The sequence below is a fragment of the Microbacterium capsulatum genome (assembly GCF_030865425.1).
GTDB classification, from domain to species: domain Bacteria; phylum Actinomycetota; class Actinomycetes; order Actinomycetales; family Microbacteriaceae; genus Microbacterium; species Microbacterium capsulatum.
In genome coordinates, this window is sequence record NZ_JAVFCB010000007.1 from 1 (window position 1) to 57,663 (window position 57,663).

The window sequence follows — 57,663 nt, forward strand, 5'->3', positions numbered from 1 at the left end:
TCGGTGACGGTTCTGTATCAGGACATCGGTGACAGTTCTGGGGGTCTTGGTGGTGACACTTCTCGGCTCAGATTGAGCGGTGTCGAAGAATGAACCTGTTGATGCGCGTGTCCGTCTCGCGATCTCTCGTTGGCCTGCGGATGCTCCGCGTGGGGCGGTGACGTCGTTTTGTCGAGAGCACGAGATCTCGCGGAAGACGTTCTATGTGCTGCTCGCTCGTGCGCGGGAGAAGGGCCCGGCGGCGGTGCTGGAGCCGCAGTCTCGTCGTCCGTCCGCGTCGCCGGCGAAGATCGGCGAGGAGGTGAAGCGGAGCGCGCTGGACGTGCGGGCAGCGCTGGAGCGATCCGGGCTCGACTACGGGCCGATCAGCGTGCACGACAAGATGACATCGATGGGATTCACGACCCCGTCGATCGCCTCACTCGCACGGATCTTCCGCGAAGCGGGCGTCGCCCGGGTGGAGCCAAAGAAGAAGCCGCGGTCCGCGTTCCGACGGTTCGTGTATCCCGCTCCGAACGCGTGCTGGCAACTCGATGCGACCGAGTACGTCCTCGCGGGCGGACGGACCTGCGTGATCTTCCAGCTCACCGATGATCATGCTCGTCTCGCGGTCGCGTCGCATGTCGCGAGGGCGGAGACGAGCAAGGGCGCGGTCACGGTGATGGAGAAGGGGATCGCCCGGCATGGGGTCCCGCAGCGGCTCCTCACGGATAACGGTGCCGCATTGAACCCGCACCGCCGCGGCATCGTCAGTCAGCTCGTCGCCTACGTGAGCACGCTCGGCGTCGTCGCGATCACCGGGAAGCCCGGGCACCCCATGACCCAGGGCAAGAACGAGCGATTCCACCAGACCCTGTTCCGATGGTTGGACAAGCAGCCCCTCGCCGGGACGATCGAGGAACTCCAACATCTCGTGGACCGGTTCGACGTGATCTACAACACCGAGCGCCCGCACCAGGCGCTTCCCGGTCGGAGCACCCCGCAACAGGCCTGGGACGCGACACCGAAAGCTCCCGCGCCAGAGCCAGACCCTGACGCTGCCACCCATCCCGGGGCGACTGGAGATGCCGTCCGGATCGTCCGCACGCACGGCGACATCAGCATCCGCGGCACCACATTCCAACTCGGGAACGAGTTCGCCGGCACTCAAGTCCACGCGATCTGGAACCCCGCCCTGATCATGATCTTCGACGAGCGCGGCACCCTCATCATCGAACACCCCTGGCCACAACCCGGCACCCGCTACGTCGGCAACGGCAGACCCCGAGGATCGGCCCCCAGAAGACGCCCACTGTCACCGATGTCCTGAGACACCAACTGTCACCGATGTCCTGATACAGAACCGTCACCGAAGTCCTGAGACATCACACCGGAAAGCGGTGCCGCGTCGACAGGATTCCGCAGCCCGAACGCCGGCCGGGGACTCCGCCCGCGGGACGCGCCGCGGATCCTTGTCGGCCGATCCGAACGGGTCCAGACTGATCACGCATCCGTCCCGGCGAAGGGAGTGCGCGTGTACAGCAAGACCCTCTACGCGGGCTGGTCCGACATGGACTTCAACGCGCACATGAAGAACACCGCCTACCTGGACAAGGCGGCGGATGTGCGGCAGATGTACCTGATGGAGCACGGTTTCCCGGTCGAGGAGTTCCAGCGACGCCGGTTCGGGCCCGTCGTGCGCAAGGACGAGGTCGAGTACTTCAGCGAGATCCATCTGCAGCAGCAGATCGTGGTCACCTACGCCCTGGCCGGGCAGTCGGCGGACGGGAGCCGGTTCCTGCTCCGCCACGAGATCTACCGCCCGGACGGCCGGCTCAGCGCGACCGTCACGAGCGCCGGCGGATGGCTGCACCTCGACGAGCGGCGCCTGATCGCGCCGCCCGCGGAGCTGCTCGCCGTGATGAACTCGCTCGACCGCACGGCCGACTTCGCCGAACTGCCGTCGAGCCTGCGACCGCCGGTCGGGTGATCCCCTTCAGATAACTTGCACACTGCTGTGCATGTTACGCGCTACACTGGAGGGGTGAACGAGACCTCCGCACCCCGGCGGCTGCGCCGCGACGCCGCCGAGAACCGGGCGGGCATCCTCGCCGCCGCCTCGCAGACCCTCGCGGCGGATCCGCACGCCTCGGTCGACCAGATCGCCCGAGCCGCCGGGCTCAGCCGCCGCGCCCTCTACGGCCACTTCGACGATCGCACCGCGCTCGTGCGGGAGCTCATCGCGGCCGGCGCGCAGCGGTTCAACGCCATCGCCGCGCGCGTCGACGACGCCGACAGCCGGATCGCGCTCGCGCGGCTCACCGCGACCCTCTGGCACGAGGCCGCACTCGTGCAGGTCGCCGCCGCGATCGCGCTGGACGAAGCCCACGTCGAGGAGACCGCGGCCGCACTCGCCCCGCTGCGGCGGGTGCTCGCGGCGATCGTCCGCCGTGGTCAGGACGCCGACGAGCTGCGCGCAGACATGGCCGCCCCCACGCTCGCCCGCCTCATCGAGGAGAGCGCCCGCACGGTCGTCACCCGCACCGACGCCTCCTCCCCCGCCGCGGCGGACATCGCCGTGCGCGCGGTGCTCAGCATCGCCGGCCTGTCCTGGCGCGAGACCGACGCGCTGCTCGCCGCCCACCCCGACCTGCTCGCGCCGCGCGAGGCCGGCGGATCGCGGGCGGATACGCTGGCGACGATTCCCGCCGAGGAGGACCACGCATGAGGATCGCACTCCATGAGGTCACGAAGGGCAAGAAGGGCCACGCGCTGCCGGCGACGTCGCTCGAGATCGAGACCGGGCACGCGCGCTTCGTGCTCGTCGAGACCGAACTGCGCCCCACCGTGCTGGGGCTCATCGCGACCGGCAGGATGCGGCCCGACTCCGGTGAGGTCACGATCGACGGCGCGAGGAACGCCAAGGAGCTGCGTCGCCGCACCGCCCTCGTCGACGCGCCCGAGGTCAGCGACCCGCATCCCGGCGTCACCCTCGCCGCAGTGGTCGGCGAGGAGCTCATGTTCGCAGGGCTGCCCGCGACCCCGGTGCACGCCCGCCGCTGGCTGAACGACATCGGCTTCGGCGAGCTCGCCGCGCAGCCGATCGGCACGATCAAGCCGTCCGTGCGCGTGCGCGTGATGGCCGAGCTGGCCGTGCTCCGCGACGACGTCGAGGGCTTCGTCCTCGTCTCGCCGGATCGCCATGGCGGACGCCCGGAGGGCTGGTGGCGGATCGCGACCGAGTTCGCGGACCGGGGCTTCGCCGTGCTCGTGATCGTGGGCGGATCCGCGGCGGCCGTGATCGAGCGGCTTCCGGAGGCGCTGGAGACGGACTACCCGTCGAACGCGACGGTGCCCGTGCGCCCGCTGGCGGACGTGACGGGCCAGACGGCGCTGCTGCCGCAGGCGGATCCGGTCGCCGAGCCCGCGGAGGACCCGGTCGCTGAGCCTGTCGAAGCGCCCGAGCCCGACGGCGACCAGGATTCGGTCGTTGAGCGAGCGGAGCGAGACGAAACGCCGCGGTCCGAGGAGCCCGGAGAGCCCGATCCCGCAGGGGACCGCGTTTCGTCTCGGTCGCCTTCGGCGTCCTCGCTCAACGACCCCGGGGAGGCATCCGACGAGCCCGACCCGGCCGCAGAACCCCCGGTCGTAGACACCGACACTGGCCCCCACGCCGACACCGACACCGACCCCACGAACGGAGCAGAGCGATGAAGGTCCCCGCGATGATCGCCGCGGAGCTGCGCCGGCTGACGGCCAGCCCGATGGCCGTGATCGCCCTGATCGCGCTCATGTGCGTGCCGGTGCTCTACGGCGGGCTGTACCTCTGGGCGAACCAGGATCCGTACGGGAAGTTCACCGAGGTCCCCGTCGCACTCGTCGTCCAGGACGAGGGCGTCACGACCGACGGCACGACCACGAACTACGGCGAGAAGGTCGCCGGCAACCTCCTCGACGGGCACGCGTTCGACTGGCGCCGGATGAGCGGATCCGAGGCGGTCGGCGCCCTCAAGGCCGGCGACGTCGACTTCACCGTGACGATCCCGAAGACGTTCTCCGCCGCGCTCACGTCGGCCGCGGGCGACAACCCGCACCAGGCCCGGATCGAGCTCGAAACCAACGACGCGAACAACTACCTCGCGTCGTCGATCGGATCCGGTGCGGTCGAGAAGATCCGCCGCTCGGTCGCCGAGATGGTCGGCACCGAGGCGGCCGACCGGCTGCTCACCGGGCTCAGCGACGTGCGCGACAAGCTGTCCGAGGCGACCGACGGCGCGGCGAAGCTGCTCGACGGGGCGAACACCGCGGTCGCCGGCAGCGCGCGGCTCGCCGACGGCACCGCGCAGCTCGCGGACGGGGCCGCCCAGCTCGCGAGCGGCACCGCGCAGCTCGCCGACGGGTCCCAGCAGCTCGCGAACGGTGCGGCCCAGCTCTCCGACGGCGCGCAGCGGGTCAGCGCCGGCAACCAGCAGCTCGCACAGTACGCCGACCAGGCCGGATCCCTCGTGCAGCAGGCGACCGACGCCCTCCCTCAGGTGCGCAGCGACATCGCCACCGCGCTCGCGAACCGCGGCCTCTCCCCCGCCGAGATCGACGCCGTCCTCGCGAAGCTGGATCCGCTCGCCGACAAGGTGCGCAGCGGCAACGACGCCGTCCAGGGCGCGGTCGGGCAGGTCGACCAGCTCGCGGCCGGCAGCGCGCAGGTCGCATCCGGCAGCGCGACCCTCGCGGACAAGTCCCAGCAGCTCGCCTACGGCGCGAGCACGGCCGCGTCGGGCGCCGCAGCCCTGAGCGCGGGCGCCGCGTCCGCCCGCGACGGCGCGAAGAGCCTGCACGACGGTCTCGGAACGCTCGCCGCCGGCATCTCGCAGCTGCACGACGGCCTCGCCGCCGGGGTGCAGGCGATCCCCGCGTCCACCGCCGACCTGCGCGAGAAGCAGGCGCAGACGATCGCGAACCCGGTCGACGTGCGAAGCGACAAGGTCGCGGCCGCGAAGGACTACGGCCAGGGCCTGGCGCCGTTCTTCGCCGCGCTCGCGGGCTGGATCGGCATCTACGCCCTGTTCCTCATCGTGAAGCCGATCTCACGGCGCGCGGTCACGGCGCTGCACTCGCCGATCCGGATCACGCTGGCCGGCTGGCTCACCCCCGCCGCGTTCGGCGCGCTGCAGATGGTGGGCCTGCTCGGCGTGCTCGCCTGGGCGCTCGGGTTCACGTTCCAGAACGGCTGGGGCGCACTCGGGATCATGGTGCTCGCCTCGGCGACGTACGCGGCGATCATCCTCGCGCTCAACGTCTGGCTGGGATCCGTCGGCCAGTTCATGGGCCTCGTGCTCATGGTGCTGCAGCTCGTCACCGCGGGCGGCACGTTCCCCTGGCAGACCCTGCCCGGGCCGCTCGCCGCGCTGCACCACGTGCTGCCGATGGGCTACGTCGTCGACGCGATGCGCCAGCTCATGTACGGCGGCCAGGTGTCGCGCGCGATCGCCGACATCGGCGTGCTCGGGATCTGGCTGGTCGGCGCGCTGATCCTCGCGATGCTCGGCGTGACCCGGATGACGCACACGCGCACCCTGCGCGACCTGCAGCCCAGCCTGATCGGCTGAGGGCCGGGCCGGATCCCGTCCCTCCTTCCCGCGAGACCGAACCTGCGTCGCGAGACCGCGGGATTCCGCGGCGGTCTCGCGACGTGGTTTCGGTCTCGCGGTCATGTCGGCCCGGGGAGCCGGCGAGGTCGGCGCGCGGGGGAGCAGCCGGATCCGCGGGGAGCTTAGGCTGTCGACATGTGCGTCGAGCGGGAGATGATCGCCGGGATCGCGGGGATTCTCCGGGATCGGATCGCACGGCGATGAGTCTCCGCGCCGCACCCGCGGGACGGTTCGACCGGCGCCTGCTCGCGCCGATGATGGTCGGGTCGATCCTGAACCCGATCAACACCGCGATCATCGCGGTCGCGCTGACTCCGATCGGGGTGGCGCTGGGCGCGCCGGCGAGCGAGACGGTGTGGCTGGTGTCGAGCCTGTACCTGGCCACCGCGGTCGGTCAGCCGCTGGTCGGTCGGCTGGTCGACATCTTCGGCGTCAAGCCGCTGTTCCTGCTCGGAGCGGCGCTCGTGACCGTCGCCGGCGCGATCGGACTGCTCGCCCCGGAGTCGCGGGAGAGCATCTGGTGGCTCGTCGCGGCGCGCGTGATCCTCGGCCTCGGCACCTGCGCCGGCTACCCGGCCGCGATGCACCTGATCCGCGCGGAGGCCGATCGCACCGGGCTCGCGTCCCCCGCGGGGATCCTGACCCTGCTGTCGGTGACGACGCAGACCGTCGCGGTCGTCGCCCCGGCCCTCGGCGGACTGCTCATCGGCGGCTGGGGCTGGCGCGCCACGTTCGCCGTGAACGTCCCGCTGGGGATCGGGTCGCTCGTGCTCGGTGCGCTGTTCTTCCCACATCGGACCGGCCTGGAACCCGCCCCCGAGGACCGTCCGCGCATCGACGGCATCGGCATCGTCCTGTTCGCCGTGGCGATGCTCGCCCTCCTCGTGTTCCTGCAGAACGTCTCCCCCGGGCTGGTCTGGCTGCTCGTCGTCACGGCTGCCGCCGGCACCGCCTTCGTGTGGTGGGAGCGGCGGATCCCGGATCCGTTCATCGACGTCCGGGTGCTCTCCGGGAACCTGCCGCTGCTGCTCAGCTACACGCGGTCGTTGCTCACGGCGACGATCTCGTACACGTTCGTGTACGGCTTCACGCAGTGGCTCGAGGACGGGCGCGGCCTCACCCCGACCACCGCCGGGCTCGTGCTGCTGCCGGTGTTCGCGGCGGGAGTGGCCGTGGCACTGGCCTTCGGCCGACGCCCCGAGGTCGTGTGGAAGCTGCTCGTCGGCTCGACCGCGCAGCTCACCGCAGGGATCCTCGTGCTCTTCATGACCGGATCCTCGCCGGTGTGGTTCCTCGTGCTCGCGATGCTCGTCCTCGGCATCCCGCAGGGCCTGAACAACCTCGCGATCCAGAACGCGCTGTACTTCCAGGCGGAGCCCGAGCGCATCGCCTCCTCCGCGGGCCTGCTGCGCACCTTCTTCTACCTCGGCGCGATCGTGTCGGCCGTGATCTACGGCAACGCGTACGGCGCCCGGGCGACGACCGCGGGCTTGCACGTTCTCGGCTGGGTCGTGGTCGGGATCTCGGTGGTGTTCCTGCTGATCACGGTGCTCGACCGGTCGCTCGCGCAGATCGGGCGGGTGCCGGCGGCGCCCGCGTCCCAGGGTCCCTCGCCCTCGGATCCCACCGATCCCGCCGCGACCTGACCCTCCGCTCGCTGGTCGCGAAACGTCGCCGCGACGCCGGAATGAGGGCGTGTCGCGACCAGCGAGCACAGAGTTCAGCGGCCACACCCCGCTCGCTGGGCGCGAAACGTCGCCACGGCACCCGAACGAGGGCGTGTCGCGACCAGCGAGCGGGGGAAGGATCCGACCCTCAGCCGCCCGAGGCGGGCGGGGTCTCCTTCGATTCGGCGAGCTCGTCGACGACCAGCGACCGCTCGTCGATCGTGCCGTTGCGGTACGCCTGGCGGCCGACCATGTGCGCGGCGAGCGGCACCGTCGCGAACTGCATCAGCACCACGGGCACGACCAGGAGCACGCCCAGCACGATCCCGACCACGGAGCGCTGCGACAGCGCGATCGCGACGCAGATGAGCAGCAGCCCGAGCACCTGCGGCTTGGTCGCGGCGTGCAGGCGGGTCGGCACGTCGCGGAACCGGAGCAGCCCGATCGCGGCGGTGAGGCAGAGCAGGGCGCCGATCAGCACGAGCACCCACACGGCCGTGTCGACGACCGCGTCCGGGATCCGGAGATCGAACACGTTCATGAGGGCGTGTTGTCCCTTCGGGCGACATACCGGGCCACCGCGATCGACCCGAACACGCCGACCGCGGCCACGACGATGAGCACGGGGAGAGTGCGCGTGTGGTGGTTGATCGCCATGTCGGCGCCGAGCACGCACATCACCTCGGTGAGCAGCACATCGGCGGCGACCACGCGGTCGAGGATCGACGGCCCGACCGCGATCCGGATCACCGCGAGGATCGCGGCGATCGCGAACACGACCATGATCACCAGCAGGAGCGGATTCATCGGCGCCCGTCCCTTCTCCTGCCGACCGTGCCTCGGGTTGCGGCGTCCCGGTCCGCCCGGAGCGCCTTCACCTGGGAGGGGTTGCCGAGCGCGCGCACGATCCGGCGCTCCCAGCGCAGCACGCCCGCGCGCTGGCGGTCGACGTCGTCCATCGACCGTACGCCGATCACGTGCAGGTACAGCGTGCGGGTGTCGCGGTCGGCCTCGACGATGAGCGATCCGGGGATCAGCGACGCGGTGACGGCGACGTGCGTCATCACCAGGTCGTCGGCGTAGCGCAGCGGCACCGCGATGATCGCCGCACCCGGCTGGCGGCGCAGATCGAGCACCTGCGCCGCGACGCTGAGGGATCCGTGCACGACCGCGGCGAGGAACTGCACGACGAGGATCGCCGTCCACCACAGGTTGATCCGCCCGGGCAGCTCGATCGTCGGCAGCCGGAACACGCGCGTCACGATGAGCGCGACCGCGATCCCCGTCGCCGCGGACAGCACGGTGAACTGGCCCCAGAGCAGCATCCACAGCACGATCAGCCAGATCAGGAACGGCAGCTGCGCGACGGTCGCCCGCCACAGGCTGCGCTTGGCGTCCGGGGTCATGTGCCGCTCCCGCCGCCGCCGGTCTCGAGCGTCTCCAGGTGCACGGGCTGCAGCAGGGTGGATCCGATCCGCTCGCACAGCCCGAAGATCGGGCCCGCGAAGACCGTCAGCGAGACCGTGACCGCGACCATGCCCGCCGTGGCATATGTCATGATGCCCGGGATCCGGCGGCGCTCCTGCTGCTCGTCCGCGGCGGGCGCGGTGCTCAGGTGCACGATGCGCTCGTTGTCCTCCGGCGTCTCCTTGTCCTCCTTCTCGCGCCAGAACGCCAGGTTCCAGGCGCGCATGAGGGCATACAGGGTGAGCAGCGAGGTGAGCACGCCGCCGACGATCAACGTCCAGATGAGCGGCGTCGCGACCTGCGCCGCCGCCTGGAACAGAGCGAACTTGCCGATGAAGCCCGAGAACGGCGGCAGTCCGCCGAGGTTGATCGCCGACACGAAGTACAGTACGGCGATCAGCGGGGCGGCCTTCATCAGTCCGCGCACCTTCAGGATCGACGTGCTGCCGGCCCGGCGCTCCACGAGTCCGACCGCGAGGAACAGGGTCGTCTGCACGATGATGTGGTGCACGATGTAGTACACCGTGGCGCCGATCGCCGTGGTCGTCGCGATCGCGAGACCGAACACCATGTACCCGACGTGGCTGACCAGGGTGAAGGAGAGGATCCTCTTCAGCTCCGCCTGCGCGACCGCGCCGAGGATCCCGATCACCATCGTCGCGAGCGCCACGACCATGAGCAGGGTGTTGATCCCGTCGGTGGCGAACAGCTGCGTCTCGGTGCGGATCAGCGCGTACACGCCGACCTTGGTGAGCAGGCCCGCGAACACCGCGGTGACCGGCGCAGGCGCGGTCGGATACGAGTCGGGCAGCCAGAACGACATCGGGAACACGGCCGCCTTGATCCCGAACGCCACCACGAGCATGAGGTGCAGCACCAGCTGCGTGCTCGGCGGGATCTCCCCCATCCGCTCCGCGATCTGCGCCATGTTCACCGTGCCGAGCGCGGCATATATCAGCGCGATCGCGACGAGGAACAGCACCGACGAAACGAGCGAGACGACGATGTACACCGCGCCGGTGCGGATCCGGGACTCCGTGCTGCCGAGCGTGATCAGCACGTACGACGCGACGAGCAGGATCTCGAAGCCGACGTAGAGGTTGAACAGATCGCCCGCGATGAACGCGTTGAAGATGCCGGCGGCGAGGATCAGGTAAGACGGGTTGAAGATCGAGATCGGCGTCTCGTCCGTGCCGTCGGCCGCGCCCTGACCGATGGAGAACAGGAGGACCGCGACGAGCACGATGCTCGAGACGAGCACGAGCAGGGCGGCGAGCCGGTCGACGTAGAGCACGATCCCGAACGGCGCGGGCCATCCGCCCACCATGACCGCGATGGCATGTGTCCGGTCGACGATCACGAGCAGGGTCGCGGCGATCACCGAGACCGCGGCCAGGGTCGCCACCGTGACGACGACCTGCACCCGGGTGTTCCGGCCGAACACGAGGGTGATCGCGGCCCCCAGCAACGGGAGCGCGACGAGCAGCGGGACGAGCGCGCTCACGGGCGGTCCTCCCCTTCCTCGGTCTCTCTGTCGGCTCGCCGCGGTTCGTCTCGGTCGGCTTCGTCGTCCTCGCTCGACGACCGCGAAGAGCGTCCGCTCTCGGTCGTTGAGCGAGCGGAGCGAGACGAAACGCCGCCCGCATCGAGCGGCCTGTCCACCGGCGCGTCGTCGACGACGCCCTCGAACTCCCCGGCGTGCAGCACCCGGATCGGCGCGGTGACGACGCCCACGAAGTCCGTGGTCGCGTCCTCCCCCTCGAGGTCGACCTCGTCGTCGATGAGGTCCTCCTCGATCTCCGTGCGCTCGCGCAGCGCGATGTCGGCCTCGTCGTCCTCGACGGTGTCGGCCTTGCCCAGCTGCCAGGAGCGGTAGATGAGCGCGAGCAGGAACGCCGAGACGGCGAACGTGATGACGATCGCCGTGAGGGTGAGCGCCTGGGGCAGCGGATCGCTGAGAGCGCCCTCGACGCCGAAGAACGGCGCCTTCCCCGGGCGTCCCATGACGATGAGCAGGAGCAGGTTCGCCGCGTTGCCCAGCAGCAGGAAGCCGATGAGCACGCGCGTCAGGCTGCGCTCGAGCATCGCGTACACGCCGCAGCCGAAGAGCACGGCCATGATCACGATGAGGGTGAGGGAGACGTCCATCAGATGTCCACCCCCCGCGCGCGCATCTCGATCGTCTGCCGGTCGACCTCCGCACCGAGGCTGCGCAGCACGTCCAGTACGAGGCCGATCACGACGAGGTAGACGCCGATGTCGAAGATCGTCGAGCTGACGAACTCGATGTGCCCGATGACGGGGATCTCCGCCTCCCACACCGTGCTCGACAGCGGCGCGAGCCCGAACAGCAGCGGCACGACGGCGGACCCGACGGCGAGGATCAGCCCCGCCCCGAGCAGGCGGCCGGCGTCGGTGGGCGCGGCGGCGCCGAGCTCCCAGCGGCCGCCGGCGATGTAGCGCATGACCAGGGCCATTCCGGCGACCAGTCCCCCGGCGAAGCCGCCGCCCGGTGCGTTGTGACCGGCGAACAGCAGGTAGATCGAGACCACGATGATGGTGTGGAAGAGGATCCGCACGATCACCTCGAGCAGGATCGAGCGGTTCTCCGGCTTCACGTTCCGGCCGCCGACGAGCCAGGCGCGCGGCCCGGTGTCGCCCGCGGTCTGCACCCTGATGCCCTCCGTCGTCTCGACGAGCGGTCGGCGACGGACCTGGCGGGATCCCTCCGGCAGCGCCTTCGTGGCGGAGAGCCGGTCGGCCCGGTGTGTCACGAACACGAGCGAGGCCACACCGGTCGCGGCGAGCACGAGCACCGACAGCTCCCCCATCGTGTCCCAGCCGCGCAGGTCGACGAGCGCCACGTTCACGACGTTCCGGCCGTGGCCCAGTTCGTACGCGAGCTTCGGGAACTGCTCGGAGACGGGCGCGGCGACGCGGGATCCGGTGGCGACGATCGCGACGAGCGCCATCATGACGCCCGCGGCGACGCCGAGGATCGCGCGCGGCACCCGGCCGACCGAGGCGTTGTGCTCCCCCATCCGCGCGGGAAGGCGGCGCAGCACGAGCGCGAATGTCACGAGGGTGACGGTCTCGACGAGGATCTGCGTGAGGGCGAGGTCGGGTGCGCCGCTCGTGCCGAACAGGACCACCATGCCGAGGCCGGTGACCGAGACGAGCACGACCCCGGTGTATCGCTTCTGCGCGCGGATCGCGAGGACCCCGGCGGCGATCATGATCGGCGCGACGACGAGCTGGATCGGCGTGTGCCAGGCGCTCAGCTGCGCGTTCGCCGGGCCGCCGGCGAGGAGGGCGGCGGCTTCGGCGGAGATCACGACGACGAAGATCGTGCCGACGTACACGGGCAGCGAACCGCGCTGGGTGACGGTGGTCGTCGCGACGGACAGCCGGTCCACGCTCCGCATCACGAAGTAGTACGCATCCTGCGCGGTGGCGCGGATCAGGCGGGGGCGGCGATCCCAGCCGGTCCGCTGCAGCAGCGCGAACAGCCCGAGCCCGAGCACCACCGCGCCGAGCGAGAGGAACAGCGCCGGGGCGAAGCCGTGCCAGAGCGCCAGGTGACCGGGCGAGAGGTCCTGGCCGTCGAAGCCGGGCGCCTTCGCATCGTCCGCGTAGCCGTAGAGCATGGCGTCGACCGCCGGGGCGATGGCGCCGAACACGACCGTCCCCGCCGCGAGCACGAACGGCGACACGAGGAACCCGAACGGCGGACGTGGCCATTCCGTCTCCGGCATGTAGTCGCCGCGGGCGTCCTTCTTCCGCCAGAACGCGCCCCAGAGGAAGCGTGCGCCGTATGCCGTGGTGAGAATGGATCCGAGGATCACGCCCGCGAGGGCCGCGATCCCCCAGGGAGAGCCGCGGAGCGACTCGTCGAAGAGCGAGGCGAGCGTCGCCTCCTTCGCCACGAAGCCGATCGTCGGCGGGATCCCCATCATCGACGCCACGGCGAGGAACCCGATGGCCGCGAGCACCGGGGCCTGCCGCCCGAGCCCGGAGATCTCCGTCACGTCGCGTGTGGAGAGCTGACGGTCGATGATGCCGACGATGAGGAACAACGCCGACTTGAACAGCGCGTGGCTGATCACGAGCGCCAGTCCCGCGAGGATCGCGTCGGACGTGCCGTAGCCGAGCACCACGGTGAAGAAGCCGAGCTGGCTCACCGTGCCGAACGCGAGGATCCGCTTCAGGTCCGTCTCGCGCAGCGCCTGGATCCCGCCCAGCAGCATCGTGAACACGCCGAGCGCGATCGTGATCGGCCGCCACGGCCCGGACAGCGCGAACACCGGAGCGAACCGCGCGATGAGGTAGATGCCGGCCTTCACCATGGCCGCGGCGTGCAGGTATGCGCTCACCGGAGTGGGCGCGGCCATCGCGCCGGGCAACCAGAAGTGGAACGGGAAGATCGCGGACTTGCTCAGCGCGCCGACGAGCAGCAGCACGATCGCGGCGTCGACGAGCGGCCCGGTCGGGTGCAGATCGAGGATCCGGGTGATGCTCGACGTCCCCGCGTCGACGGCCAGGAAGACGACGCCGACGAACATCGCCAGGCCCCCCAGCGTCGTCACGAGCAGCGCCTGCAGAGCGGCACGACGGCTCGCACCGCGTCGGTGGTAGTGCCCGATGAGCAGGTAGGACAGGATGCTCGTGGCCTCCCAGAACATCACCAGCAGCACCAGGTCGTCGGTCGTGACCAGGCCGTACATCGCCCCCGCGAACGCGAGCAGCACCGCAGCGAACTGCCCGATCCCGCCCTTCGAGTCGCGGAAGTACCAACGGCAGTACAGCAGGACGAGCGCCCCGACGCCGGTGACGATGAGCGCGAGCAGCCAGCTGAGCTCGTCCAGCCGGAAGGAGAGCGACAGTCCGAGTTGCGGGATCCACGGCGTCGACTCCTGCGGGGTCAGACGGGGATCCGACGCGCCCTCCAGCACCACGGGCGTGAGCGCGGCCGCGTGCACGAAGGCCGTAGCCGGCACGAGCGCCGCGACCGCGAAGGCGCGCGCCCCGATCCTGGCGACGAGCAACGGCAGCAGCAGCGAGGCGAGGGCGAACACGCAGAGGAGGATCAGCATGGCTCGACTCCTCTGGCTCGTCGGTCTCAGCGACTCAGGCGGGCGGGTTCCCCCTCATTTTAGGGTGCGCGGGTTTCCGCGCCCGTGACCGGCCCCGTCGTCGTCCCCTCGCGGAACGTGCAGGTGAACCGGATCGATGCGGGCTGCTCCCCCGCGAGCATGCGCGCCACGGCATCCCCCGCGGCGCGGCCCTTCTCCGCGGCGGGCTGTACGGCGGTGGTCAGCACGTGCTCGCCGATGCCGTCCACGGCGATCCCGTCGAACCCGGCGACGCTGACGTCCTCGGGCACCCTCAGCCCCGCCTCCTCGGCCGCGCGGATCACCCCGGCGGCGAGCAGGTCGCTCTGCGCGATGACCGCGGTCGGGCGGGATCGCGGATCTGCGAACAGCGTACGTCCAGCGATCACGCCCTCGTCGATGAGGCTGGCGCCGGCCGAGACGACGCGGGCGTCCGGGAACACCTCGAGCGTGCTCTGCAGGCGGATCCGGGTCACCGGCAGCACGATCTGCGCGATCCGCTCCGGCGTCGCGTCGCCGCGTTCGCGCTCGGCGTCGAACGGCAGCGTGACGACGGCCACCCTGCGGTGTCCGAGCGCGCGCACATGGTGGGCGAGCTGCGCGGCCGCCTCGCCGTTGTCCAGCTCGATCCGCGGCACCTCGTCGCCGGCGTCCCCCTCGATCACCACGACCGGCAGGCCCCGCGCGAGGACCGCGTCGAGGGACTCGCGCATCCGGCCGCTGCAACCGATCAGCACGGCGGCGTCGATCGGCGCGGTCGCGAGCGTCGGGGCGTCGGGCCCGAGACCCGGCTCGTCGCGCAGCAGCAGCACGCCGGAGCCGAGCTCGGCGAGGCCGTCGGTGAGGCCGTCCATCATCGCCGTCTTCACGGGATCCAGGAATGCGGTGCGCAGGTGCTCCTCGAAGGCGACCGCGACGATGCCGCTCCTCCCCCGGCGCAGCGAGGCGGCACGCGGATCCGGTCCGGTGTAGCCGAGCTCCCCCGCGGCCGCCAGGACGCGCTCCCTGGTGGCCTCGGCGACGGGCGCCTTGCCGCTGAACACCACGGATGCGGTGGACATCGAGACCCCGGCGGCGCGGGCGACGTCGGAGATCGTCGCCCGTCGATGCCGGCCGGCGGGTTCCGCGTCGGAGCTCATGTCTCGACAATAACATCGTTGGGATCACAGAGATCGAATCGATTCGATAAGGTGGCCGCATGGACTCCGCTCTGACCCGTTCCCAGTTCGTCCGCTGGCGCGCCGCGATCTTCGCGATCTTCCTCGTCAGCGGCATGACCATGGCGACCTGGGCGTCGCGGGTCCCCGCGATCAAGCAGGACCTGGGGATCGACAAGGCGCAGCTCGGCATCGTGCTACTCGGCATGGGGATCTCGTCGATCGTCGGAATCTCCACGAGCCCGGCCGTGCTGGCCCGCACGGGGGGCCGCCGCGGCATGCTGGTCACGCTCCTCGCGACGGCGGCCGGCACGGCGCTCATCGGCGTCGGCGCCGAGGTGCTCCACGCCGTCCCGGTGGTCGTCGTCGGCCTCGTCCTGTTCGGGCTCGGCGGCGGCAGCCTCGACGTGATGATGAACGTCGAGGCGACGGCGATCGAGCAGCATGCGGGGAGGACGATCCTGCCGGTGTTCCACGCCTTCTTCAGCTTCGGCACCGTGATCGGCGCAGGCCTCGGCGGGGGAGCGGCCCTGCTCGGGATCGGCGTCGGCCCGCACACGGCGGTCGTCGCCGTCGTGATCGTCGTCGTCGCGGTGGTCGGCGTCGCGAACGTGCCGCGCCGCGAAGAGACGCTGGATCCGACGGTCGACGCCCCGAAGCCGTCGTGGAGCGAGCGCATGCACACGGCCCTGGCCGCCTGGCGCGAGCCGCGCACCTATGCGCTCGGCGTCGTCATGCTCGGCATGTCCTTCGCGGAGGGCGGCGCGAACGACTGGCTCGCACTCGGCGTCGTCGAGGGCCACGGCGCCCAGGACGCGGTGGGCGCCGCCGGCCTGGCCACGTTCTCCGTCGCGATGACGCTCGTGCGGCTGTTCGGAGGCCCGCTCGTGGACCGGTTCGGCCGGGTCATCGTGCTCCGGATCCTCGCGATCACCGCCGCGGGCGGGATCCTGCTCTTCATCCTGGCGCCGAGCCTGCCGCTCATGTTCGCCGGCGCGGCGCTCTGGGGGATCGGGGCCTCGCTCGGCTTCCCGCTCGGCATGTCGGCCGCGGCGGACGACCCCGCCAAGGCCGCCGCCCGCGTGAGCGCGGCCGCCACGATCGGCTACATCGCCTTCCTCGGCGGCCCGCCGATCCTCGGGGTCATCAGCAACCACGTGGGCCTGTTGAACACCCTGTTCATCCTCGTCGTGCTCGCCGCGCTCTCCGGCCTGTTCTCCGGCGCCGCCCGCCCGCTCCGCGAGGACGAGAAGGTGCCGGTGGCCTGAGGCTCCGGCCGCCCGCGCGCTCCGGCCCGCCGGTCCTGCGACGGCTGCACGACCGTGCGACGGCTGCACGACCGTGCGACGGCTGCACGACGGATCCGAGGATCCCGTCGTGCATCCGTCCCCTCATCGTGCAGGCGTCGCAGCCGTTCGCGCCCTCTGCGGGCTTCGGTCCCGGATAGGCTCTTCGGGTGCGTCTCGTCATCGCCCGCTGCGCCGTGGACTACACCGGCCGGCTCAATGCCCATCTGCCTCTGGCCACGCGGCTGCTCGTGCACAAGGGCGACGGCAGCCTGCTCGTGCACTCCGACGGCGGCAGCTACAAGCCGCTGAACTGGATGAGCCCGCCGTGCCGCCTCGAGTCCGAGGAGCCGGGGGAGGAGGAGGCGTCGGCCGGCGTCGCCGAGGTCTGGCGGGTCACCCACCAGAAGACCGGCGACGCGCTGCGCGTGCAGATCTACGAGATCCTGCACGACACGAACCACGACCTGGGCGTCGACCCCGGCCTGCAGAAGGACGGCGTCGAGGCGGACCTGCAGCGCCTCCTCGCCGAGCAGGTCGACCTCATCGCCGAGGGCGCGACCCTGATGCGCCGCGAGTACCCCACCGCGATCGGCCCCGTCGACCTGATGGTGCGCGACGCGGACGGCGTCGCGATCGCCGTCGAGGTCAAGCGCCGCGGCGACATCGACGGCGTCGAGCAGCTCACCCGCTACCTCGAGCTGCTCGGCCGCGACCCGCACCTCGCGCCCGTGCAGGGCGTGTTCGCCGCGCAGGAGATCAAGCCGCAGGCGCGCGTGCTCGCCGAGGATCGGGGGATCCGCTGCCTCGTCCTCGACTACGAGGACATGAAGGGCATCGAGTCTGGCGCGCCGCGGCTGTTCTGACGCGCGGTCCGGCCTGCGCGCGCCCGTAGGCTGAGAGCATGCCCGCGTCCCCGTACTCCTGCGTCCTCTGGGACGTCGACGGCACCATCGCCGACGCCTCGGCGGGGATCCTGCCGCGCCTGGCCGAGGTGCTCACCGCGTTCGGCAGGCAGGCGCCGAGCGCCGACGAGCTGCCGCGGTGGATCGGGCCGCCGCTGTTCGACTCCTTCCAGGAGCACAGCGGCATGAGCGCCGACGAGGCGTCGCAGGCGTCGCAGATGTACCGCGAGCTCGCCGCGCGCGACGGCTACGCCACCTCGGTGCGGATTTACCCGGGCGTCGCCGAGGTACTGCAGGCGGTGAAGGCCGCGGGGATCCCGCAGGCCACCGCGAGTTCGAAGCCGGAGAACCAGGTCGTCGCGATCCTCGGGCACTACGGCCTGTCGCGGGACTTCGTCGCGATCGCCGGCGCCCTCCCCGACGCCTCCGGGCGGCACGAGGGCAAGCCGGCGGTGATCCGGCGGGCGCTCGCCCTGCTCGACGAGGCCGGCGTGGACACGAGCCGGCCCGTGCTCATCGGCGACCGCAGCCACGACGTCGAGGGCGCGGAGCCGTTCGGGATCCCGGTGATCTTCGTGGACTGGGGCTTCGGCGAGCCGGGGGAGTCCACCGGCGCCTTCGCCGTGGTCTCCTCGCCCGAGGAGCTGCAGCGGATCCTGCTGCCCAGCCCGTGACGGATCAGCGAGACCGAATCCGCGTCGCGAGACCCCGCGTCGCATCCTCGGTCTCGCGACGCGGGTTCGGTCTCGCGGTCAATTGAGCGCAAAAGAAAACTCCCCGAGGCCGAGGCCCCGGGGAGTTCAGTCCGTTGAGTCGCTCAGAGCGGACGGATGTTCTCGGCCTGCAGGCCCTTGGGGCCCTGCGCCACATCGAACTCGACGCGCTGGTTCTCGTCGAGCGAGCGGTAACCGGACGTCGCAATGGCGGAGTAGTGCGCGAACACGTCAGCTCCACCGTCATCGGGGGAGATGAAGCCGAAGCCCTTCTCCGAGTTGAACCACTTAACCGTGCCCTGAGTCATGTACTGCCTTCTTGCTTGGGCCTACGTCGGCGCAGACGCACCGACGATGCCAAACCTATCCGAGAGAAGCTGTATAGCAATACCCCGGGAGACAAGGTGACATAAACGTTGCACGGACCGGCGGAGCGGATCCGGGGCCGATCGCCCGGGAGGAGACCCGCGGGATGGGGCCGCGCTCCGGGGAATTGGACGGGCCCCCACCGCGGGGGGAGCGATGGGGGCCCAAGGACGACCGGAGGGTGCGTCTGAGATCAGCATAACGGACGATCTTATGATTTGTCCCCCAAAAGGGGGACAAATCTCGAGAACCCGGATATCATCCTGGTATCGCGAAATACTGAGAATGAAGTGACCCCCTCGGGCCATCCACTTGGGGACTGGACGCGGCCGAGGGGGCCCTGCGCGCACTGTGCCGATTGGTCCTGGGGAAGACCACCCGCCCTCACTGGGGAATTCAGACAGGGTTCGACAATCTTCTCGTGCGCGGAACAACCTTAGGCGAGCGCTTGGGGGCTTGTCCAGGGGTGGGGGAGCGGTTCACGGCAAACCGAAATCGGCCGCCGATCGGGCGCGGGGGAGCGTCCGACCGACGGCCGAGTGCCGGCTCGCGGCGGGTACGTGCCACGGATGGGCACGGAGGGGGACTCCTCCGGCCGGTTCCTCGCCTGTTCGGCCGGGATCCGAGGCGGCTCAGGCCCTGACCGGACCCCGATCAGGATCCGGTGCGAGCCCCCGGGGGCGGCGGGCGTCAGCCCTGCGCGGCCCGCCACTCGTCGGCGAGCAGGCCGTAGGCCATGCCGTCCATCCACTCGCCGCTGCGGTGCAGGGCGGTGGCGCGGCTGTGCTCCTCCCGACGCATGCCGAGGCGCTCCATCATCCGCCACGACGGCTCGTTCGCGGCGAAGCAGCCCGCCCAGACCCGGCGCAGCCCGAGCTGCTCGAAGCAGGCGGCGATCACGGCGCGGACGGCCTCCGTCGCGTAGCCGTGGCCCTGCGCCGCCGGATCCATCGTCCATCCGAGCACCGCCTGCACGGCCTTGGCGTCCGCGCTCACCTCGGCCTGCGACCAGGCGTCCTGGATCCGCAGCATCACGTCACCGATCACACCGGCGCCCTCGCGCTCGACGATCAGCGACACCGCGAGACGATCCGGCTCGGTGAAGTGCGCGCGGAACGCCTCGGCGTCCTCCGGTGCAGCGGTGATCCACTCCGCGACCTCCGGCAGCTGCCGGAACCGCCACACCGCCTCGACGTCGTCCGGGGTGGCGCGACGCACGACCAGCCGCTCGGTGCGCAGCGGCCAGGCGACGCGAGCGAGCGGATCGGCGAGGGGAGCGGGGGAGACGGTCACGCGTTCAGCGTAGGGGCCGGATCCGCCATCCGCGCACCGCGCACCCCGATGAGGCCGTCGACGGCGGCGAGCAGTCGCTCCGCACCGGGACGGTCCGGGGCGGATCCGGTGTACACCAGCACGTTCAGCGCCGCGAGCACGAGAGAGACGGCCCGCACCGCCTCGTCGCGATCGGCCGCGCGGCGCTCGGCGAGCTCGATGAACTGCTCGCGCGCCGCGCCCATCCACTGCGAGAGCGCCGGCATCAGCTCGGGGCGGAGCTTGATCAGCTGCTTCAGCCGCACGCGATCCATGCCGTCATCCATCGAGGCGCCGACGACCTCGCACAGCGCCGGCACGATCTCGCCGGGCATCGCCAGGAACCGCTCCACGACATCGGCGGCCACCCCCGACTCCGGCAGGTTCAGGGCCGCGGCGGCCTTCGACGGGAAGTAGTTGAAGAACGTGCGCGGCGACACGTCCACGGCCTGACAGATCTGCTCGATCGTCGTGCCGTCCAGCCCCTGCTCCTCGACGAGGCGCAGGGCGGCCTCGTGCAGCGCCTGACGGGTCTGCTGCTTCTTGCGCTCCCGACGGCCCTCGCCGCCGTCTCGCACGGTTTCCACGATGCTCATGTTGCTCTCCTCGGGCGGAGAGCCGGGGCGGATCGGATCCGCCCCGGCTCGGCGCTCAGGCCTCTTGCGCCTTGATGGTACCGGTCTCGGTGATACCGGCGGCGTCGGCCTGCTCCTGCAGCGCGGAGGTGCGCCGCAGCGGCGGGGCCTTGAAGAACCAGCTCAGCACGAACGCCAGCATCAGCACGCCGAACCCGACCCAGTAGATGACGACGATCGCCTCCGTGAAGCCGTTCATGAACGGCCGGGTGAGGGCGGCGTCGGCGCCGTTGAGGAACGAGGTATCGCTGACCGAGCTGGTCGATCCGCTCGACGCCTTGGAGCCGTTCTTGTTGATCTGCGTGGTGATGTCGGGCACGAGCTTGTCGACCCAGTAGGAGCGCTGGTCCTTGTTCGCCCAGTCCACGGTCAGTGCGCCGTCCTTGACCGTGGCGTGCGCCTGGGTCGCGGCGGCCTGCAGGGCCTGGTCCTCGGCGGCCGGCTTGGCCGCGGCGACCTGCTGGGCGATCACGGCGGGGGCGGCCGCGGCGGGGACCTGGCCGGCGGCGACCGCGGCGTTCACGCCCTGCGTCACCTTCGCGGTCACGGCCGCGTCGACGGCGGCCTTCGCCTGGGCGGTGCCCTTGTCGAGACCGTCCTGGATGTTCTTCTGGATCGGATCCACGATGGGCGTCCAGAGCTGCTTCATGACGGCCGTGTTGTTCGCCTTGCCGGCGACGGCCGGATCCAGCGCGGCGTTCAGAGCCGCCGTGAGGGTCGGCTTGTCCGCCATGTTGTGCGTGATGTTGGTCGGCAGCAGCGTGAACAGCACCGACAGCATGATCGCGGTGCCCAGCGTTCCGCCGATCTGGCGGAAGAAGGTCGCGGCGCTCGTGGCGACGCCCATGTCCCGGGCATCCACCGCGTTCTGGCTCGCCATGGTGAGCGACTGCATGAGCTGACCGAGGCCGAGGCCGACCACGAACATGCTGATCAGCATGTACCAGAGCGGGCTGTCGGCGTGGATGAACGCCAGCAGCAGGAAGCCCATCGCCATGACGAACGTGCCGGTGCGCGGGAAGAACCCGTACTTGCCGGTGCGAGCGGTGATCTGGCCCGCGCCCATGGACGAGGTCATCAGGCCGAGCACCATCGGCAGCATCGCGAAGCCCGACTCGGTCGGGTTCAGCCCGACGACGATCTGCATGTACAGCGGGATGGTCATCATCGCGCCGAACATGCCGAAGCCGACGAGCACGCCGATGCCGGTGGCCCAGGAGAACGGGCGCGAGTGGAACAGCCGGATCGGGATGATCGCGTCGTTCTTCATCGCGATCTCGATGAGCACGAAGGCGATGATGCCCACGCCGCCGATGATGTAACAGGCGAGCGCGCCGACCGAGGCCCAGCCCCACTCGCGGCCCTGCTCGGCGACGAGCAGCAGCGGCACCAGTGCGACGATCACGGCCGTGGCGCCCCACCAGTCGATCCGCGGGTTGGCGTGCTTGCCGATCTTCGGCAGGTGCAGGAACGCGATCACCATGCCGAGGGCGATGATGCCGATCGGCACGTTGACGAGGAACACCCAGCGCCAGCCGTCGATCCAGAGGATCTGGTGCGCGCCCGCGAACAGGCCGCCGACGAGCGGGCCGATGAGGGAGGAGACGCCGAAGACCGCGAAGAAGTAGCCCTGGTACTTCGCGCGCTCGCGCGGCGCGAGGATGTCGGCCATGATCGCGAGCGGCAGCGACATCAGCGCGCCGGCGCCGATGCCCTGCACCCCGCGGAACGCGGCGAGCATCAGCATCGACCCCGAGAAGGAGGCGAGGACCGACCCGAGGATGAACACCGAGATGCCGAAGAGGAACAGCGGACGGCGCCCGAAGATGTCGCTGAGCTTGCCGTAGATCGGCACCGAGATGGTCGACGTGATCAGGTAGGCCGTGGTCACCCACGCCTGCTGGTCGAGGCCGTGCAGGTCGTCGCCGATCGTGCGGATCGCGGTGCCCACGATGGTCTGGTCGAGCGACGACAGGAACATGCCGGCCATGAGGCCGTAGATGACGAGCAGGATCTGCCTGTGCGTCATGATCGGGGCGGACTGCTTGCGCTCTGAGCGCGTCGCCCCGGGTGCGGTGGTTGCGGTGGACATGGGGGCCCTTCTCGGGTGGAAAGAGACGTCGCGCTCGGTCGACACCCGTCGGCTCGGAGCGCCCACGTTGGCGGCAAAATGTTGCAGCCCTGCAAGATTACTCTCCGAGAAAGGTTGCGCAAGTGCACTTTCGCTATGAGGTTGCTGGGATCTGCGTGTTCAGCCGCATGACCCGGGCCCTGGGCCTGCGACGCACCGGTCCCTGAGCTTGTCGAAGGGTCCGGCGCCCCGGCCTCGGTCCCCTCAGTCCGCCGCGCGCATCCGCTGCGAGCGCGCGGCGACGAGCGCGTCGACACCCTCGAGCAGACGCTCTGCCCCCGGGCGCTCGCCCGCGGCGGAGGAGTCGTGCACGAGCACGCTCATCGCGGCCATCGTCAGCGCGACCGCGGTGAACGCCTCGTCCGCGCCGGCGCGCTCGCTGACGAGGGCGACGTACTGATCGCGGATCCCGCCCATCCACTGCGCGAAGGCGGGCAGCAGCTCGGGCCGGCGCATCACCAGCTCCTTCATCCGCTTGCGCTGCTGGGAGTGGTCGATCGACGAGCCGATCAGGGCGCACAGCGCCGGGATCAGCTCGCCCTGCGCCGTGCGGAACTCCTCCGCGGCCTCCGGCGAGATCGCCGCGTCGGGCAGGTCGAGGGCGGCGGCGGCCTTCGACGGGAAGTAGTTGAAGAACGTGCGCGGCGACACGTCCACGGCCTGGCAGATCTGCTCGACGGTGGTGCCGTCGAGGCCCTGCTCCTCGACGAGGCGCAGGGCGGCCTCGTGCAGCGCCTCGCGGGTCTGCTGCTTCTTGCGCTCCCGGCGCCCGCAGGCGACGGCGTGCGGATCCTCGATGCTCGTCATCTCGTTCTCCTCCGACGGGAGCCGGGACGGGGTCCGAACCCCGCCCCGGACTCGCTCACGCCTGATGGGTCCTGATGCTTCCGGTCGCGGTGACGCCGGCCTTGTCGGCCTGCTCCTGCAGCGCCGACCGGGCGCGCAGCGGCGGGACCTTGAAGAACCAGGTCAGCACGAACGCGAGCAGGATCACGCCGAAGCCGACCCAGTACAGCACCACGAGCCCGTCGATGAAGCCGACCATGAACGGCTTCGTGAGGCGGGCGTCCGCGCCGGTGAGGAACGAGGTGTCGTTCACCTGAGCGGTGGAGGATCCGTTGCCACCGGACTCCTTCTTCTTGAGCTCGGTCTGCAGCGTCGGCACGAGCTGGTCGACCCAGTACCCGCGCTGATCGGCGTCCGCCCAGTTCACGGCGACCGTGTCGCCCTGCACGGTGGCGTGCGCCTTGTCGGCAACGGCGGTCAGCACGGCCTGGTGCGCCGCGGCCTGCGCGGCCGGAGTGGCCTCGGCGACCTTCTGCGCGATCACGGCCGGAGCGGCGGCCGTGGGGAGCTGCCCGGCCGCGACCGCGGCGTTCACGCCCGCGGTGACCTTGGCGGTGACGGCCTCGACCGCTGCGGCCTTCGCCTTCGCGTCGCCCTCGGCCACGCCCTTGTCCAGCTGCTCCTGGATGTTCTTCTGGATCGGGCCGACGATCGGCGTCCAGAGCTGCTTCATGATGCCCGCGTTCTCGGCCTTGCCGGCCTCGGACGGATCCATCGCGGTCGACAGCGCCGAGGTCAGCGTCGCCTCGTCCTCGGTGGCGTGCAGGATCCCCGCCGGCAGCATCGAGAACAGCAGCGACAGCATGATCGCGGTACCCAGCGTTCCGCCGATCTGGCGGAAGAAGGTGGCCGCGCTCGAGGCGACGCCCATCTCGTTCGGGGCGACCGAGTTCTGGCTGGCGAGGGTCAGCGGCTGCATGAGCTGGCCGAGGCCGAGGCCCAGCACGAACATGCCGATGAAGATCTGCCACAGCGGCGTCTCGTACCGGATGAAAGTGAGCGAGACGAAGCCGATCGCGGTGAACAGCGTGCCCAGCACCGGGAAGACGCGGTACTTGCCGGTTCGGGCGGTGATCTGACCCGAGGCGAGCGAGGCGATCATCAGGCCGACGATGAGCGGCAGCATGGACAGACCCGACTGGGTCGGGTTCATGCCGACGACGATCTGCATGTAGAGCGGGATGGTCATCATCGCGCCGAACATCGCGAAGCCGACCATGAAGCCGAGGACCGTCGCCATGGAGAAGGTGCCCGAGCGGAACAGCTTCAGCGGGATGATCGCGTCGTCCTTCATCAGGCCCTCGATGACGATGAACGCGATGAGGCCGACCACGCCGGTGACGTAGCAGGCGATCGACGCGACCGAGGTCCAGCCCCAGGTGCGACCCTGCTCGACCACGATGAGCAGCGGCACGAGCGCGACGACGACCGCGGCCGCGCCCCACCAGTCGATCCGCGGGCCCTTGTGCTTGCCGACCTTCGGCAGGTGCAGGAACGTGACGACCATGAACAGCGCGAACAGGCCGAGCGGGATGTTGATGAGGAACACCCATCGCCAGCCGTCGATCCAGAGGATCTGCTTCGCACCGGCGAACAGGCCGCCGACGAGCGGGCCGATCACGGTCGCGATGCCGAACACCGCGAAGAAGTAGCCCTGGTACTTGGCGCGCTCGCGCGGGGCGAGGATGTCGCCCATGATCGCGAGCGGCAGCGCCATGAGCGCGCCGGCGCCGATGCCCTGGAACGCGCGGAACGCGGCGAGCATCATCATCGAGGTGGAGAACGCGGAGAGCGTGGATCCCAGCACGAAGATCACGATGCCGAGGATGAACAGCGGCCGGCGGCCGAAGATGTCGGAGAGCTTGCCGTAGATGGGCACGGCGATGGTCGACGTGATGAGGAACGCGGTGGTCACCCATGCCTGCTGGTCGAGGCCGTGCAGGTCGTCGCCGATCGTGCGGATCGCGGTGCCGAACACGGTCTGCGCGAGGGACGACAGGAACATGCCGGACATCAGGCCGTAGATCACGAGCATGATCTGCCGGTGGGTCATGATCGGCTTCGACGCGCGCTCGACGGCCGGTGTGACGGCCTCGAGGGTGTCTGTGGCGGTGGACATAGAGGTCCTTCCGGGGGATGGGGTGGAACGGTGCGGGTCCTGCCCGCGGACCCGATCGATCGACGCGGGCGCCGACGCCGGCGCAAATCTTGCAACCCTGCAATGTTACACCCTTGCAAGCTTTCATGCACGCATGGATTTGGGACCCGGCCGGATGGCGCACTTCCGCACGAGCGCTCGGCTCGGAGAAGTGCGCCACCTTCGGACCGGATCCCGGAATTCCTCCGAAGTTCGCGCCCATCTCCGTGACTGGCGCCCCCGCGCCCCGCGCCCTGAGCCCCGCGCCCCGCGCCCTGAGCCCCGCGCCCCGCGCCCTGAGCCCTCGAAGGGACTGCTACTCCGGCAGGTGCGCGCAGTCCGGGGTCGCCGGAGCGCCGGCCCAGCGGTCGAGGGTCCACTTCTCCAGCTGCGGCGTGAGCGGCGAGTCCGGGCCGACGAGCTCGACATGCCCGAGCCCGGGGTAGGTCCGGTAGTCGATCGGCACGCCGGCGGCGCACCGCGCCTGCACCCACGCGTGCTGCAGCGCGGGCTTCACGAGCGGGTCGGCGAGCCCCTGTGCGACGAGCACGGGCGCGGGGAACGGACCGGTGGGCTCCTGCTCCTTGAGCGTGTCGCCGAACGGGCCGTCCATCAGCGCGTCGGGGAAGACCTGGTTCGGCACCTGGCTGCCGCGCAGGATCGCGGCGAGGCCGTCCTTGCCGTTGAAGCACAGTCCGCTGATCCGCTGCACCGGGCCGGCGGATCCGGGGGTGAGGTGCGACGAGACCTCGAGGTCCGGGAACACCCTGTCCCAGGTCGCCGCGATGTAGGCGGAGACCGTCTTGCCCGCGGTCTCGGTCTTGATCGCCTCGGCCAGGCCGTACAGGTCGGACGCCGGCGCGAACGCCGCGACGCCCTTGACGGTGAACTCGGGCGCGTACGAGCCGGCGATCTGCCCGGTCCAGAGCGACCCCTGGCCGCCCTGCGAGTGACCCCAGATCACGGTGTCGGTGGAGACCTTCAGCCCCGGGAAGCCCAGCGCGGCGCGGGAGGCATCCCAGACGTTGCGCGCCTCAGCGTCGCCGACGAGGTACGGGTGCGGGCCCGTCGTGCCGAGCCCGATGTAGTCGGAGGTGACGGCGATCCAGCCGTGCTCGGTGACCATGTCGGCCATCGCCGTGCCGGCGCCGTCCGCGAACGGGGCGTCGCTGAGCGACGGCGCGCAGCCCGGCACGACGCCGACCGTGCCGTGCGCGACCGTCAGCAGGGGGCGCGGATCCGGTCCGGGATCGGCAGGTGCGAGGATCGTGCCGCTGGAGATCGCGGGGGAGCCGTCCGGGTGGGTGGTCGTGTACAGGATCCGCCACGCCTTCGCGCCGTCGGGCACGCCGACGGTGAGCGGCTCGGAGCGGATCAGCGTGCCGGGCTTCGACGGCACTTCGGCGGGCGGGGTGTAGAAGGCGTCGGGCACGGGCAGCGGCGTACCGCCGAGCAGGGACCCGCTGCCGGCGGCGACCGCGACCGCGAGCACGAGCGAGACGGTCGCGCCGATCGTGCGCAGCCAGCGCTGCCACGGCCGCCGGCTCGTCGAGGGTCGCCCCGATCGGCGGCGGACGAACGCCCGCACGATCAGCTGCAGTCCGACGAACACGAACCAGGCGCCCACGCCGAGCCGGAACACGACGAGCGTCAGCACGGGCCAGAAGACGGTGATCGCGGCGACGGCGAGAGTCGCGGCTGCGGCGATCAGGGCGGTGGTGCGCTGGTCCGCGCCGGGGCGGACGGCGCGCGCCGCGGTCGCGACGGCGAAGCCGACCAGCGCGATCCCGATCAGGGCGGACAGTAGCGGCGCGCCCGCCGCCGGCCACAGCGCCATCCCGGCGCCGAGCAGCGCGAGCAGCCCGCCGAGCACCCGGCCGACGACGGACGCGGCGTGCCCGCCGTCCTGCTCCTCACCCGCCGTGTCGCCCGACGTGAGCAGCAGCGCGATCCCGATCAGCAGGATCCCGATCCCGGCGACCAGCGCGACCGTCTGCACGGACATCGACACGAGGAGGAAGACGACACCGACCGCCGCGATCCCGAGCCCCAGCACGATGCGGATCGGCATGGCCTGCCGCCCGATCGCCGCCGAGAGCCGGTGGAACGGGCCCGATCCCGTGCGGCGCGAAGCGGGAGCCGGTGCGGATTCGTTCGAGACCACGGTGCCCCCTTCGCGCCGCGACCCGCGACTGAGGCCACCCTAGCGGGCAGCGCGTCGGCACACAGAGGGATTCCGCGACCGATATTCTGCTCTCACCCGAACCCCCTCGGAGCCCGAACCGAGAGTCCTGCTTGAACATGTCGCTGCTCACTCGCGCCCGCGCGCTCACGATCTCCGCCGTCGCCGTCGCCGCCGTGCTGTCCGCCCTCGGCGCGCCCACGGTCGCGAACGCCGCCGATGTTCCCGTCGCTCCGGTGGCGGTGTCCGGATCCGCCGCCGATGTGCTCGCGACCCTGCCCGTGAAGGGCAAGGCCGCCGTCACCGGATACGCACGCACCGCGCAGTTCGGGCGTGCGTGGCTCGACGTCGACCGCAACGGCTGCGACACCCGTGACGACATCCTCGCGCGCGATCTCAGCAACCTGACCCGCCGCGGATCCTGCGTCGTGCTGACCGGCCGGCTCACGGACCCGTACACGGGCGCCACCCTCCTGTTCACTCGCGGGCCGAAGACCTCGGACGTGGTCCAGATCGACCACATCGTGGCGCTGGAGAACGCCTGGGTCACAGGGGCGCAGAGACTGTCGAGCCAGCAGCGCACACTCCTCGCGAACGACCCCCTGAATCTGCTCGCGGTCGACGGGAGGAGCAACGCGAAGAAGGGTGCCGGCGACGCCGCGACCTGGCTCCCGGCGAACAAGTCCTTCCGCTGCGAGTACGTCTCGCGGCAGATCGCCGTCAAGGCGGCGTACGGGCTGTGGGTCACGCGCGCCGAGCACGATGCCATGGCCCGCGTACTCACCGCCTGCCCGGGTCAGGCCGTGAAGAGCTCGGCGTTCGCCGGGGGAGCCGCACCGTCGAGCCCGGCCGCGCCCGTCCCGACGTCGACGCTCGTGCCCGTCGCACCCGCTCCGGCGCCTGCGGACCCGCCCCCGGCGCCCGCCGCGCCCGCTCCGGCACCGGTCGCACCCGCGCCCGCTCCGGCCCCGGTCGCGCCCGCGCCCGCGCCGGCCCCGGTCGCACCCGTGCCCGCTCCGGCACAGGCCGGCGGCGCGACCGCGCTGTGCAGCGATGGCACGCTCTCGTACGCGGCGAGCCACCGTGGCGCCTGCTCCCACCACGGCGGCGTCGCGGCCTGGTACAAGTAGCGACCTGCCCCGCGGGGCGGCCCGATACGGTCGCCCCTGGCCAGGCCTGCACCCGACCGTCCCGCCGACACCAGCGAGGCCCGGTTCCTGACGGATCCGGGCCTCGGTGCTGCGGCGCGCTCCGCTGTCCCCACAGCGGCCGCCGCCGCGGCGCGTCCCCAGCGCTCGCGTGCTTCTGATGTCCCGCCCTCGTGTCGGGCGTCACAAGGGCGACGATCCACGGTAGGACGCCGCGTGACCGCACCCCGGTCGGACGCCGAAGCCTGGTATCAACTACTCGGTTCCCGGGCTCTCCCGGCCGATCTCAGCCGCGCAGCTCGCGCCGCGAACGCAGGCCGAGCTTCGCGAGCACCCGCCCCATGTGACCGCCCACGGTGCGTGCGCTGAGCCCGAGCTCGTCGGCGATCTCGGCGTCGGTGAGCTCGCGCGCGGCGAGTTCCGCGACCTCGCGCTCGCGCCGGCTCAGCGGCGCCCACGGATCGTCCCCGGCGCCGCCGGGAGCCGTCCCCGGTCCGGTCGAGGGCACAGGGCCGCGCAGCTGGCGCCGGGAGCTCAGTCCGAGCGTGTGCAGCACGTTGCCCATGTGGAACGCGGCGGTCTTCTCCTCGACACCGAGCGCGGCGGCGATCTCGGCGTTCGTCCGCCCGGCCGCGGCGAGTCCGGCGACCTCGCGCTCCCGTGCGGTGAGCGACTCGAAGCCCGCCATCCGCCGGGGCTCCGCGGAATCGGATCCGGATCCGTGACCCGATCCGTCCGGCGCCCGCTCGGCGGGAACCGGATGCCGGGTGGCGTCGATCAGCGCGGTCGCCTCCGCCGCGGCGAGCGGACGACCCAGCCCGAGGAACCGCTGCTGCGCAGCGCGCAGGTGCCGGCGGGCCGTGCTCAGCCCGCCTCCGGTCGCGAGTGTCAGCCGTCCCGCGTCGAGCGCGGCCTGGGCGAGCACGGCGGGTAGCCGCTCGCCGGGACCTTCCGGATCGGCGGCGGCGCGGTAGGCGCGCAGGGCCCGCTTGGTCAGCCCGTACGCCTCGTGCACCCGCCCCTCGAGCCACTCGATCGACGCGTACACCGGCTGGAACCCGGGCTGCGGAAGTGCCTTGAGCCGCGCGAGCTCGCGATCCGCCTCCTCCGCCCTGCCGAGCGCGGCGAGGGCGTCGACCTTGTACGCGTACAGGTTCTGGCTGCGCAGCAGCCGCCCGGCGAGCGGACCGCCGGGGTCGAACGCGGCCAGCTGGGCCTCGGGATCGCGATGCAGACGGGCCAGGGCGATGTGCGCGAGCAGCTCGTACTCGACGCCGACGGTGTCGTAGCCGCGCTGAGCGAACTGCGCCACGGCCTCCATGTCGGCCCGCCAGGCGTCCTCGTCCCCGGCCTCGGCGGCGCGCACCGCACGCAGAGCGCAGAGCACCGGGCGCCCCACCGCGTCCATGTCGTCGAACATCGTCGCCGCGGCCTCGGCGAGCGCATCGGCGACCTCGTCGACGTCCCCGAGCAGATGACGGCAGTAGATGTGGAGCGCCCGCGCCGTGCCGGTGCCCCAGCCACCGGTGCCCTCTCGCAGCATCCGCATGCACACGGCGAGGTCCGCCGCAGCCATGCCGATGTACCCGACCGCCGAGAACATGCCGGCCCGGATCACGAGGGCGTCGAACAGGGTCGCGGTCTCGGCGGGGGCGATCGCGATCGCCCGGCTGAGCGCGGCGAGCTCGATCGGCACCCGTTCGGCGGGGCCGATCGCGCTGAGGCCGAACACCTGCATCCCGATCGAGCGCATCAGCACGTCGTGCGCGCTGGGCAGCCCCTCGAAGCGCCGGTCCAGGCGCCCCCATGCCGCCCGCCAGGACTCGGGATCCGCGTGCTGCACGGCGATCATCCACTCCGCGCCCGCGCGGGCCTCCGCGAATCTCTCCATCCCGAAGTCCCCCGGCCGGGCCTGCGGAGCCATGATCCCGAGCACGATCACGACCTGCAGCCGCACGACCAGGCCGCCGAGCGCCTCGGGTTCGAGCAGCTCCGCGATCGCGGCGACGTCCTCCGCCGACTGCGGAAGCACATCCGGGAAGCGCGGCAGTCGCAGCAGCAGCCCGTCCGCGAACTCGCGCGCCCACGCGTAGTCGCCGCGGAACTCGCGCACGTGCAGCAGGGCGAGATCGCGCAGCGGACCGGTGGGCGCCTGCTCCAGCTGCGGGATCCACTCGATCATGCGCGGCAGCGCCGAGAGCGCCACAGCCGCGCAGTACAGCCCGACGACGAGCTCACCGGCGAGCTCGGGCTGGGCGGTCCCGGCCAGCCCGATGCCGCGCCGGCACGCCGCGAACACGTGCTCCACGCGCCGGGCCCGCACGCTCTCCTCGACCGACGCGTCGAAGCGCGCTCGCAGGTCGCCGACGAGCGGCTCCCCGCACAGGATCGCGGCCTCCATCCGCCACATCAGGGCGCGATGCCGCGTGCTCTCGTCCGCGCCGGGGACGGCTTCGGCGCCCGCCGCCAGGATCTGCGCGCGCCGCCGGGTGCCGAGGTGCGCGACGACGTCGGCGGCGTAGAGATCGTGGAAAACCGTCCACTCGCGCTCCTCCTCGCCGGCCTCGGGGGCCGGGTCCCGGGTGCTCAGCAGGCTCTGCGCGGCGGCCTCGGCGAGGTCCACGGTCTCGCCGAGGATCGCCGCGGTGCGCCGCAGCTCTGCCTCGCGCAGCGGACTGCCGAGCACGGCCGCGATCTCGACGATCGCCTGCACCGGGCGGGGCAGGTCGGCGCCCAGCTCTCCGAACGGGTTCACTGCGGTGAATCCACGGGCGATGTCGGCGTCCGTGACGTCCTGGTCGAAGCGCGCCGGCCGTTCCGCACCGTCTGCGGCACGGGCGGCGAGGATCGGCCCGATGCCGGCGACGACCTGGTCCGTGAGCAGCGGGGTGCCGCCGGAGACACGACGGATCCGCTCGGCGAGGTCGAGCGACACCTCGACCCCGTGCACAGCGGAGACGTAGCGGCGCACGCCCGCGGCGTCGAGGACGTCGATCGGCAGCCGCCGGTGCGCGCACCATGCCGAGCGGTCGACCGCGACGACGGACTCGGCGAGCGCCGCCGTCGCCGGATCCCGGCCCGCCAGCACGACGACGACCCCGGTGGGCGCCAGCCTGCCGAGCACGAGACGCAGCACGTGCGTCGAGGCGTCGTCGATCCATTGCGCATCGTCGACCACGAGCAGCAGGCGCCGCCGCGAGGACAGCCCCCGCAGGAGTGCGCTCAGCATCCGCTCGGCGACGCCGAGGAGCGTGGGCGCGCCCGCGCGGGCGCCGGCTGCGGCGTCCTCGCCCCCGGGATCGGTCCGCGCGCCGGCGGCCCGGATCAGCTGGCCGGCGACGGCGTACGGGGTGCTGATCCGCTCGCGTTCGGCGATCGCCGCGACCACACGCCACCGCACCGCGCCCGGGCGACGGGCCTCGTCGACGAGCTGGCGCACCCAGGTGCTCTTGCCCGCGCCCGAGGGGCCGGTGACGGCGAACATCCCGGTGCGCGCGGCGAGCGCCTCCGACAGGACCGCCGCCGGATGATCCTCGACGGCCAGCGACGGCAGCGCGGTCGTCATCGCGGCCGGCGAAGGGCGCGCGACAGGACCCGGCGAGCGTGACGCGAGCGCGTGGACGGACGTCTGCTCGGTCATGGCACACAGTCTGCCCGTGCGCGGCGAGTGCCGCCAGAGGACATCCCGCCACCTGTATCAGGGGGCGGTCTCGTGCCCTCCTCCCAGAAGGAGGGCAGTCTGCCCGTCTCGGGGGAGTGGAGACGAAAGGAAGGGAAGCGATGTCAACCATCGACGAGTTGGTCGCCATCAAAGAGAAGGTCGAGGCGCAGTGGCTTGCGCAGCCCGGTGTGACGGGCATCGACGTCGGCTACAAGGTGGTCGGCGGGGTCCAGACCGAGCAGATCGCGATCCGCGTGCACGTTCGGAAGAAGAGGGCGGACGTGCCCGAGGATCAGCGGGTTCCCGCGGAGATCGAGGGGGTCGTCACCGATGTCCTCGAACGCTCGTACGAACCGCAGGTCCTGGGTAAGCAGCTCGACGTCAGTCTGCAGGCGGACACCACGCACTACGCGACCCTCGAGGGCGGCATCAGCATGGGGCCGAGCAGAGCTGTCGGCGGATACATCTTCGCCGGCACCCTCGGGGTGATCGTCATCGACAAGACGACCGGAAACAGGGCTGCGCTGACGAACTTCCACGTGGCGTGCGTGGACTCGGGCTGGAGTGTCGGAGATCGGCAGGTCCAACCGAGCCGGATCGACACGGGCGTCGTGCCGACCGACGAGTTCGGCGCGATCGCCCGCGCCACGTTGTCTTCGGCGGTGGACGGTGCCGTCATCACGATCGATACGGGCAGGGCCACCACCGCGGCGATCGCCGACATCGGCACCGTGATGGGCACGAAGGCCGCCACCCTCGGCATGGCCGTCCGCAAGCGCGGCCGCACGACCGGCCTGACGTACGGGTCGGTCGACGGGCTGGCACTGTCGGTCAACATCGACTACGGCGATGGGATCGGCGTCCACACGTTGACCAACCAGGTCAGCATCGCCGCCGATACGAGCCGTAACCCGCTGTTCTCAGATCACGGAGACTCCGGCTCGGCCATCGTCGACGGATCCGGCTACGTGGTCGCTCTCCTGTTCGCCGGTGCCGGGACAGGGACGGTGGGCAACCCCATCGCCAGCGTGCTGTCCGAACTGAACATCGACATCGCCGTCGGCAAGTCGATCATCAAGGACATCAAGGACGGCCACAAGGACATCTTCAAGGACAAGGACAAGGAGCTCCGCAAGGACATCCTGAAGGACAAGGAACTGCGTAAAGACCTGATCAAAGATAAGGAACTGCGCAAAGACCTGATCAAGGACAAGGAGCTCCTCACGGACGGCAAAGGGCTCAAAGACATCCGAGACATCCACAAGCGGGTCCCGGACAACATTCCGTTCGATCCAGGAGGGCCTGTCGAGAACCCGGGCGGTGCGGGTTCGGGGGAGTTCGCAGCCCGCCTTGCCGAGCTCGAGGAGCGCCTCGAGCAGCTGGTGAGCTTCGTCTCTCCGGAACTGCGCCCGGATCTGTCCACGAGCGCTCTGGGGGCGGAAGCGGATCTCTCCGCAGAGGCGCTTTCCGGTCTGCGCGCCGAGGCCGAGCGGCAGGCCGCAGAGGCTGCCGCGACGAAGGCCGACCTCGACAACCTCGGGATGTAGCCCGCGGCATGGGCTGGTCGGGCACACCGACCAGCCCATGCCGATCACTCAGTTCGAAGGAGGCCTCGTGATCCTTGTCCTCAGTGACCTCGGCGATGACAGCGCCTTGTGGTTGCTCGCGCGGCTGCGAGATGCGGGCGCAGAGTGCGCGCTCATGACCTCGGAGCTGCTGTCGTTCGCCCGGCGGCGTTCGCAACGGCTCGGACGCGACGGCGCACGGGCCGTCGTCGAGGTCGGTCCGCTGACGATCGAGCGTCCGGCGCTCGTGATCAACCGGATGACGACACCCCCGGATGCCGCATGGCGCTCGGCCGTGCCGGGCGAGCGGGAGTACGCCGCCGCAGAGCTGACGGCATTCGTGCTGAGTTGGCTGCGTGCGCTCGACTGCCCTGTCCGCAACCGTCCCGAGCCGGTGTGCCTCGCAGGGCCCGCACCGCATCCGCAGCTGGCGCAGCTGTTCGCTCAGCGGAGCGGGCTCGCGTGCGGGGAGGGCATCCGCTCGGGGACCTACGCCCAGCTCGTCGTCCTCGATGGGGAGATCCTCAACCCTGAGGAGATCGCCCAGCGAGCCGGTACGGCGATGCCTCGCGGTTTCGCGGCGTCGGTGTCGTCCTTCGCTCATGCGGTCGGCGCCGACACGGCTCTGATCGGGATCGACATGATCGTGGGCGAAGGACAGTGGCTGTTCCAGGGCGTGACGCCGCTCCCCGCCCTCCCCGCGGCAGGATCGTTCCTCGTCGACGGGTTGATCGCGCTGGCCGAATCGCACCGGTCCGCCGCGCCGCGGGAAGGGGTGCAGGCATGAACGTCGTGGTCTGGGGGGTCCCCAGTGAGAGTCCGGTCGCGCTGCTGCTGAACGCGCTTCGCGACCGCAACGCCGAGGTCACGGTGCTCCATCCCCGTCGATTCGCCGAACAGACCGTGGACGTGCGTGTCGAGGCGGGAGAGTTGCGCGGAAGGATCGTGGATCAGGGACGGAGTATCGACGTGCGCACGGTCGGAGGCGTCTACGTCCGCCCGATCGAACCCGAACTCCTCCCCGAGCTGACCGGGCTCCCGGCCGATCACCCCCAGCGCCGGCGCGCTCGGGCGGTGTTCGAGGGCCTGCGTGCCTTCTCGGAGACCGCCCCCTCCGCAGCGGACGTCCGGGTCGCGAATCGTCTCTCATCGATGGCGTCCAACATGTCGAAGCCGTTCCAGGCCCAGACGATCCGGCGCCACGGGTTCGACACACCCGAGACCCTGCTGACGGACGATCCGGAGGAGGCATCCGAATTCCTCGCCGCGCACCCGGGGGCGATCTACAAGTCGGCGAGCGGCATCCGGTCGATCGTCAGCCCTTTCGACCCGGATGCGGACGGCGAGCGCCTGCGACGCATCCGCTGGTGCCCCGTGCAGTTCCAGGAGAACGTGCGGGGGAGGGATGTCCGGGTACACGTCATCGGCGACGAGACGTACGCCGCAGCCGTCACCTCGGAAGCCACCGACTACCGCTACGCCCGCGCCCAGACCGGCGAAGACGCGACCCTGTCCGCCTTCGCCCTGCCCGAGGACATCGTCGAGCGGTGCATGTCGCTCGCCACCGACCTCGACCTGCCGTTCGCCGGTGTCGACCTCAAGCTCGCCGACGACGGTCGCGTCGTGTGCTTCGAGGTGAACCCGTCTCCGGGTTACCCCTGGTACGAGACCGCTGCGGGACTGCCGATCTCCGACGCGATCGCGCGCTGGCTGATGGCCGCTCGCTGACACGACGAAGGTCCCGGATCCTTCCGGACCCGGGACCTTCACCGTTCTGTGCGCCTCCTGCGCTCCCACTCCAATCGGGAGCGCGAGACCGCCCACCTGCGGTCACTGTTGGCTCGAGCCCTGAATGATGATGTCACGCGGCCAGCCTGTCCCGTGACGCCGCGAACTGGGCCGAAGCAGTTAAGCGCCGACGTCAACGCTGCCATCGTGGCGGACTACAAGGCCGGGATGCGAGCCACCCAGATCGCCCGGAAGTACAGGATCAACGAAAGCACCGTCCACCACCGGCTCAAGCATGCGGGCGTCGAGAAGCGCCCGAACTCGATGAGCGAGGAACAGATCGATGTTGCTCGGGCGCTTCGTGCCGATGGGCTGTCCTACGACCGGATCTCTGAGCGAGTTGGGTTCTCGTCAACGACAGTGCGGAACATGCTGAAGCGCGACCGGACACAGACCGTCCCTCAGCCATTGTTTCCTTCCTCGCGGCCACTCCGCTGACCCTGGGACAATGACAGCGTGAGCATCTCTCGTCACACGCCAACTTCACCTGATGACCTTGCTTCGATCGTCTCCCGTGCCGACACGGTCAGGGTCAACGCTGCAACTTGCGACAACGGTCAAGGCCAGTGGCGGTTACGCATGCTGGAGATCGTCATCGGCGGAGGTCGGGATGGGTCTGCGGCAACGCGACGATGGGTGTATCCCGCTGTTGACCTCGTCTCGTTCGATGCGCCGGGCGAGTCCGTCGCGGGCTGGCTCCGAGAGCGGAGGGTTGCGCTGCCAGAACGAGCTGCCGAACATGACGCCTTCATGGAGCCGCTCTACTGGGAGCGGCGTGAGAGTTTCGCCCAGACCGGGTACAAGGTGGTCGACTGGCCGACGGACGAGGCCAGACTCATCAGCAACCTTCAGGCGAACGAGCCAGCGGTGCCGCTCATCTCGGCCGAAGACGCTCCCAGCTTCGCCAGCTTCTACAATGCTGCAGCCTCCTTCTTCGGGCTCGGAACCAAGACCGTTGGCAGGTCGCTGCCAACCTCCGGCGTATTCCGTTGGATCGACACACGGGCCCGCATCAACCGAGTGAACATAGACGATGATGAAGTACGAGTAGAGGTTGAGGGCGACTCACTCGACGGCCTGATTGTCGAACTGGCGGGCGACACGCCAGGAACTGCCATCACAATGCCCGAGTCGACCGACAACATCCGCACGGTGACCTTTCCCGTTACTGACGGACTACCCACTGGCGCTTGGGTGGTTGTTCGCTCAGGTGCGGAATGGCTGGATCGTCGGTTCCTCTCCAGGCCCTCGGGCTTCGTTGAGGAGCCTGGCGTCAACGTGGAAATCACACCCAAGGCCCGACTTGATGGCTACATCGCAGGTCGCGAGAACGATACCGTCGAGTTCAAGCGAGAGATCCCCGCGAGTGAAGACTCTAAAGCCCGCGTCATGAAGACCGTTTGCGCCTTCGCAAACGGCGCCGGTGGTTCTCTGTTGTTTGGGATCAACGACGAGTACGAGATCGTGGGACTGCCGGCCACAAAGGCCAACAGGTACATCGACCAGCTTTCAGAACTCGTTGACGCGTGGGTCGAGCCGTCGCCGACTTGTTCCTTCGATGTTCTCCAAATTGACGATGCCAGCACCGTGGTCATCGAGCTGGTGGTCAGCCCAGGGGCCGCGCTCCATGGCTCGTCAAAGCCCAACGAGCCGCGCAAGGTCTACGTACGTCACCACTCAAGGAGCGTGCCTGCCCGCGTCAGAGAGATCGAAGACATCGTGCGCAATCGTACGGCCGCGTATCGATTCCCCCAGTGACGCCCAAAGCGCAGATCTGACATCGAACTATTCCGCCCTGCGGATGGCGTGCTTACGCCTTGGGGTCGGCCAGTCGATCAATCTGATCTACCACGTCGAGATGCCCTTCACGCGCGAAGCTGTCCATGAGCGACCGCGCTCTGGTCACCGCGTCTTGATTCGATGACTTCAATGCTGCCACGACGATGGGGGCCGCGTGCTGCATCAGGTCGTAGCGCTGCCAGTACTCACCGTCGCCGAGGAGTCGCTCGTACACCTCGATCGTGGTTGACGCGTCTTCTGCCGCTGCGCCTTCGAGTGCGTCGCCGATGAACGTCTTGTCGAGCGTCACGCCTTCTCGGGTGATCTCCGCGAGAATCGGCAGCCACCAGCTGATCTCAAACGCTCCGGATTTGACCCACCAGTGGAACTGGCGAAGTTCATCGAACGTCCCGATCCCTTGCCGAGCAGCGGCCAGACGCCATTCAATGAGGGCCTGCGATCTTTCGACAAATTCGATCGGAGGATCGCTGGAATCATCGTTTGCAACGATGTGCATCAGTTGCCAGCCATGGTGTCCGATTACCTCCGCAAGTGCATCCGCATCAGCAGACCCGCTGAAAAGCGCAGTGACGAGGGGGTCATCGAGTGAGAGCACTCCGAGAGCTACGCACCAAACCACGTGAGATGCAGCGCTCTGGACAGTGGATAGACGTTCACGCCAACCATCGACGTGATCCTCTTGGCTATACTCGTGTGAAAGGACAGCCTCGATGGCAGGTCGTAGCATGCGCATGACCACTGCGTTGGCCGGATACCGACGTACGGCAACGGAAACGACAACATCAGCCCACGCCCGCTCGGTACTTTGCGTCGACGCGACAGATGTGATGAGCGGGTTCATCCGATCGGTCACCCAGGATTCGTCGACGCTCCAGATGCGCCCTAGGCCTTCTCCGAACACTGCTGCGACCGCCAAGCTTGAGTCAGCGGACGGTCCAACGTGCGGTGCGAGCTGTGACAACACTTCGGAACGCTGCGTCGCAGCCGCCTCAGGGTCTGAGACTTGCTCAAGGGCGGTTAGCAGGTGGATGCTACCTCGGATGGCGTCGGGACGCACCGTGTTGAGCGACAACGTCAGCGGGTCCATATTGCTTCCGCCGTAGCGAGCTTCATGCTCGGGAGTCGGATCGATGTGATTAGTGAGCGGCTTGAGCACCCGCCACGCCGCTTCGAGTTGATCGATGTTCTCGACGGCGTCTACGACGGCCATGGCCAACCTCACCAGCGCCTGATGGACAGGTCGCCATCTCGGGTCATCATCGATGTTGATCTCCGCCTCGTGTACAGCCCCGACGGGTTCGTGCTCCGCAAGGTCGGCCAAGGTCTGCCATAACTCCGTGCTCGGCCTGAATCCGCCGGAGACCGCCTTCGTCCATCCCGAAACAATGGATCTCACATACGGCGGTTTGAGGCTCGCTAACCTGTCACGGAGAACGTCGAACCGTCCGGGCGCTTCGGCGACGACGCCCTCCAAGACACTCGCCAGGCCGTCTACGGATGGACCGATGTGTCCCATGGGGTCGGGACTCCATCCCGCGAGATACTCAGCAACATCCTCCGCTGACATTGCCGACAACTCGTCCGTCGACAACGGACTTCTCGTCCCACTAAATGACTCGAAGTAGCTCGTGAACCGAGGATGCTGAACCGGGCCAAACTCGCCCGAAAGTGTTGCAAACGTGTCGGCGAGTCGCGAGCGAAGGCCGGTGCTGAAGGCGCTGAGCAGCCGGTGAGTCAGCCGTCGCCGTTGTTGGTCAATTTCGGCTTGACTCACTGCGTCGGGATCGCCATCGGGCCACGCAGCCATCCGCCGGAGGCGATCCTCGTCCGGCAACCAAGTGCCGCCGACAATCAGGTCCGTCCAGTTATCCAACTGCTTGTCGGACAGATGAGGCATAACCGCCTCCGCCAGGCGCCCATACTCGGGGCGCGCATCGTGATCTAGCAGGCTGGCGTCGCAGAGCAGAGCCGCAGCAGCCGCGACGAGTTCATCCGAGTTGAAGTCGAAAGCGGTTGCCGCGACTTCAACTGCGACACGGCGGACGAGGAAACAGCTTCTTTCATTCAGGAAATCGACTGCCTCTCGTGAACCAGATGCTTGGGTCACAGCCACACCGACGTCGCGGACCAGGTTGATTAACGCGTCGTCAATGTCATGTATGCCATTGTTCTGATTATGTGGCGCGATCGAGGGTCGCCGAATGCCAAAGACGCGACCCGCTTCTTCGCCCAAGCGGATCTCAACGGCCCGCATGAGCCAACCGGTTGCGAGTTTGAGGCCTTCAAGGCCAAGCTCAGCGATCCTCGGCGCGAGCCGTACCGCCAACTCTTTGTACCAATAGTCGTCGATCGCAGACGAGATACGTGTCCGCGACCCGAACACGCTCTCTTCGTCATCGCCAGGCACCGGACTAAACAGCGCGGTGAGTACCTTCCTGGCGTCTTTTCGCTTACCAGCGCCAATCAGCCGCTCCGTGATTACCGCAATGCGGACCTCATCAACCCGAGATGCCCCTCCTTGGATGATCAGAATGACTCCAGGGACAAGTTGCACGAGCTGGTCGATGGGTAGCTCGGCCGCAATGTCGACCAGTGTTCGAAGAACCCATGGATTCCGGCTGCCTCCTAGGTCGACCAACACGTCAGCGACTTCGGCAGGGCGTGCCACCGCAATCGTGCGGAGGTAGTCACCCTCCGGCCAAGGCCTCACCATAATGCCCTCGTCTGTCTCCGCGACGCCGGGATCGGAAAAGGCTTTGAGCCTCGTCAAAGGTGCGAGCCACTCAGGATTCTCGAGTTCCTGAAAGAACAAGCGACGTAGAGCCGGTTCACCAACTGCGGACAGCGTCCTTTCGACCTCGCCGTCGTCCGGAACCTCGTAGATACTCATTGCCCCGCCTCGTCGCGCTTGCGATTCGCGTTCGCCAGCAACTCACGAACTGTCTTCGCCCGGTCTGCCATATTTGTCATACGGTTCATGAGGGCTTCTTCGATGATTTCAAGCTCCCTAATTACGCGGTCCACTTTCGGCACAGGCTTTGCTGGTTGGGTGTAATCCCTGGCATGAGCAAGTCCTCGGAAGAATTCGATCGATTTGTGCACACGGGCCACCGATGCTGTGTCTACTTCACTCGCAAAACCCGTGACGATTATCGCCGTGAGCTCGCGCGAGTTCTTTGAACCATCCGCTCCAGCTATGGCAGCATCCCGAGCGGCCACGAATACCTCAGACGGTACTGAGACAGCAGCTGCCTCGATAGCCTGTTCCGCGTCAAGTTGCAACGACGCTGCTACCCAGTGCCGATGGAGTTCTCGTGCTGATCTACTCGCATCCGCTCGTTCAACAACGGGGTAACCGAGGATTACTGGAAGCACCTTGATCAGTTCGCGAACGCAGTGGCTGATCACCATCAGAGACGCCCTTGTCAGCGGCGAGACCAATCTCTGAATTGCGGTCTCATACAGTTCGGCGGCGTCCTGATCTCGACTCTTGAGGTTTACTGCGAGTTCTCTCCGCACGTTCGTCCAAACAGTTGCGCCCGTCCCCCAAGCAGTCAGATCGGACTGCTGACGTCCGGTGTCCGTCTCGAAATCGGAGTGACCGGTACTCACGCCTGCTTGCCTCTTGAACCTGCAAACAGCTCCGCCTGCTGCAGTACGAGTTCGACCGCCTTCTCCTCATGGTCAGGCGGGTAGTCATACTTGGCGAGAAGGCGGCGGACTTTGGAGCGCATGGCCGCACGAACAGAGTGCTTGAGCGACCAGTCGATCGTGGCGCTCTGCTGCACGGCCCAGACAAGGTCGACGGCGATCTTCTTGAGTGTATCGTCGCCCATTTCGAGGATCGCGGCGTCGTTCTGGACGATTGCGTCGTAGAAAGCTGCCTCGGCGACGGACAGCCCGAGCTGGTTGTGGCGATCGTTCTGGTGCCGCATCTCCTTGGCTAGCTTGACCAGTTCTGCGACGATCTCGGCGGTCGTGAGTGCCCGGTTGGTGTACCGATTGATCGCCTCGTCGAGTTGCTCGGAGAACTTCCGCGCCTGAACAATGTTGGTGCGCTGCACCGTACGGATCTGGTCGTTGATCAGCCGCCGCAGCAGACCCATCTGGAGGTTGGGCTTGTCTTTGCCCGCGATACTGTCGAGGAACTCGTCGGACAGGATCGACAGTTCCGGGGTCTCGATTCCGGCGAGTTTATAGATGTCTACGACCTCGTCCGCGGCCACTGCCTCGTTGACGAGCTGCCCGATCGCGGTGTCCATCTCGACGGCGCCGCTGCCTGCGCGACCGGAATCGGGGTTCTGGATCTTGACGATCGCGGCGCGGACGTCCGTGAACATGCGCACGTCGTTACGGATCACGGCCGCCTCATCCCGGGCGCCGCACAGGGCGAACGCCTTGGCCAATGCGAGCACCTGGTCTAGGTATCGGGCAGTCCGATCAGGGTCAGCCATCACGAAGTCAAGGACGAGGGCGTGCTGTGCGAGCCGGTCCGCTGCCGACAAGAGCGGCGAAGAGTCGTAGGTGCAGCCGTGCAGGAGGCCGCGCACGATGTCGTGCTTCTCCAGCATCTGGGCGACGATCTCTTCGATTGGGACGCCGGCCTGGTCACGGTCGCTCGGCGAGTACTCCGCGAGTGCCTGCCGCAGGTTGGTGGCGACGCCGATGTAGTCGACGATGAGCCCACCAGGCTTGTCGCGGAACGTGCGGTTCACGCGGGCGATGGCCTGCATCAGCCCGGCACCTTGCATCGGCTTGTCCACGTACATCGTGTGCATGGCAGGCGCATCGAAGCCGGTGAGCCACATGTCGCGGACAATGACGATCTCCAGCGGGTCGTTCGGGTCCTTTGCGCGAGCCTTGAGGTCCTTGCGGGTCTTCTTGTCGTAGATGTGTGGCTGGAACGGCTGCGGGTCAGCTGCAGAGCCAGTCATGACCACCTTGATCGTCCCGGTCGCCGGGTCGTCGCTGTGCCACTCGGGCTTGAGTTTGACGATCTTGGTGTAGAGGTCAACGGCAATCCGCCGCGACATCGTGACGATCATCGCCTTGCCGAGCATCTCGCCCCGGCGCTTCTCCCAGTGGTCAACGATGTCGCCCGCAATCAGGTCAAGCCGGTCGTTCGCACCGACGACGGCTTCCAGACGCGCCCATTTGGACTTCGCCCGGGTCGCCTCGTCCTGCTCGACCGTCTCGGTGATCTCATCGGCGAGCTCGTCGATAGCCGCGTGCACGTCCGTGTCGAGCGACACCTTAGCCAGGCGGGACTCGTAGAAGATGCGAACGGTCGCGCCGTCCTCGACCGCGCGAGTCAGGTCGTAGATATCGATGTAGTCACCGAACACCGACCGCGTCGACTTGTCGTTCGACTCGATGGGTGTGCCGGTGAATCCGAGATAGGTCGCATTCGGCAAGGCGTCGCGCATGTGCTTCGCCAGGCCGGACTTGATCTGGCCGGTCGTGAGATCGACCGACTCGGCGAAGCCATACTGCGATCGGTGCGCTTCGTCCGCCACCACGACAACGTTGCGCCGGTCAGTTAGTACCAGGTTGGAGTCGCCGCCAGCCTCGGGAGCGAACTTCTGCAGCGTGGTGAAGATAATCCCGCCCGAGGCGCGCCGCAACAGTTGGCGCAGGTCGCCGCGGTTGTCGGCCTGGACAGGCTTCTCGGGCAGGATCTCGGCCGGAGCGAACACCTCACCGAATAGCTGGTCGTCAAGGTCATTGCGGTCCGTGATGAACACCAGCGTCGGATTACCCATCCGCGGGTCGCGCATGATCTTGGCTGCGTAGAGCAGCATCTCGATCGACTTGCCGCTGCCCTGGGTGTGCCAGACCACGCCTCCGCGCCGATCGCCATCAGGCCCGGCTGCCTCGATGGTCGACTCGACCGCGGAGTTGACCGCCCAGTACTGGTGATACTTCGCGACCCGCTTCACCAGTCCCTTGGACTCGTCGCTGAACACGATGAAGTTCTGCAGGATGTCCAGGAAGCGTCTCTGGTCGAATACGCCCTTGATCAGGACCTCAATAGCAGGCAGGTTCGTGACCACCTCACGCCCATCGATGGTCTTCCACGGCGCGTAGTGCTCGAATCCGCCAGTGAACGAGGACATCGCAGCGCTGATGCCATCGCTGATGACCGTCGCCGCGTTCGGAACGAAAAGCGAGGGGATGTCGTGGCGATAGGTCTGGATCTGGTTCCAGGCACCCTTGAGCGTCGCATGCTCGTCGGCCAGGTTCTTCAACTCCAGTAAGCCGAGCGGGATGCCATTCAGGAAAATCACGACGTCGGGTCGCCGGTTCTTCCCGTTCTCGACGATCGTGAACTGGTTAACTGCCAGCCAGTCGTTGTTGGCGGGAAGCTCGAAGTCGACGAGACGGACGCGCGTCGTCCGCACAGCCCCCTCGGCGTCACGGTGCTCGACCGGCACGCCCTCGACCAGCAACGTGTGCACACGGAAGTTCTCGGCCACCGGATTCTGTGACTCCGCCCTACCAAGGCGCTTGATGGCCTCCTCGACCAGCGATGAGTCGAGACCTGCGTTGATCCGCAGAGCGGCGGATCGCAGGCGATCGAGCAGATAGACCTGCTCGTAGGTCGTGCGCTCAGCAGCGGGTGCCTCTGGGGCGATGTCCGGACCGAAAGCCGTCGCGTAGCCGAGCTCGCGTAGGTACTGGAGAACTGCGAGCTCGACCGTCGACTCGTTCAGAACAGTCATGCGATTGCTCCCTCCACAGCCCGCGCGGCCTCGGGCACCCGGATGCGACCTGAGAGCAACTCGGGCAGTAGCGCGTCACGGAGTGTGGCTAGCTTGAGCATCTCCTGCTCGGCGACAAGCAGACGCCGCCACAGCGGACCGAGGTCCTCATCGAGTCGTTCGATGGCGCCGCTGGTCGGTAGGTCAACGAGGGTCGAGTCCAGATGGCCGCGCTGGATATGTCCCATGGTTGTCGCCTTGTCCTTTGCAATCCCTTGGAAGATCTCGATCACCGCCTCAACACGATCGAACACAAGCCACGCCGGATATCCGCTCGGGATCACCTTGAAGATGTGCTGATTGACAATCGCCTCGTCGCGTGCCCAGCGGTATACGCCGAGCGAACCAGACCAAGACATAAGGATGTCACCGGCGCGAACTGTCTTGTCTTCGGGAACCTCGAGATCGTTGTAGACGGTCGATGGTCCAGGACCGGAGTTGAGGTCCGCAATCCGGATGACCATGCGACCAGTGCCAGTCGCACCCTTGGTGAAAGCACCGCCATTAACAAACGTCGCCAGGCGAGAAGCCGGGACGAGCTTCGTCTCGATCAGTAGAAGCGCATTGACCCTTGAACGGATCAACTGCGGAATGAGACTGATCAGTCGCCGGTTCGAATTGATTTTGTCGTCGAGCGCGCCGAGCAAGCAGACGAGACTATTCCGCTCATCCGATGGGGCCGGGAAGCTAAAGGAGAAGAAGTCATCACGCGGCAGACCGAGGTTCGTGGTTCCAGTCGCGTGCGCCCGGCAGTATGCACGGTATTGCGGTGTCCGCATGACCCAGTACAAGTAATCGGCCTCAACTACACCAGTGAGGTCCAAACGTACGGTGTCTTGCGTAAGGCGTCCCACTGGGCCGTCAACGGGCACCCGAGCAACAGCGCCCAGCAGATCAGCTGACTGAGTCACATCCTTCAACGACGCGTACAGCTCACCCGGTCGGACAAGAAGCTTGTCTGGCGACTCGCCGCCATATGTGCGTAGCGAGTCGCCACGGAATCCGCCGTTGCGCTGAATTGTCCCGAGTCCAAGGAGTACAGGCCCTGGCTCTCCGATCAGCCCGCTTTTGTACGTGGTGCCGCGCTCGACGGTCACAGCGTCACCAATCGTGATGTTCTGCGTCATGCGGTCAGGTCCCCGAGACGAGACCGGATTTCGACTTCGAGCGTGGCTCCATAGTCAAACTCGGCATACAGCTCTTTGGTCAGCCGACCGATCTTCTCGTCGACCGGTTCGTCGTCGGCCTCGGCTTCTTCTGCTCCGACGTAACGGCCGGGTGTAAGCACGAAGTCGTGCTCCTTGATCTCATCCAGCGTTGCTGCCCTGACGAATCCCGGGACGTCCTCGTAGTCGCCGTCGTGGTTTCTCCAAGCGTGGTACGCGCCCGCGATCTTGGCGATATCCTCGTCGTTGAGTACCCGCAGGCGCCGTGTCTCCATGCGGCCGAGCTTGCGCGCGTCGATGAATAGCACTTCGCCATCGCGCTTGCGGTGGCCGTTGCCCAAACGGTCCTTCGAAACGAACCAGAGGCTGACCGGGATACCCGTGTTGAAGAACAGCTTGTCGGGCATCGCTACGATGCAGTCAACCAGGCCGGCTTCGACAAGCTTCTGCCGGATTTCTCCTTCACCACTGTTCTTGGAGGACAGCGACCCGTTCGCCAGAACGAATCCGGCCGTGCCCCTGGGGCTCAAGTGGTAGAGGAAGTGCTGTACCCAGGCGAAGTTGGCGTTACCTTCGGGCGGGGTTCCGTACTTCCAGCGCGGATCATCGGCAAGCTTCGCATCCCACCAGTTCGAGACGTTGAACGGCGGGTTGGCGATCACGAAGTCAGCGCGCAGGTCAGGGTGAAGATCCTGACCGAATGAGTCGGCGGAGCGGTCGCCGAGGTCGGCTTCGATACCTCTCAGGGCGAGGTTCATCTTGGCCAGCTTCCAGGTGGTATCAGTGAACTCCTGGCCGTAGACGGAGATGTCCGTGCGCTTACCACCGTGGGCTTTCACAAACTCGGCAGACTGCACGAACATGCCGCCGGAGCCGCAAGCGGGGTCGTAGACGCGGCCGTGGAACGGCTCCAGCATCTCGACGAGAGTCTTTACGATGCTGCGCGGTGTATAGAAAGCGCCAGCGTCCTTGCCAGTCTCCTTGCCGGCGAACTGGCCAAGGAAGTACTCGTAGACGCGGCCGAGCACGTCGTCCGATCCGTGGTCGTCACTCTCAGTGAAGCCAATGGATCCGATGAGGTCGACGAGCTGACCGAGACGGCCTTTGTCGAGGCCTTCGCGGCCGTAGTTGCGCGGCAACACACCACGGATGCTCAGGTTCTCCTTCTCGAGCAGATCCATCGCGTGGTCGATATCCTGGCCGATGGTAGGGAGCTTGGCGCGGGCCTGGATCGCCTCCCAGCGCGCGTCGGCAGGCACCCAGAAAACGTTGTGGCTGGCATACTCGTCGCGGTCCTCAAGGAAGGTCTGGCGCCGGGCCTCGTTGGGGATGTAGTCGTCAGAGTGCGGGTCGCTCAGGGTCGTCTCAATGGCCCGGTAGCGCTCCTCGAACCGGTCGGAGATGTACTTCAGGAAGACGAGACCAAGCACGACGTGCTTGTACTCGGACGGCTCCTGGTTGCCACGGAGTGCATCGGCGGCATCCCAGAGACGCTGCTCCAGCGACTTGACCTGGGTCTTCTTTGCCAGGCGCGCCATCAGGAAACCCCTCCGTCGAGGGTGCCGCAAGTTGAAGATGGCTGACGGCCACGTTCCATGTATCCTCCATTGTACCACGCTATCGAACACATGTTCGAGTATGGATCGTCCGCTCGACGATCTGCTTCGATTCAGGATGTCATGCGCGACTGACAGAACCAGCGAACTCCAACCCCTCGAGGAGGCCGTGGCGGCGATTGCAACCAACACGGGTTGCCTTCACCCTTTCGTCCGCACGGTTCGGCGGCAGCGACCCTTCCGTCGCGCGAGTACCGCTTTCCGGGTTACACGGGTTGTCACCCCCCAAGAAATTGAAGAAGGCGATGACCGCCCGGCTCGGTGCGCTATGCACTCAGAGCTGGACGGTCACCGCCTGTGAGAGGAGGTTGGGACGCCGACACATCAGATCGTGCCGTCGCATGTGACGAGTTCGATGGGCAAAGCGGGAACGTCTCCGACCACCAAAAGAACGACGATCCCCCTCACCACGACCGACCTCCATTCGGAGCCTCTCGGTGGATGGTGGAATCGCTCTACACTGTCGACGTGATCCGGAAACCTGGCCCGGGTCGCACGGTGCTCGCGACGAGCATGCACCACTGGATGGCGTCGAAGATGTTATCGAAGCACACAGGAGTGTTCCGCCACAGCTCGTCGCCCTCGAGACTGACCTGTATCACGAACTCGTGAGGGGTCAGCATGCCTTGGATGATGTCGTCGGGTACCTCTGCGCCAACCTCGCCGTTATCGTCGCCGGTCAAGACGACGTCGCCGAGAATGAAGCGCTGCCGATGCATGCGGGTGCTGTAGAACCACCACAGTGCGGTGGCACGAGAGTTGAACCTGCTTCGATCTCGCTCGGACGCCTCGTTCACCCAAATGGTGACGGCGAGGGCCGGAAGATCGATCGGCTCCAGCCAGCCGCCCGTGACTTTCTGGAAGTCACGGATGCCGTCAAGCTCCTGGATTCGCGGGGTGCCATTTCCGTCCCGCGGAATGACAATGCATCGCACCATCTGTCCCACCTCCTTACTGTTGTCGCGGCCGAGAACCCCTGGTGAGGTTCCCTGACAAGCCGCGGGGCAGCAACGAGGCATAGGCATCGTTGATGTTCGAGTGGCCGACCGGGAGCGGAACGCGAATCGCGTCCCAAAGCCCGATCGACCACTCACCCCTCCCATGAGATGGGAGAGCATCCAGTCAGGCGGAAGCGCCGCGACTACGTGGCGGTTTAGCCCCGCTGCTGCCGAAGATCGCCTCGATCGCGCTCTGCTTGGTCTTCGCTTCGCGTTCGATCTCAGCTCGGACAGTTTCGGCCCGAGCGAGCACCTTCGGATCCGACTTGCTGGTCTGGACCCAGGACTCGAGAGCGATCCGGATCTCTTCGGTGACACTGCGGTCATTGAGCTGAGCGATGACGTCCAGCTGGGCCCGCAGTTCATCAGCGATGCGTACGGCGAGGGTCCGCACCGGACTGGGTGCCGCCGATGTGCTGGCGGCGGGCGTGTTCTCACTCATCGTGAGGCCTCCTCATCAGGAGCGGCCGACGAACTCGGGATGAGTTCATCACGGAGACCGCAGGCTGATGAGGAGCGAAGACCAGTATGAACCGATGGCTGAGGGAGTCAATCTTCTGATCGGCGGCGTTGTGAAATCTACGGCAGATTATGCATTTACGGGATTGCGCTTGCGGTTCATGGTGGGCGACAGATATGACCAAGAAGAAGCGAGCATATGTCTGCAGGGAGGTCTGACGCTCAGGGCTTCAGCGGCGCCAGCGCGATCGTGAAGTCGGCGACGCCTGAAGGGTCGCCGCCGTTCACCTGCATTCCGAAAGACTTGAGGCTCGATGGATCGCCAGTCGGGTGACTCGGTGACTGGTAGTTCGGGACGGCGATCACGAACGGCACGCTCCAGGACGCTGTGGAGCTGTTCTTCAGATCCGACGCGATCACGGTCGAGCTGAGCACCTGGTCGCAGCTCGCCCCGGTCAAGTAATCGACGCCGATGCCGAGGGTGCTGCTTGGGTTGAGCCCGGCGCCCCAGTTCTTCGCCGGGAAGGAGGGCGTGTTGTTGACAAAGGTGATCGTCCCGTAGGCGAAGCCGGTGACGTCCGGAGTCGCCGTGTACGGGAAGGTGCCGAGCTGCTTGCCCAGGCACGGGATCGGGTCACTGCCGCCGGAGACGGCAGCCCAGGCAGCAGTCAGTGTCGCGGCGTCCGTTCCGGCGATGACCTTGCCCATCTTGACGGTGACGGTCTGCTTGTACCCGCCGGTGCCGGTCACGACCTGGGTTGAGGTCTGCAGCTGGTAGTTCACCGGCGGCGCGTACGGCGTAGGAGTGGAAGTAGGCGCTGGCGACGGCGCGGCGCTCGAGGACGTCGACGTCGCCGGTGCGGCAGCCTGGTCGGTGCTGTTGGCTGCCGCGCAGCCGGTCAGCGAGGCCAGCAGCATGCCGGTGACGAGGGCTGTCTGGATAGTTCGATTCATGTGATCTCTCCCCCTGGGCGAATGTTTACGAGCGCTCGTTGATTTTGGCATGTATACATGCGCAAGTCGAACGAGGCGCCCGGAGACGCTGGAATGGTGCCAATTCGTCCCAGCTCCGATCCGTGGGTGCTCTACGCCCGCGAGCTGGGCCTCCGCGTCGGGAAGGCGCGAGCCGCGTCCGGCCTGACGCAGGAGCGAGCGGCGCACGCGGCCGGGATCACGACGTTCACCTACCGGAAGCTCGAAAAGGGCGAGTCGAACCCGGGAACACCAGCCAACCCTCGGCTCAGCACGCTGGTCGCCCTGGCCGAGGTGTTCGACGTCTCGGTGGCGTCGCTGTTGCCGGAGGAGAAGCCAGGGATCGCGGTCGGGCGGTAGATGACGGGCACGAGGTTCTCATGCTGCGCACGGACCTGTCCCCTCCTAACCTGTCGTGGCGTCGTTCTCCTGAGTCGGTACAACCGACGAGAGCATTACGCGAGCCATGTACCTCAGCACGGGCAACCCTTTCAGAACTGTCACGAGGTCGGCGTAAACATCGGCACTGAAGGGATCTTCGTTGAAGTCCATGTGTGCGATGTTGTTCCGAAGGCTGTCCCGGAGGTCGTCGCGTACGTCCGTGAACTTGCGTCCCAGGTACGGCGTGAAGGCCCCCAGTTGGAGCGCCGCGTCGTGGGGATGTAGGTGCGCGGTCATGTCTTCGGGAATTCTCTCGCTTTCGCGATCCGGCGTCTCACCCCGTTGGCGCATCTCGGCATCTTCGCGCTTCCGCATGGAGAACACGCCCTCGACTACCTTGAAAAAGGACAGCACCTGGTAGAGAGGCTCGGACGCGCTAAGGCCTTCTCGGTAGCTGGCCAACAGTCTGCGCTGCTCCGGGGTCAGCACCCCGAGGCTCGACCCCGTCATCTTGACAGCTCCTGCGACGGTCTGGGAAAGCTGCCGCGCTTCGGTGGCAACCTCGATGATCTCGCGGCCCGTCGTTGTGATCGCGACTTCGTGAGTGAACGCCAGTTGGCTGAGGAACGGCATCACCAGGTCGTGTGCATACGCCGCCGCGTCGTCGAAGTTCTCAGCGTGACACCGAACCGAAACTGAAGCGAGACGATGCTCGGCGTTGACACCAAGTTCCAGCTTGTGATCCGCGGGAGCGTCGGGAGACGCCATGAACTCAACCATGCCCGCGACGGCGTCGGGATGTGCCTGGATCAGGCTGTCGCCGATGGCCGCGAGGGTACCGAAGTTGAATTCGGTGGCGACATTGTTGATTCCAGGAACTCCGAGGCGGTAGATCACCAGATACTCGCCAACGGCTCCGATCGGTCCGTTGCCTAATTTGGAGCGAGGATCAGCAACGGGGAATCGCGGGACAACCGTGTACATCATTTCCTGGGTCACAATTGGTCTCGCGGTCTGCAACGGCTGTCCAATCGGCGCGCTGTTGGCAATCTCGTCCTTCTTGCGTGAGCGTGATGTCAGTCGCTGTCCAGATTGCCTGTGTGCCCTGGCTCGCCTTCCGCTCGTCACGGTGTCCTCCTCCGGCTTGGAACTTCATGACACCGTCGCGGGCCACAGCTCCATTTTGCGGCCCGTGTTTTGCATTCACGACGAACAACACCACCGACCTCACCTCACCCCGAAGCAGCCGCTGGTCCGACCACTCTCCCTTCACACCTGGCACAACAGTCGATCTCGCCATTCCGGAAGACAGCCCTCAGCCGACAAATTTCGGGCGATCTCATCGCGGCTCGTCGCCTGGTAGGACTCAACCTTGACGCCACGGAGTTCCGCGTGGTTCAGCCAGTCGGATGTGCGAACTCGTCGCGGATGGAGCAGACCGACGACGTCGCTAGACGTCTTCGATGCCCACGCCGCGAGATCCACAAGTACGTCGAGATCCAGCAATTCCCCCGCCGCGAACTCCAGCGCGATCGGGAGCGTCGGCTCCACCTGGCCATCCGCCCAGCCGCTTGGATCGCTTGCGAGAACCGCTCTCAGGGCCGCGTCCTGCTGGGCCGCGAGTACCCGATACAGGGCATGGTCGACGGTCTTCACGACGGAGGCGCGCGCGGCGCCAACGTCACCACACCTGCGCGGCAACCGCAGGAGCTGCCGGTACACCTCGAGCACCACGTTGATGTTGGTCAGTTCATACGAATGGCGAACCCAGACAACGGCTGCCCGAAGGAGCGGTAGCAGATCGGCTGGATCCAGCTTGCTGTTCGGGTCCTCGGTGAGCGCCCGCATAGCGTGAGCAAGCTCAGCAGCGGATGGCGGCGACACCTCGACATCTCGTTCAGGGTGTTCCAGGGTGTGGAGCCAGTCTCCGATGATCGCCCAGGGCAACAATTCGATCTTCGGCTGGTTCTCGGTCGAGAGCTTCTGGGCGATTTCGCAGGCCGCCGAAGAACCGAAGACCCCGCGAAGCGCCGCCTCCGGACGTTCGGCGGCCTCCAGTTCCGCTTCGAAGTTGTCGAAGTCGAAGACGATGGGCTCCACTTCATGCACGAGGGGTTGGTTATCGAGCCAGGGGTGGGCCTTGATGTGCTGCCGAAGGTCGACCCCGGTGTAGGAGACGAAGCGGACGAACTCCAGTTGCGCCGCCTCTTCCGCGTCGGCCAGCGCATTGAGCGCGGTCGAAACCGCCGCAGGTGAATAGCGCCGAGGAGCGACCTCAAGCTCGGGTCGACTGCCGCAAGGGCCCCATCTCAGGAGCTCCGCGTAGAACCAGAGATCGATGTTCGGCTGGTTGCCCCATAGCGAGCGAATTGTGCTCACCCAGGCGTTGTCGCTGGCCGCTAGTGCGCGCCTGACCGCTGCACGCAGGGATTTTCCCAGTTCTTCACTCTCGGCGGCTTTGACGAACGAGGTGAAGCCGAGTGCCGGGAACCGCTGCGAACCGTTGTCGAGCCGGTGGCGTAGCAGTCGGTGCCATGTCCGCTCGTCGATGCGGAACGCACCGTCCCAGTCTTCGGCCTGAACGAAGAGACCTGCCAGCCGCTGCCGGAACAACGATCCCGGAGACGTCATCTCGGCCATCGACCGCGCCGTCCCCCGTATGACCCGGCCGGGGTCTCCGGCAGAGGCAAACGCTTCGATGGTGCGGAACACCTCATCGTGATCTCGCTCATCGAGAGACGTCATCATGAACTCGAGCGGCACTGCCCACGCGGACGTGAGCTGGAGCGCATAGGTGAAGTGGGCCTCCCAGGCGCTCCGGTCTGTTCTGAAGAGTCGGGCGAGGTAGCTACCCACGAGGAACTCATGGACCGTCTTGTGCAGCCATCGCACCGGTTGAGCTCGTTCGTATCGATGCTGTCCGTGCGGTACAAGGATTCCGTCGATCGCGAGCATCTCCTCGAGCAGGGGCCGCTCTTCATCGGTGACGGCAACGTAGAGATCGGCTTTGATCGCGACGTCCTGCGAACCACCGGACACGCCGAAACCTGCTCCACGCATCATCGCGAACGCGATCCGTTCGGCGACCGCCAGTCGACGGTCGATCTCGGGTCCCGTGAGGCGCTGGTTGGGATGCATCCTCTGCCAGCTCCGCTGGAAGAATCGCTCAAGGTACATCTCGTAGAGCTGCCCCGACCTATCCGGGACCTCGCCGTCTGACGCCACGTCCGCCACGATCCCGAGGAGAACGGGAATCTCGCCGATCGATGTTCGTCGATGGGCGCCGGAGAGCGACCGGCGGCCGAGACCGATCGCTTGCAACGCACGTCGATGCCCGTCAGGGTTCTCGTCTCCGAACCACTGGCCGAGGAAATCCCTCGCCTGCTCAGAGGTCAGCCGGTCGGTGTTGAACTCTGTCCAGTCTCGTTCCAGCCGTTCGTAGCCGACATGGCGCGAGGTGATGAGGATGCTGGATTCGATCGGCTCGATCTTGCGGATGAGCTCAGCGACGAGGTGACGCTTCTCCGCGGGAACTTCGTCCAGCCCATCCAGAGCGATCAGCCCTTCGGGTTTCGTCCGAAGCGCTTCTGCAAGAGCAGTTGGTTCGAAAGCGTTTCCCGAGGCGTAGTGGTCGACACTAACCTCGACGAGATACTCGAGTATCTGGCTGATCTCTCGATTGAGCAGCTCGCGGGAGAGCTTCGCGGCCACCGCTGAGAGCGGACACGCAATGGTGATCGGAGAACCTTCGTCCCGGATCCGCCGGATCGCGGCGGCCGCCAGGATGGTCGACTTGCCGCTTCCCGGGTCGCCGAGGAGAACGGCACGACGCGTTTGGCGGAGGACGTCGAGTGCTGGTTGTCCTCCCGACGTTCGCGGGCCGCCATACATTGAGCCTGGTGTGGCCGATGCGCCCCGCTCTCCCGGCCACCTCGAGAGGGTCATCGTAGAGGCCAAGACACTCGGCGTCAGATGGGATGGATAGCGAGGTGCGGGCTTATCAAGCCGATCCGCGAATGCGGCGGCGAAGAGCCCGGCCTGTTCAGGCTGTTCTTCTGCAAGACGGTCAGCGAACAAGCTCAGTTCAGCTTGCTCTTCCCCTTCCGTGAGACCATGAAGGTACACTTTGAGATCGTCGACGAGCTGAACACAGAACGCGTTCAGGTGCTTACGCCCCAACACCACGAAGCTACCCGGCTCCGTATTTGCCTTCCCTGCCGCGTTGTTCCACCGGAGGCCGGCCCAGCGGCGAGCATCTTGAATATCGGAGCGCCGCGACCCCTTACTGTAGACGAGGTACCGCTCTTCCGCCGATGGGTACCTCGACCCATCATCTTCGCGGTCCGTGCGGGGAAGCCAGAACGTTCCGCGAGCGCCTTCCCGCCACGCCCGTGCCTTACGCGCTTCGTCGCGCTCCTTCGGCGACTGACCGTCCGCTGTCCTCGAATCACCATAGGCAAGCGCTCTAGTGAAGAGCCTGGTGAGGTGCACATGCGTCGGCGACGCTCCGCGCGTGATGCCCTCCGGCAGCAGGGCAACGAGCCCAGGCAGCAGCTCGACGTTCCCGATCAGGAGGGGCTGAGCGAACAGGCCGCGCAGCTCGATCTCCCAGGGAGCGCGATCCTCCCACCCCTCGACTACGGGCAGCTTTGCCATAACCCCAGCTTAGTTTGTCTTGACATATTCGAACATATGTTCTATAATGCGAGAGTCCTTCATTGAGACGAGGGCAGCGCACCTGACTGGAACTCCGTCCAGCCCAGTGCGCCGTCCTCAACTCACTTTGTTGTGTTGAGCCCGTCGGCATCCGACACAATCGAAGGGACGTGGCGATGCCTACGACCGATGAAATGGACAACGGTTCCCCGCTGAACCGTGGCGCAAGACTTCTAATCGAGGCCTTCGCCGAGCGGAGGTACAGCTACACGATCGGTGCTTTGCACACCTTCGCGACCTGCTCAGAAGGTAACCCGATCGAAGCCCTAGAAGCGCTGATCAACGCGATCGGCGAGCATGCGGACGCGCACCTCAACGAGGATCCCGCCTATGGGTAGACCCTCTTTCGCCCCGTTTCACGCGGCGTGACAATGCTCCCGTTGAGCCCCACAAGGCTCACGGTCGCAGCACCGTCACTTTCGTGAGCGGGGCATTGTCATGCCCCCACTCATCTGGCTCCGCTTCGGCGGAGCCATTGCCATTTCTGGCCCCGTTGCGCTCTGCGTTGCGTCTTGCGCTCACCGTTACGTTCCCTCTTGCGCTCACACGCTCCCGGCACCTCGCCCAACCCCATGACTGCATGTTCCGGTGGATTCATGACCACCAACGAGCTCTCCCGTCAGGCGCTGCAGCTTCCTGCGCAGCACCACGCGAAGCTCATCAGCGCCGCCTACCTCACGGCGGACGAGATCACGATGCGCTGCGAGGAGCGGCTTCCCGGAACCAACCAGCTGTTCCGCACGCAGGCGCTGGTCGTGGTCGGCGGCAAGGCCCGCGGCCCGCTCGGGACGTTCACCGCTGAGAAGTGGGAACACGATGGACAGCGCCTCCACGAGATCCATCTCAACGCTGACCGACGGTGCGGTCACGCGACCGCGACGACGGGCGAGGACGCTACCGTCACGATCGCTCATGAGCTCGCGCATCTCTACGCCCACGCGCACGGTATCCAGGACACTTCAAACCGCGGCCGGTACCACTCCAACCGCTTCGCACGCATCGCCGGCGAGCTCGGTTGCAACACGGTCCGACCGGCGAATGCGCCCTACGGGATCATCACCGACCGTCTCAGCGACTGGGGCCGGGACGTATTCGCTGACCTCGTTGGTCTGATGGACGAGGCGCTGCGTCTGAACGCCGCACCCAACAACGAACGTGCCTTCGCGCCAGCTGTAGCGCCCGCCGAACCAGTACAGGCCAATAGCAAGTACGTCTTCGCTTCTTGCCAGTGCATCGTCGCCGGTCGCCCCCGCACGTTCCGGATGTCCGTGCGTCAGTGGACACTCGGGCCGGTCTGGTGCGGACGCTGCTGCCAGCCATTCACCGACGGCACCGAGCACCCGGCGGAGTCTCAACCGTTCTGGTCAAGTTTCCCGGTCGGCGCGAGCACCCTTCCGCTTCCCGCAAGAGCTCTTAGCCCGTTCGTCTCGAAGGAGATCTGACATGTGCCCCGAACCCGTCACCCTGTGGACCGTCGAGACCTTCTACGGGCTCTTCGAGCCCCGGCGCATCCTCACCCTCGAGGCATCCAGCTTGTACGGCGCTGAGTGCGCCGCCGATGAGCTTCTTACCGACGGGGAGTGGTTTCCCTCATTCACCGCGACGCGGATCGAAGGTCCGCTCACCCAGCCCCGAAACGTTCCGGCGGGTCCACCCTCAGGGTTCCAGTTCGCCCTCATCTCGCCCGCCGACGGTCAGCATGTCGGCGGCGGCTGGGTCATCGCACCATCTGCCGTTGCCGCGAAGCGGTTCGCCGAGAACACACTCGCCGGTACGAACACGGTCGAGATCCTGGCTCCGTCTCCCTAAGTCTTCGGGGTCCTTACGAAGGACCCCGAACCCCCAGAGCAGGAGGTGGCCCGCTCACGAGGCGGGCGCCTCCTGCTCCTCTTCACCCCTATATCCAAGACAAGGAGAACCCCTGATGTCTTCTGAACTGCTCCCCTTCGGGAGCCTGAACAACGCCGCCCTCACTCGTGCAGAGCAACGCGACCGGGCCGTGGTCGTCCGCCAGACCCGCCAGTCCCTCGACCGCGTCAACGCGACTGCCGTCGTGGCGACGGCAACGGAACGCACCAGAGCTTCGCTCACCGAGGAAGCCCTCCTCAACGCCGGTGCGCTGTCGGCACTGGAAGGGCACCTCATCAGCATCGCGCCCCTCGGCGAAGCCCGGTACAAAGCCATCGTCGACGGCTACGCCATCGGCGCCGCCCAGGCTATCGGGCGGTGGGGACGATGAACAACGGCGGGGAACTGTTCGTTCTCGGCCTCCTCTCAGCAGCGCTGCTCGTCACGATCGCCTACCTGGCCTGGGTACTCGTCGGCGACTGGCTGCTCCGCCGTCGAGCGGCGCCGCAACGTGCCGAGCTCGACGGCGCGCTGGCCGATCTGGCGAGCGCGGAAGCCGAGGCCCGCACCGCACTTCGCCTCGGCAGCCTCCGAGCCAGGCGGCTCCTGATCGAAGCCTCCTACGAGTACGGCAGCCACGTCGCGGACGCCGACGATACAGCCGAGTCTCTCTGAGTTTCCGCCACGACGCCAGAGCCGCGCGCTCGTTGTCGCGGCGGGCCAGGCCTCGCTTTGCGCGGGGAACACAACCGAATAGGCAGCACTCGCTGCCACAACCTCAGGAAAGGAGGCGACATGGCCAACAACACAAACACCGAGGACGAGAGGAGGACGGCCTGCGCGCTCCTCTGGCGTCAGGGAATGACCGAGCGGGCACCGCTCCGACTGGGGTTCCGGACTGTCGATGAGCAGCAGCGCCGGATCGCGGCATGTGCCACATGGATGGGCATGACGATCGTCGAGCAGTTCACCGGCACGATCCGATACCGGGTTGAAGCAGGCGACCGGCTCAACGGTCTGACTCGGATGCTCGACAAGCACCACGTCGACTGCGTCATCGTCACTCGTGCCTGCTTACGAGGCATCGACGGCGACGACCTGATCGCGCTCACCGTCCGACTGGCGAATCGCGGTATCGACCTGGTCCTGGCCGACTGAGGTCCCAGGTCGTGGGCGCCCGGCGTTTGGGGCGCCCCCGCCCCCCCAACTCGTCCTACCGTGGGTGTTGTGGTTTTAGCAACCA

The 57,663-nt window shown here is 67.7% G+C and carries 47 protein-coding genes; 22 read left to right on the forward strand and 25 right to left on the reverse strand.

The features are described 5' to 3' along the window. Positions 1-79: 79 nt before the first annotated feature. From RBR11_RS12390 to RBR11_RS12415, 6 genes are all read left to right on the forward strand, one after another. On the forward strand, positions 80-1,309 hold the full coding sequence (locus tag RBR11_RS12390) for an integrase core domain-containing protein (protein ID WP_419956798.1): 1,230 nt from the start codon (positions 80-82) through the stop codon (positions 1,307-1,309). Between the two features lie 204 nt (positions 1,310-1,513). Continuing rightward, on the forward strand, positions 1,514-1,969 hold the full coding sequence (locus RBR11_RS12395) for a thioesterase family protein (RefSeq protein ID WP_308489661.1): 456 nt from the start codon (positions 1,514-1,516) through the stop codon (positions 1,967-1,969). Between the two features lie 54 nt (positions 1,970-2,023). Then, on the forward strand, positions 2,024-2,707 hold the full coding sequence (locus RBR11_RS12400) for a TetR/AcrR family transcriptional regulator (RefSeq protein ID WP_308489662.1): 684 nt from the start codon (positions 2,024-2,026) through the stop codon (positions 2,705-2,707). Next, positions 2,704-3,693: a P-loop NTPase family protein gene (locus tag RBR11_RS12405; protein WP_308489663.1), complete on the forward strand. Its 990-nt coding sequence runs from the start codon at positions 2,704-2,706 to the stop codon at positions 3,691-3,693. Before RBR11_RS12400 ends, RBR11_RS12405 begins: the two co-directional genes overlap by 4 nt. Then, entirely contained in the window at positions 3,690-5,585 is a 1,896-nt protein-coding gene (locus RBR11_RS12410; RefSeq protein WP_308489664.1) for a YhgE/Pip family protein, read from the forward strand. The genes RBR11_RS12405 and RBR11_RS12410 overlap by 4 nt, the downstream gene beginning before the upstream one ends. A 242-nt stretch (positions 5,586-5,827) precedes the next feature. After that, complete coding sequence (locus RBR11_RS12415; RefSeq protein ID WP_308489665.1) at positions 5,828-7,273, forward strand: MFS transporter; 1,446 nt, start codon at positions 5,828-5,830, stop codon at positions 7,271-7,273. 169 nt (positions 7,274-7,442) lie between these two features. On the opposite strand, the gene mnhG is transcribed toward RBR11_RS12415, so the two are convergent. The 7 genes from mnhG to RBR11_RS12450 are packed head-to-tail and all read right to left on the reverse strand — an operon-like array spanning position 7,443 to position 15,011. Further along, entirely contained in the window at positions 7,443-7,835 is a 393-nt protein-coding gene (gene mnhG / locus RBR11_RS12420) for a monovalent cation/H(+) antiporter subunit G (RefSeq protein WP_308489666.1), read from the reverse strand. Beyond that, positions 7,832-8,101 carry an MrpF/PhaF family protein gene (locus tag RBR11_RS12425; protein WP_308489667.1) on the reverse strand — a complete coding sequence of 90 codons (270 nt, stop codon included), beginning with the start codon at positions 8,099-8,101 and terminating at the stop codon, positions 7,832-7,834. The genes mnhG and RBR11_RS12425 overlap by 4 nt, the downstream gene beginning before the upstream one ends. Then, complete coding sequence (locus RBR11_RS12430; RefSeq protein WP_308489668.1) at positions 8,098-8,700, reverse strand: Na+/H+ antiporter subunit E; 603 nt, start codon at positions 8,698-8,700, stop codon at positions 8,098-8,100. Before RBR11_RS12430 ends, RBR11_RS12425 begins: the two co-directional genes overlap by 4 nt. After that, the gene (locus tag RBR11_RS12435) at positions 8,697-10,265 is read right to left on the reverse strand and encodes a Na+/H+ antiporter subunit D (protein ID WP_308489669.1); all 1,569 of its coding nucleotides are present in this window, start codon (positions 10,263-10,265) and stop codon (positions 8,697-8,699) included. Before RBR11_RS12435 ends, RBR11_RS12430 begins: the two co-directional genes overlap by 4 nt. Further along, entirely contained in the window at positions 10,262-10,909 is a 648-nt protein-coding gene (locus RBR11_RS12440) for a Na(+)/H(+) antiporter subunit C (protein ID WP_308489670.1), read from the reverse strand. The genes RBR11_RS12435 and RBR11_RS12440 overlap by 4 nt, the downstream gene beginning before the upstream one ends. Beyond that, a complete protein-coding gene (locus tag RBR11_RS12445) occupies positions 10,909-13,854 on the reverse strand; it encodes a Na+/H+ antiporter subunit A (RefSeq protein ID WP_308489671.1) in 2,946 nt (981 codons plus the stop codon). Before RBR11_RS12445 ends, RBR11_RS12440 begins: the two co-directional genes overlap by 1 nt. 59 nt (positions 13,855-13,913) lie before the next feature. Then, positions 13,914-15,011 carry a LacI family DNA-binding transcriptional regulator gene (locus tag RBR11_RS12450; RefSeq protein ID WP_308489672.1) on the reverse strand — a complete coding sequence of 366 codons (1,098 nt, stop codon included), beginning with the start codon at positions 15,009-15,011 and terminating at the stop codon, positions 13,914-13,916. A 59-nt stretch (positions 15,012-15,070) separates the two neighbouring features. On the opposite strand from RBR11_RS12450, the gene RBR11_RS12455 reads away from it, so the two are divergent. The 3 genes from RBR11_RS12455 (at position 15,071) to RBR11_RS12465 (ending at position 17,894) form a co-directional block, all read left to right on the forward strand. Then, positions 15,071-16,297, forward strand: coding sequence for an MFS transporter (locus tag RBR11_RS12455; protein ID WP_308489673.1), 1,227 nt, complete (start codon positions 15,071-15,073; stop codon positions 16,295-16,297). A gap of 188 nt (positions 16,298-16,485) precedes the next feature. After that, positions 16,486-17,181, forward strand: coding sequence for an endonuclease NucS (nucS, locus tag RBR11_RS12460; protein ID WP_308489674.1), 696 nt, complete (start codon positions 16,486-16,488; stop codon positions 17,179-17,181). Positions 17,182-17,219: 38 nt separating this feature from the next. After that, entirely contained in the window at positions 17,220-17,894 is a 675-nt protein-coding gene (locus tag RBR11_RS12465; RefSeq protein WP_308489675.1) for an HAD hydrolase-like protein, read from the forward strand. Between the two features lie 143 nt (positions 17,895-18,037). On the opposite strand, the gene RBR11_RS12470 is transcribed toward RBR11_RS12465, so the two are convergent. The 7 genes from RBR11_RS12470 to RBR11_RS12500 form a co-directional block, all read right to left on the reverse strand. Further along, the gene (locus RBR11_RS12470) at positions 18,038-18,241 is read right to left on the reverse strand and encodes a cold-shock protein (protein ID WP_159575099.1); all 204 of its coding nucleotides are present in this window, start codon (positions 18,239-18,241) and stop codon (positions 18,038-18,040) included. Between the two features lie 748 nt (positions 18,242-18,989). Then, complete coding sequence (locus RBR11_RS12475; protein ID WP_308489676.1) at positions 18,990-19,592, reverse strand: GNAT family N-acetyltransferase; 603 nt, start codon at positions 19,590-19,592, stop codon at positions 18,990-18,992. After that, positions 19,589-20,206, reverse strand: a complete 618-nt coding sequence (locus RBR11_RS12480; RefSeq protein ID WP_308489677.1) for a TetR/AcrR family transcriptional regulator — start codon at positions 20,204-20,206, stop codon at positions 19,589-19,591. Before RBR11_RS12480 ends, RBR11_RS12475 begins: the two co-directional genes overlap by 4 nt. A gap of 55 nt (positions 20,207-20,261) precedes the next feature. Next, a complete protein-coding gene (locus RBR11_RS12485; protein ID WP_308489678.1) occupies positions 20,262-22,337 on the reverse strand; it encodes an MDR family MFS transporter in 2,076 nt (691 codons plus the stop codon). A gap of 243 nt (positions 22,338-22,580) precedes the next feature. Beyond that, positions 22,581-23,183: a TetR/AcrR family transcriptional regulator gene (locus RBR11_RS12490; RefSeq protein ID WP_308489679.1), complete on the reverse strand. Its 603-nt coding sequence runs from the start codon at positions 23,181-23,183 to the stop codon at positions 22,581-22,583. 55 nt (positions 23,184-23,238) lie between these two features. After that, positions 23,239-25,341, reverse strand: coding sequence for an MDR family MFS transporter (locus tag RBR11_RS12495; RefSeq protein ID WP_308489680.1), 2,103 nt, complete (start codon positions 25,339-25,341; stop codon positions 23,239-23,241). A 334-nt stretch (positions 25,342-25,675) separates the two neighbouring features. Next, positions 25,676-27,523, reverse strand: a complete 1,848-nt coding sequence (locus RBR11_RS12500) for a lipase family protein (RefSeq protein ID WP_308489681.1) — start codon at positions 27,521-27,523, stop codon at positions 25,676-25,678. Positions 27,524-27,660: 137 nt separating this feature from the next. Between RBR11_RS12500 and RBR11_RS12505 the strand changes: the two genes are divergently transcribed. After that, a complete protein-coding gene (locus RBR11_RS12505) occupies positions 27,661-28,671 on the forward strand; it encodes a GmrSD restriction endonuclease domain-containing protein (RefSeq protein ID WP_308489682.1) in 1,011 nt (336 codons plus the stop codon). A gap of 304 nt (positions 28,672-28,975) precedes the next feature. Here the strand turns inward: RBR11_RS12505 and RBR11_RS12510 are convergent, their stop codons facing one another. Beyond that, the gene (locus RBR11_RS12510; RefSeq protein WP_308489683.1) at positions 28,976-32,329 is read right to left on the reverse strand and encodes a helix-turn-helix transcriptional regulator; all 3,354 of its coding nucleotides are present in this window, start codon (positions 32,327-32,329) and stop codon (positions 28,976-28,978) included. Positions 32,330-32,469: 140 nt separating this feature from the next. Between RBR11_RS12510 and RBR11_RS12515 the strand changes: the two genes are divergently transcribed. The 5 genes from RBR11_RS12515 to RBR11_RS12535 all read left to right on the forward strand — a co-directional run bounded on the left by RBR11_RS12515 (position 32,470) and on the right by RBR11_RS12535 (position 37,461). Then, positions 32,470-33,897: a chymotrypsin family serine protease gene (locus RBR11_RS12515; RefSeq protein WP_308489684.1), complete on the forward strand. Its 1,428-nt coding sequence runs from the start codon at positions 32,470-32,472 to the stop codon at positions 33,895-33,897. 154 nt (positions 33,898-34,051) lie between these two features. Beyond that, positions 34,052-34,702 (forward strand): hypothetical protein, encoded by a 651-nt coding sequence (locus RBR11_RS12520; protein WP_308489685.1) that lies wholly within the window; start codon positions 34,052-34,054, stop codon positions 34,700-34,702. Then, positions 34,699-35,643: an ATP-grasp domain-containing protein gene (locus tag RBR11_RS12525; RefSeq protein WP_308489686.1), complete on the forward strand. Its 945-nt coding sequence runs from the start codon at positions 34,699-34,701 to the stop codon at positions 35,641-35,643. Before RBR11_RS12520 ends, RBR11_RS12525 begins: the two co-directional genes overlap by 4 nt. A 207-nt stretch (positions 35,644-35,850) precedes the next feature. Next, positions 35,851-36,141 carry a hypothetical protein gene (locus tag RBR11_RS12530; RefSeq protein WP_308489687.1) on the forward strand — a complete coding sequence of 97 codons (291 nt, stop codon included), beginning with the start codon at positions 35,851-35,853 and terminating at the stop codon, positions 36,139-36,141. Positions 36,142-36,159: 18 nt separating this feature from the next. Next, positions 36,160-37,461, forward strand: coding sequence for an AlbA family DNA-binding domain-containing protein (locus tag RBR11_RS12535; RefSeq protein WP_308489688.1), 1,302 nt, complete (start codon positions 36,160-36,162; stop codon positions 37,459-37,461). A gap of 52 nt (positions 37,462-37,513) precedes the next feature. On the opposite strand, the gene RBR11_RS12540 is transcribed toward RBR11_RS12535, so the two are convergent. The 8 genes from RBR11_RS12540 to RBR11_RS12575 all read right to left on the reverse strand — a co-directional run bounded on the left by RBR11_RS12540 (position 37,514) and on the right by RBR11_RS12575 (position 49,457). Then, positions 37,514-40,393 carry a hypothetical protein gene (locus RBR11_RS12540; RefSeq protein ID WP_308489689.1) on the reverse strand — a complete coding sequence of 960 codons (2,880 nt, stop codon included), beginning with the start codon at positions 40,391-40,393 and terminating at the stop codon, positions 37,514-37,516. Further along, positions 40,390-41,115, reverse strand: coding sequence for a hypothetical protein (locus RBR11_RS12545; RefSeq protein ID WP_308489690.1), 726 nt, complete (start codon positions 41,113-41,115; stop codon positions 40,390-40,392). Before RBR11_RS12545 ends, RBR11_RS12540 begins: the two co-directional genes overlap by 4 nt. Further along, positions 41,112-44,225, reverse strand: coding sequence for a type I restriction endonuclease subunit R (locus RBR11_RS12550; RefSeq protein WP_308489691.1), 3,114 nt, complete (start codon positions 44,223-44,225; stop codon positions 41,112-41,114). Before RBR11_RS12550 ends, RBR11_RS12545 begins: the two co-directional genes overlap by 4 nt. Continuing rightward, positions 44,222-45,391 carry a restriction endonuclease subunit S domain-containing protein gene (locus RBR11_RS12555; RefSeq protein ID WP_308489692.1) on the reverse strand — a complete coding sequence of 390 codons (1,170 nt, stop codon included), beginning with the start codon at positions 45,389-45,391 and terminating at the stop codon, positions 44,222-44,224. Before RBR11_RS12555 ends, RBR11_RS12550 begins: the two co-directional genes overlap by 4 nt. Continuing rightward, entirely contained in the window at positions 45,388-46,968 is a 1,581-nt protein-coding gene (locus RBR11_RS12560) for a class I SAM-dependent DNA methyltransferase (protein ID WP_308489694.1), read from the reverse strand. Before RBR11_RS12560 ends, RBR11_RS12555 begins: the two co-directional genes overlap by 4 nt. Positions 46,969-47,501: 533 nt before the next feature. After that, positions 47,502-47,984: a DUF3846 domain-containing protein gene (locus RBR11_RS12565; RefSeq protein WP_308489892.1), complete on the reverse strand. Its 483-nt coding sequence runs from the start codon at positions 47,982-47,984 to the stop codon at positions 47,502-47,504. Positions 47,985-48,168: 184 nt separating this feature from the next. After that, positions 48,169-48,486, reverse strand: coding sequence for a hypothetical protein (locus RBR11_RS12570; protein WP_308489695.1), 318 nt, complete (start codon positions 48,484-48,486; stop codon positions 48,169-48,171). Between the two features lie 239 nt (positions 48,487-48,725). Then, complete coding sequence (locus RBR11_RS12575; protein ID WP_308489696.1) at positions 48,726-49,457, reverse strand: hypothetical protein; 732 nt, start codon at positions 49,455-49,457, stop codon at positions 48,726-48,728. A 126-nt stretch (positions 49,458-49,583) separates the two neighbouring features. Here RBR11_RS12575 and RBR11_RS12580 point away from each other — a divergent pair, with 126 nt between their 5' ends. Then, entirely contained in the window at positions 49,584-49,835 is a 252-nt protein-coding gene (locus RBR11_RS12580; RefSeq protein WP_308489697.1) for a helix-turn-helix domain-containing protein, read from the forward strand. 45 nt (positions 49,836-49,880) lie between these two features. On the opposite strand, the gene mauJ is transcribed toward RBR11_RS12580, so the two are convergent. Together mauJ and RBR11_RS12590 are read right to left on the reverse strand one after the other, a co-directional pair. Next, positions 49,881-50,984, reverse strand: a complete 1,104-nt coding sequence (gene mauJ / locus RBR11_RS12585; RefSeq protein WP_308489698.1) for a methylamine utilization protein MauJ — start codon at positions 50,982-50,984, stop codon at positions 49,881-49,883. 141 nt (positions 50,985-51,125) lie between these two features. After that, positions 51,126-54,512 carry an NACHT domain-containing protein gene (locus tag RBR11_RS12590; protein ID WP_308489699.1) on the reverse strand — a complete coding sequence of 1,129 codons (3,387 nt, stop codon included), beginning with the start codon at positions 54,510-54,512 and terminating at the stop codon, positions 51,126-51,128. Positions 54,513-54,688: 176 nt separating this feature from the next. On the opposite strand from RBR11_RS12590, the gene RBR11_RS12595 reads away from it, so the two are divergent. From RBR11_RS12595 to RBR11_RS12620, 6 genes are all read left to right on the forward strand, one after another. Next, complete coding sequence (locus RBR11_RS12595) at positions 54,689-54,910, forward strand: hypothetical protein (protein WP_308489700.1); 222 nt, start codon at positions 54,689-54,691, stop codon at positions 54,908-54,910. A 258-nt stretch (positions 54,911-55,168) separates the two neighbouring features. After that, the gene (locus RBR11_RS12600) at positions 55,169-56,014 is read left to right on the forward strand and encodes a hypothetical protein (RefSeq protein ID WP_308489701.1); all 846 of its coding nucleotides are present in this window, start codon (positions 55,169-55,171) and stop codon (positions 56,012-56,014) included. Position 56,015: 1 nt separating this feature from the next. Then, positions 56,016-56,381: a hypothetical protein gene (locus RBR11_RS12605; protein ID WP_308489702.1), complete on the forward strand. Its 366-nt coding sequence runs from the start codon at positions 56,016-56,018 to the stop codon at positions 56,379-56,381. A 115-nt stretch (positions 56,382-56,496) separates the two neighbouring features. Then, positions 56,497-56,811: a hypothetical protein gene (locus RBR11_RS12610; RefSeq protein ID WP_308489703.1), complete on the forward strand. Its 315-nt coding sequence runs from the start codon at positions 56,497-56,499 to the stop codon at positions 56,809-56,811. Then, a complete protein-coding gene (locus RBR11_RS12615) occupies positions 56,808-57,095 on the forward strand; it encodes a hypothetical protein (protein ID WP_308489704.1) in 288 nt (95 codons plus the stop codon). Before RBR11_RS12610 ends, RBR11_RS12615 begins: the two co-directional genes overlap by 4 nt. Positions 57,096-57,215: 120 nt before the next feature. Next, positions 57,216-57,578 carry a hypothetical protein gene (locus RBR11_RS12620; RefSeq protein WP_308489705.1) on the forward strand — a complete coding sequence of 121 codons (363 nt, stop codon included), beginning with the start codon at positions 57,216-57,218 and terminating at the stop codon, positions 57,576-57,578. The last annotated feature ends 85 nt before the right edge of the window (positions 57,579-57,663 follow it).

What these genes read in the sequence shown, in the direction of transcription:
- RBR11_RS12405 (WP_308489663.1), top strand. Translation starts at nt 2,704, where the DNA reads ATGAGGATCGCACTCCATGAGGTCACGAAGGGCAAGAAGGGCCACGCG.
- RBR11_RS12410 (WP_308489664.1), top strand. Translation starts at nt 3,690, where the DNA reads ATGAAGGTCCCCGCGATGATCGCCGCGGAGCTGCGCCGGCTGACGGCC.
- RBR11_RS12415 (WP_308489665.1), top strand. Translation starts at nt 5,828, where the DNA reads ATGAGTCTCCGCGCCGCACCCGCGGGACGGTTCGACCGGCGCCTGCTC.
- mnhG (WP_308489666.1), bottom strand. Translation starts at nt 7,835, where the DNA reads ATGAACGTGTTCGATCTCCGGATCCCGGACGCGGTCGTCGACACGGCC.
- RBR11_RS12425 (WP_308489667.1), bottom strand. Translation starts at nt 8,101, where the DNA reads ATGAATCCGCTCCTGCTGGTGATCATGGTCGTGTTCGCGATCGCCGCG.
- RBR11_RS12430 (WP_308489668.1), bottom strand. Translation starts at nt 8,700, where the DNA reads ATGACCCCGGACGCCAAGCGCAGCCTGTGGCGGGCGACCGTCGCGCAG.
- RBR11_RS12440 (WP_308489670.1), bottom strand. Translation starts at nt 10,909, where the DNA reads ATGGACGTCTCCCTCACCCTCATCGTGATCATGGCCGTGCTCTTCGGC.
- RBR11_RS12445 (WP_308489671.1), bottom strand. Translation starts at nt 13,854, where the DNA reads ATGCTGATCCTCCTCTGCGTGTTCGCCCTCGCCTCGCTGCTGCTGCCG.
- RBR11_RS12450 (WP_308489672.1), bottom strand. Translation starts at nt 15,011, where the DNA reads ATGAGCTCCGACGCGGAACCCGCCGGCCGGCATCGACGGGCGACGATC.
- RBR11_RS12455 (WP_308489673.1), top strand. Translation starts at nt 15,071, where the DNA reads ATGGACTCCGCTCTGACCCGTTCCCAGTTCGTCCGCTGGCGCGCCGCG.
- RBR11_RS12465 (WP_308489675.1), top strand. Translation starts at nt 17,220, where the DNA reads ATGCCCGCGTCCCCGTACTCCTGCGTCCTCTGGGACGTCGACGGCACC.
- RBR11_RS12470 (WP_159575099.1), bottom strand. Translation starts at nt 18,241, where the DNA reads ATGACTCAGGGCACGGTTAAGTGGTTCAACTCGGAGAAGGGCTTCGGC.
- RBR11_RS12480 (WP_308489677.1), bottom strand. Translation starts at nt 20,206, where the DNA reads ATGAGCATCGTGGAAACCGTGCGAGACGGCGGCGAGGGCCGTCGGGAG.
- RBR11_RS12485 (WP_308489678.1), bottom strand. Translation starts at nt 22,337, where the DNA reads ATGTCCACCGCAACCACCGCACCCGGGGCGACGCGCTCAGAGCGCAAG.
- RBR11_RS12490 (WP_308489679.1), bottom strand. Translation starts at nt 23,183, where the DNA reads ATGACGAGCATCGAGGATCCGCACGCCGTCGCCTGCGGGCGCCGGGAG.
- RBR11_RS12495 (WP_308489680.1), bottom strand. Translation starts at nt 25,341, where the DNA reads ATGTCCACCGCCACAGACACCCTCGAGGCCGTCACACCGGCCGTCGAG.
- RBR11_RS12505 (WP_308489682.1), top strand. Translation starts at nt 27,661, where the DNA reads ATGTCGCTGCTCACTCGCGCCCGCGCGCTCACGATCTCCGCCGTCGCC.
- RBR11_RS12510 (WP_308489683.1), bottom strand. Translation starts at nt 32,329, where the DNA reads ATGACCGAGCAGACGTCCGTCCACGCGCTCGCGTCACGCTCGCCGGGT.
- RBR11_RS12515 (WP_308489684.1), top strand. Translation starts at nt 32,470, where the DNA reads ATGTCAACCATCGACGAGTTGGTCGCCATCAAAGAGAAGGTCGAGGCG.
- RBR11_RS12520 (WP_308489685.1), top strand. Translation starts at nt 34,052, where the DNA reads ATGACCTCGGAGCTGCTGTCGTTCGCCCGGCGGCGTTCGCAACGGCTC.
- RBR11_RS12525 (WP_308489686.1), top strand. Translation starts at nt 34,699, where the DNA reads ATGAACGTCGTGGTCTGGGGGGTCCCCAGTGAGAGTCCGGTCGCGCTG.
- RBR11_RS12540 (WP_308489689.1), bottom strand. Translation starts at nt 40,393, where the DNA reads ATGAGTATCTACGAGGTTCCGGACGACGGCGAGGTCGAAAGGACGCTG.
- RBR11_RS12550 (WP_308489691.1), bottom strand. Translation starts at nt 44,225, where the DNA reads ATGACTGTTCTGAACGAGTCGACGGTCGAGCTCGCAGTTCTCCAGTAC.
- RBR11_RS12555 (WP_308489692.1), bottom strand. Translation starts at nt 45,391, where the DNA reads ATGACGCAGAACATCACGATTGGTGACGCTGTGACCGTCGAGCGCGGC.
- RBR11_RS12560 (WP_308489694.1), bottom strand. Translation starts at nt 46,968, where the DNA reads ATGGCGCGCCTGGCAAAGAAGACCCAGGTCAAGTCGCTGGAGCAGCGT.
- RBR11_RS12565 (WP_308489892.1), bottom strand. Translation starts at nt 47,984, where the DNA reads ATGGTGCGATGCATTGTCATTCCGCGGGACGGAAATGGCACCCCGCGA.
- RBR11_RS12570 (WP_308489695.1), bottom strand. Translation starts at nt 48,486, where the DNA reads ATGAGTGAGAACACGCCCGCCGCCAGCACATCGGCGGCACCCAGTCCG.
- RBR11_RS12575 (WP_308489696.1), bottom strand. Translation starts at nt 49,457, where the DNA reads ATGAATCGAACTATCCAGACAGCCCTCGTCACCGGCATGCTGCTGGCC.
- RBR11_RS12590 (WP_308489699.1), bottom strand. Translation starts at nt 54,512, where the DNA reads ATGGCAAAGCTGCCCGTAGTCGAGGGGTGGGAGGATCGCGCTCCCTGG.
- RBR11_RS12595 (WP_308489700.1), top strand. Translation starts at nt 54,689, where the DNA reads ATGCCTACGACCGATGAAATGGACAACGGTTCCCCGCTGAACCGTGGC.
- RBR11_RS12600 (WP_308489701.1), top strand. Translation starts at nt 55,169, where the DNA reads ATGACCACCAACGAGCTCTCCCGTCAGGCGCTGCAGCTTCCTGCGCAG.
- RBR11_RS12605 (WP_308489702.1), top strand. Translation starts at nt 56,016, where the DNA reads ATGTGCCCCGAACCCGTCACCCTGTGGACCGTCGAGACCTTCTACGGG.
- RBR11_RS12610 (WP_308489703.1), top strand. Translation starts at nt 56,497, where the DNA reads ATGTCTTCTGAACTGCTCCCCTTCGGGAGCCTGAACAACGCCGCCCTC.
- RBR11_RS12615 (WP_308489704.1), top strand. Translation starts at nt 56,808, where the DNA reads ATGAACAACGGCGGGGAACTGTTCGTTCTCGGCCTCCTCTCAGCAGCG.
- RBR11_RS12620 (WP_308489705.1), top strand. Translation starts at nt 57,216, where the DNA reads ATGGCCAACAACACAAACACCGAGGACGAGAGGAGGACGGCCTGCGCG.